This is a genomic window from Curtobacterium sp. PvP017 (genome assembly GCF_054060195.1).
Genome location: NZ_JBSSCY010000005.1, coordinates 1 through 57200, shown reverse-complemented (window position 1 = coordinate 57200; position 57200 = coordinate 1). Strand labels below are relative to the sequence as shown.

The window sequence follows — 57200 nt, the reverse complement described above, 5'->3', positions numbered from 1 at the left end:
GTGCAGCGTGAAGAAGACGTCGAGGATCACGTCGGCCGGGATCACCGTCTCGTCGAACGTGACCGCGACGGCCTCGGCGTGACCGGTCGACCCGGTGCACACCAGCTCGTACGAGGGGTTCTCCACCCGACCGCCGATGTAGCCGGACTCCACGTCCTGCACGCCCTGGAGCGTGCGGTACACGGCGTCGAGACACCAGAAACATCCACCTGCGAGCACGAACGTGGTCATGGCCACAACCTACCTCCCGGAGTCCGGCAGCGGACCGGCTGCGGACGGCCCGCACCGGGGACATCCCCTCCACAGCGCGCTGCGTCCGTCCCACCGTCCACGATGCCTCGGCAGAGCCCCGGCGTGTCGGTGGTGGCCCGTAGCGTCGGGACCACACCGACCAGGAGGCCACGATGCAGACCACGACCGAACCCGCACTGCGGATCCGCTCCGTCCCGCTCTCCCGGTCGCGCGGCGACTACCGCATCCTCGACGTCCGCGACGACCTGAGCCGTGTGACCCGCGCCAACGGCGAGATCGTCGGGTACGTGGACCGCATCGACGTCGCCGGTGACACCGCCTACCGCGCCCGTCGCTACGTCGCCACCGAGCGTCGGTTCGTCGAACTGCCGAACGTGTGGTCCGCCGACGACGCCGTGGACTGCCTCCGCTGGTCATGATGTTCCAGATTGGAATCATCTGGGGTCGGATGTGCGGAACGCCGTTCGTCCTCCCCAGGGCCTGACCGTTTCGTGAGTATGGTGCGCGCATGGACTGGTGGAACGACCTGACCGACTGGACTGCGTCCGACGACGGGTGGCGGGTGATCTCGGGTGCCGTGATCCCCTTCGTCGCCATCGTCGTCGCCGGCGTGATCGCGGCGCTCATCGGACGGGGTGCGACCAAGCGGGTCGTCGCCCTGCAGGAGCGTGAGTCGAAGAACGCCGCCGTCGCGGCGATCATCTCCGCGGCGCGCAAGGCCGCTGCCTGGGGTTCGCTCGGGCACGACGAACGCGGGTACGCGGACCACCTGGCAGAGGACGCCGACATCCGGCTCCGGCTGCTCCCCGTGCAGGGTGCGCCCCTCGCCGCCAGCTGGGCGCAGCACGAGATCGCCGACATCAAGAAGAACTCGTCGACCTTCAGCTTCCAGGCCGACCAGTCGCTCGCCGAGTTCCGCGACCGCCTGCTCGAATGGCAGGCCCGCCCGGGCCGCGCCCGCAAGCTCTTCAAGGCCGACCTTGAGCGCTGGAAGTTCGAGTCCCCCGACCCCGATGCCGACCTGATCAAGCGCCAGCAGGACTGGAACGCCGACCAGAACGGCACCGCCCGGCCGCAGAGCCCGACCCCGGCGGCTCCCGCGCCGGCGGCTCCCGTCGAGCGCCCCACGCCGACGACGACGTCCCTGCGTCCGGCGCAGCGAGCAGCAGGAGCTCCCACCTCCGCACCGTCGACCCCGGCCAACGCCGGGTCGACCCCCGGCGGTGCAGCCCCCGCAGCGCCCGCTGCCTCCGCCGCCTCCACTCCCGCAGCTCCCGCGGCAGGACCCGGGTTCTCGGTGAAGCGCGGTGGGTCGGACGCCAACGCCACCCGCTCCTACGGCGAGAACACCACCCGCGTCTACGGCGACGACACCGCGCCCCCGGTACGCCCGGCACTCGGCACCCCCACGTCACCCGCACGCTCGACCCCGACCCGCGGGACCGACGACACCGAGGTCGTGGACGACGACGCCGTCACCCAGGCGTTCGGCGACTCCGACCGGGTGACCCCGGCCCGCAGCACCGACCGTCCCGCGTCGTCCGCCGTGGTGACGCCGACGCCGACCTCGGCCGACGCGCACGTCAACCGGACCCCCGCCAACGACGTGCCGACGACCCAGGCGTCACCGGCTGCTCCGTCGTCCCCGGCTGCCCCGGCGTCCGCCCCGGCCCCGAAGGTCGAGACCCCGGGCACGACGAACACGACGTCCATCCCGACCCGCATCACCCAGGCCCCGGCGGAACCGACCGACGCGAACGAGACGTCCGAGGCGCCGTACACGCAGCCGATCAGTGCCGCCGAACTCCGCCGCCGCGCAGCGGACGACGACGAGTAACGGGCCAGGACACCCAGCACCCGCTCGAACGAGCAACGGGCCGCCATCCGATCGGATGGCGGCCCGTTCGCGTCGTGCCCCCGGCAGGAATCGAACCCGCGGCACGGTGGGTAGAAACCACCTGCTCTATCCACTGAGCTACGGAGGCGAGCGACGTCGATTCTAACCGGGACCCGCCGGTCGAGCGGTTCCGGAACGGTTCGGCCCGCGTCTGCTCGCAGTTCGCCTCCGGGACACCCGCACTTCGTACCGTCCGGGAGATGCACTCCTCTCCCACCGTCCTCGCCGTCGTCCCCGCGCGCGCCGGCTCGAAGGGCATCCCGGGCAAGAACCTGCGGACGGTCGCCGGCCGGTCGCTCGTCCGCCGGGCCGTGGAGTCGGCGCGGAGCGCGGCACTGATCGACGCCGTGATCGTCACGACCGACGGCGACGCCATCGCGGCGGAGGCACGAGCAGCCGGCGCCGACGTGGTCCGACGGCCGGCCGACCTCGCGGGCGACGAGGCGTCGTCGGAGTCCGCGCTGCTCCACGTGCTCGACGAACTCGAGGCCGCGGGCACCGGACTGCCCGAGGTCCTGGTGTTCCTGCAGGCGACCTCGCCGTTCATCGACCCGGATGACCTCGACACGGCGATCCGGCGCGTCTCGGAGGGGCACGCCGACGTCGTGTTCGCCGCAGCGCCGTCGCACGCGTTCCTGTGGCGCGTCGCCGCGGACGGTTCAGCCGTCGCCGTGAACCACGACGCCGCCACCCGTCCGCGTCGCCAGGACCGCGCGGCCGAGTACCGCGAGACCGGCGCCTCGTACGTCATGCGGACCGATGGCTTCCGGCAGCACCGGCACCGCTTCCACGGCCGCGTCGAACTCATCGCCGTCGACACCGCCGGCGCGATCGACATCGACGACGAGACGGACCTGATCGCGGCCGAAGCCGCGGCCGACGCCACGGCCGAAGCCAGGTCCGAAGTCGCGGCCGACATCACGGCCGACGCCACGGCCGGTGCCGTCGCTCCCCAGACCCAGGACCACGACCCATCCCCGACGCGGGCAGCCCCCGCACTGAACGGAGCACCATGACCGTCACCATCGGCACGTCCACGATCGGCGCTGGCCACCCCGCGTACCTCATCGGCGAGATCGGCCTCAACCACAACGGGGACGTCGACATCGCCAAGCAGCTCATCGACGTCGCAGCCGACGCCGGGCTGCAGGCCGTGAAGTTCCAGAAGCGCACCCCGGCCATCGCCACCCCGGAGCACATGAAGAACACGCCCCGCAGCACCCCGTGGGGCGAGATGACCTACCTCGAGTACCGCTACCGCGTCGAGTTCGACCGCGACCAGTACATCGAGATCGGCGACCACGCGACCCTCCGTGGTCTCGACTGGTTCGCCTCACCGTGGGACGAGCCATCCGTGGACTTCCTCGAGGACCTCAACGTCGTCGCGTACAAGATCGCCTCGGCATCGGTGACCGACCTCGGGATGCTCGCCGCCGTCGCCGCGACCGGCAAGCCCGTCATCCTGTCGACGGGCATGTCGACCCTCGAGCAGATCGACGCCGCCGTCGACGCCCTCGGCACCGACCGCCTCGTGCTCATGCACGCCACGTCGACGTACCCGCTCCCCGCCGAGGAGGCGAACCTCCGCATGATCGACACCCTCGCCCACCGCTACTCGGGCGTGCCGGTCGGGTACTCCGGCCACGAACCGGGCCTGCAGATCTCGATCGCCGCCGTGGCCCTCGGCGCGACCGCGGTCGAACGCCACATCACGCTCGACCGCACCATGTGGGGCTCGGACCACGCGGCCTCGCTCGAGCCGCACGGCCTGAAGACCCTGGCGCGGGACATCCGCATCATCGAGACGGCACTCGGCGACGGCGTCAAGAGGATCTTCCCCGGCGAGCAGGCACCGCTCGCGAAGCTGCGCCGCGTCGGCGCGTGAGCGGATGCAGTCCCCATCCAACCGCCGGCGAGCAGGCACCGCTCGCGAAGCTGCGCCGCGTCGGCGCGTGACCGGAGGTCGCGCGGGTGGAGCGCTGCACGTGAGCGGCCCGGTCGACGGGACCCACGCCCTGGACGCGCCGGCTGACGGGGGTGCGCCGAGCAGCGGACGGGAGGCGCGCCTCCCGTCCGACGCGTCACCACGCGTCCGACGCGTGGTCGGCCTGGTCGACACCGATTCGTTCGCGAAGTGGGGCGCGCACCTGCTGGCGACGGCCCCGGCCGACTGGGACCTGGAGCTGCGCACCGTGGCGACCCCGCGGTCTGCGAGTCCGGAACAGCTGCGGTCGGCGTTCCGCGGACTGGACCGGCGGCTCGCCCACCTGCGCCACGATCCCCCGGCACCGAAGGACGTCGACGCCGTCGTCGAGGAGCTCCGCGTCGACCCGCCGGACGCCGTCCTCGTGTCGTTGATCGGCCCCGTCGCCGAACTCGTCATCGACGAGGTGCACCGGCGGATCCCGGACCGGCCGGTGCTGGTGTCGGGACTGCCGGGGATCTCGTTCCCGGCGAAGTGGAAGGGCATCTTCTTCCGCGCCCGAGCCGACCTGTTCGTGCTGCACAGCCACCGTGAGGTCCGGGCGTACGACGAGATGGCGCGCGAGGGCGGGGTGCAGCCGCACTTCGCGCTCGCCACGCTGCCCTTCGCGCGGAGCGCGACCGCCGGCGCGAGCGCGAGCGCGACCGCGACCGCCAGAACCGGCGCGACCGCGACCGCCAGCGAGAGCGCGTCCGTCCGTGACTCCGTCGTCTTCGCCGCCCAGCCGAGTGTCCCGCTGGAGCGCGCCGACCGCGCCCTCGTGGTGCAGTGGCTCGTCGCCACCGCACGGCAGCACCCGGAGTGGCGCGTCGTGATCAAGACCCGCGCGGCCGCCGGCGAACACCAGACGCACCGCGAGGAACACCCCTACCCCGACCTCGTGCCGGCAGACGCCCCGGCGAACCTGGTGGTCGAGAGCGGGCCGATGGCCGAGCACCTCGACCGTGCGGTGGCCCTCGTGACGATCAGCTCGACAGCGGTGCTCGAAGCGGCCGCCCGCGGTGTGCCCGCACTGACGCTCACGGACTTCGGCATCGGACGGCACCTGATCAACGAGGTGTTCGTGTCGAGCGGCCTCGAGGGCGACTCGGTCGACCTGGTGGACGGCCGGTTCGGCACGGTCCGACCGAGCTGGATGCGGGACAACTACTTCCACCCGGCCTCGGAGAACGACTGGCAGCAGCGGCTGACCGAGCTCATGGCACGGCGGGACGCCGGGACGCTCGTCGACCGCGAACCCGCACGCCGCAGCCGGGGCGGAGTGCTGCGCCGGGCCTGGGAGCGGAAGAACGCCCTCGGCGGCGCAGACCGCTCGGCGCTCGGCTGGCTCGCACTCGCGATCGGGGCCCCGATCCGCACGGTAAAGCGGCTGGCGCGGAAGGCGATGGCGCTGGTCGACCCGCCGGAGCCGGTCGTGGTGGCGGCGCCGACGTCGCAGCGCGCGGCGGGCTCGGTCGGCGCGGCGAGCGCCGGCAGCGCGACGAGCGCCGGCAGCGCGACGAGCGGTCGTTCAGAGGGCCTTGGCGATCGCCAGCAGCAGTTGGTCTCGGGTGGGGACCCCGGGTGAACGGAAGACCTCGGCTCCGTCCTCCCGCCGCACGATGATCGTGGGCGTGGAACGGATGCCGAGGTCCTCCGCGTCGTCGGGGTACGACGCCACGTCACGTTCGGTCACGGCGAGCCCGGGGACGAGTGCCGACGCCTCGGCCGACACCCGGCGGGCGGCGGCGCACGGCGCACAGAAGGCGGACGTCCAGAGGTCGAGCTGCATGTGACCCTGCAACACGGCGGCGTGGGGTTCTACTCCCGGTCGAACTCGCCGCTGCGGTCGCCGCGGTCGGCCAGGTCGTCCACCGGGTCGGACTCACCCGGCTCGTAGGTGAACTCGACGGAGATCTGGTCGAGGACCTGCCGCGACTTGGTCGCGCGGTAGGTGAAGGCCGTCTGCAGGCCCTCGACGTCGGCGAACACCGTGACCTCGTCGTCCAGCGCGTCGCTCGTCGCGGTGCGGGTGTCGGTCGTGCCGTCGAAGGGGCCGCCGTGGAAGATCGCGGTGTACTCGTCGCCTTCGTGGATGGTGATGTCGCTCATGCGTCCCTTCTACCAGGCGGTGCCGGACGCGGTCTGTTGCGCATTGCATAGCACAGCTATATAGTTCAGCTATGGAAACAACGCGTGCGCAGACGATCGAGACGCTCCTCGTCTCCGTCAACCGCCTGATCCGCAGCGCCGTGCAGTCGACGGGCAACACCACGTCGGCAGCGGTCTGGCGCACGCTCGGCATCCTCGAGTCCGACGAGCCGCTCCGACTGGGTGAGCTCGCGGTCGCCTCGCGCGTGGCGCAGCCCACGATGACCCGGCTCGTCACCGGCATGCTCGCCGACGGCCTGGTCTCGCGCAGCGTCGACCCCGACGACTCCCGCGGGCAGCTCATCGAGATCACCGACGCGGGCCGCGCACGACTCACCGCCTGGCGCGCCACGCTCACCGACACGGTCGGCCCGCTGTTCGCCGACCTCACCGACGACGACTGGGACGTCCTGCACCACGCGGCCGTCCTGATCGCACAGCGCACGAACACCACCACCCCCGCGACGTCGTCCACCGGGACGGCACCGACCAGAACGGAGACCACCGCGTGAACGCCCACGCACCTGCCGGCCAGTCCGGCTCCATCCTCAAGCAGTCGTCGGCGGTCTGGGCGATCGCGTTCGCCTGCGTCGTCGCCTTCATGGGCATCGGTCTCGTCGACCCGATCCTCCCCGCGATCGCTGCGTCGCTCAAGGCGACCCCGGCGCAGACCGAACTGCTGTTCACGAGCTACCTGGCGGTCACCGGCGTCGCGATGTTCCTCACCAGCTGGGTCTCGAGCCGCATCGGCGCGAAGCGCACCCTGCTCGTCGGTCTGGCTCTCATCGTCGTGTTCTCGGTCCTCGCCGCCACGTCGAACAGCGTGTGGAGCATCATCGACTTCCGCGCCGGCTGGGGCCTCGGCAACGCGCTCTTCATCTCCACCGCGCTGGCCACCATCGTCGGTGCGGCATCGGGTGGCACCGCCTCGGCGATCATCCTCTACGAGGCAGCACTCGGTCTCGGCATCGCCGTCGGTCCGCTCGTCGGCGGCCTGCTCGGATCGGTCAGCTGGCGCGGTCCGTTCTTCGGCGTCACCACCCTGATGGCCGTCGCGTTCATCGCCATCGTCGCCTTGCTGAAGACCGGCAGCCTCGAGAAGCCCACCCCGACGAAGCTCTCGGCACCGTTCCGCGCCCTCGGCCGTCCCGCGCTCGCCGCACTCGCCGCGACCGCGCTGTTCTACAACATCGGCTTCTTCGTCCTGCTCGCCTACACGCCCTTCCCGCTCGGCTTCGGCGCGCTCGGCATCGGCTTCACGTTCTTCGGGTGGGGGCTCGGTCTCGCGATCACGTCCGTCTGGGTCGCCCCGATGCTCACCGCCCGTCTCCGCCGGACGACCGTGCTGAAGATCGCGTTGCCCCTGCTGGCACTCGACCTGTTCGCCGCGGCCGTCGTCGTGGACTCGCAGGTCGGCCTCATCATCTGCGTCATCGTCGGCGGACTCGTCCTCGGTGTCCTGAACACGGTGCTCACCGAGTGCGTCATGGAGGCCACGGACCTGCCCCGCTCGGTCGCCTCGAGCGCGTACTCGGCCGTCCGCTTCATCGGCGGAGCCATCGCCCCGCCGGTCGCGACCCTGCTCGCCGACGAGTTCGCTCCCTCGGCCGCGTACGTGTTCGCCGGAGCGTCGGTCGCCGTCGCGTTCGTCGTCGTCCTCTGCACCACGAAGGTCCTGCGCCGCGTGGACGACGGTGCCGAGCCGGAGCGCGTCGAGGCCGAGGCCATCGGCGCCGGAGAGATGTCCTAGCCCCGAGCCTCACCCCCGGCGGTCCCGATCCCGCTTCCAGTCCCGGTCCCGCTCCCGCGTCCGCTTCCGGTCCCGCTTCTCCGCGAACGGGCGAAACACCCGGGTGCCGCGCCACGCGACCGCGCCATTTCGCCCGCTCGCGGTGCGCAGCGGCCGTCCCGCTTGCCCGCCCTGCCGAGCGGGCGAAACACCCGCGTGCCACCCGACGCGACCGCGGCATTTCGCCCACTCGCGGTGGGCGCACTGGTCGCGACCATCCTGGAGGCCCGGCGCCCGCCCGGCGGACCGGCTCCGGGCCTCCAGGCAGTCACCGCAACCGCCCCGCGAACCCTCGGCGCGTCCGGTGTGCGTCCGCGCGCCACGCGCTCGTCGAGCGGGCGAAACACCCGGGTCGCCGCTCCACGCAAGCCTGGCATTTCGCCCGCTCGCGGTGGGCGCACTGGTCGCGACCAGCCTGGAGGCCCGGCGCCCGCCCGGCGGACCGGCGCCGGGCCTCCAGGCCGTCACCACCACCGCCCCGCGCGCCTCCGCGTCGAGCGGCCTGCTGAGCGGGCGAAACACCCGGGTCGCCCCGCCACACGACCGCGGCATTTCGCCCGCTCGCGCGCTCGACGGACGCCGCTGCGCCGCTGCGCACGGGGCGCACGCGGGCCGGGAATAGGATCGTGCACATGGCAACCGCGAATGACCGCCTCGTCTGGATCGACTGCGAGATGACCGGCCTCGACCTCGAGGTCGACGAACTCGTCGAGGTGGCCGTGGTCATCACCGACTTCGACCTCGAGCCCGTGCACCCCGGCTTCGACATCGTGATCAAGCCCGACCAGTCCGCGCTCGACAACATGAACGAGTTCGTGACGAACATGCACGTCACGTCGGGCCTCATCGAGGAGATCCCGAACGGCGTCAGCCTGGCGGACGCCGAGTACCAGGTGCTCGAGTACATCCTCGAGCACGTCCCGGCGGAGGGCACCGCTCCCCTGGCCGGCAACACCATCGGCACCGATCGGGCGTTCCTGTCCAAGTACATGCCCCGCGTCGACGGCCACCTGCACTACCGGAGCGTCGACGTCTCGAGCATCAAGGAGCTCTGCCGCCGCTGGTTCCCGCGCGTGTACTTCAACTCGCCGGAGAAGCACGGCGGGCACCGCGCGCTCGCGGACATCCTCGAGTCGATCCGCGAGCTCGAGTACTACCGCCGCGCCGGCTTCGTCGCCGAACCCGGCCCGACCACCGAGGACGTCCGCGCCGTCCAGGCCGAGGTCGTCGAGAAGTGGGAACCGCGCCTGGCGCAGCCCGCAGCCGAGTGACGACACGGGTGGTCGGCACCACCCGCAGCATGTACTACTATTGAGTGGTCGCGCCGGTCCGCCGGTGTGTGCATGGTGGATATAGCTCAGTTGGTAGAGCGCCTGGTTGTGGTCTAGGAGGTCGCGGGTTCGAGACCCGTTATTCACCCCAGTATTCAAGAACAGACGAAGGCCCCGGTCCATTGGATCGGGGCCTTCGTCGTACCGCGAGTGGTCAGCGCGGTGTGGGACGATCCCTGCGTGATGGAGATGTCCGCCGACGACTTCGAGCAGCTCGTGACCGACGAACTCGACCTGCTCCCCGACGAGATGGTCGACGGCCTCGACAACGTGGTGTTCGTGGTCGAGGACGAACCGGAGGACGGCGAAGAGCTGTTCGGCGTGTACGACGGCATCGCGGCCACCGAGCGCGGGCAGTACGGCTTCGGCGAGCTGCCCGACCGGATCGTGGTGTTCCGGAAGCAGCACCTGGCCGAGTGCGACACCCTCGAAGACCTCAAGGACGAAGTGCACACCACGCTCGTCCACGAGATCGGGCACTTCTACGGCATCGACGACGAGCGCCTGCACGAACTCGGCTGGGCGTAGCGGGCGCCGCCCCTCAGAACCGCGTCGGCCCCACCTCGTGGTACTTCTCCCACGCACCCACCGGCCCCCGCCCGTGCAGCGCGTACTCGCCCACGAGCCGCTCCTTGTAGACCGCCGGGTTGTGCGACGCCACGACGCGGGCGTTCCGCCAGTGCCGGTCCAGCGCCCGGGTGCGGTCGGCCGCCGAGGCTCCGCCGACCTCGAACAGCTCGGACGCCGACCGCAGCACCCGCGGCCCGATCTCGACCTGTGCCTGGTACACGGCGTTCTCGGCCGCGTCGAGCAGCACGCGGTCCACGCCGACCCCGGGTTCGTTCGTCGCCACCACGGTGTCGAGCAGTCCCGCCGCGGCGGCGACCAGTGACCGGGCGGTGAACGCCCCGCTCGACAGCCGACCGAGGACCGCCAGGACCTGCGGGTCCTCCCCCGGCGTGGCCGCGTTCGCGTGGATGTACGTGCGGGTCCGTGGTCGGACGAACGCCACGGCGTCGTCGGACACCGCCTGACCGATCCCCGCGAGGACCGCCAGCAGGTACAGCTGGTAGAAGGCCTGGATGTGCGAGAGCGGGGCGTCCCGGTACGCCGACACCACAGCGGGGTCGACCGACACCCCGTCGAACACGGTGGTGCCGGACGCGGTCAGCCGCTGCCCGAAGCCGTCCCAGTCGTCGATGCTCGTCACGCCGAGTGCGGTGGCGTCGACGGCGAACGTCACGCGTTCCCCGTCGCGGTCCGCCGCCAGGTAGATCCAGTCCGCGTAGAGCGTGCCGGTCGAGTAGAACTTCCGACCGTCGAGGCGGAGGGAGTCACCGGCCGGCGTCACCGTCGTCGAGATGTCGGCCAGGGTCGTCCCGGTCCGCTCCGAGGTCGCGTTCCCGATGATCGCTCCGTCGACGATCCGGTCGAGCCACTCGTCGCGCGATTCGGAGTTCGGCCGGAGCAGCACGAGCTCGGTGTACCCGAAGTGTCCCCGCCACAGGTGCGCGATGTTCGAGTCCGCCGCCGCCAGGTCCGCCACCAGGTGCGCGAGTTCGACCAGGGTCGCGCCGAACCCGCCGCGGTCCTCCGGCACGCGCAACCGTCCGAACCCCGCGTCGGCCAGCGCGCGGACCTCGGCGTGCGGCAACGGCCGGTCGCCGGGAGCACCGGAGGCGAGCTCGCGCTCGACCGCGCCCTCGCGGATGGTCGCGAACACCGGTGCGAAGCGCGCCCGCAGCGTGGCCAGGCGGTCGGCCGGGAGGCCCGGCGTGCGCCCGTCGGTCGTCGTCGCGTCCGTCATGCGGGCACCTCCACCGCACGGGGTGCGTCGTCCCGGTGGGCCGCGGTCGCGCCGCTCGCGCCACCGGAGAACGCGCCGCGCCACTGCCGGGCGGGGTGCGAGTCCGGCAGCTGCGCGTGCCCGAAGAGCTTCTCGCGCAGGGTGCCCGCGCGGTACTCGGACTGCATCAGGCCACGCTCCTGCAGGGTCGGGGCGATGTGGTCGACGAACTCCTCGTACGAACCGGGCAGCGTCCAGTTGATGACGTTCACCCCGTCGACGCCGACCCGCTGCCAGTCGGCGAGCTCGTCGGCGATCTGCTCCGGCGTGCCGACGACCCGGGCGCGGAGCTTCGCGGACAGGCGTGCGAGGTCGGCGATCGTGGGTTCGCGGTCGCCGGCGGCCTCACGGAGCCACTGCAGGTGCGACTGCCCGGCGTGGGTGCGGACCTCGGACAGCGGGGTGTCCGGATCGAGGGCTTCGCCGGTGTCCGGGTCGAAGCCGAGGTTCGAGTGCACCAGGAAGCCGTCGGCCGTCAGGTACTCGTCGATCTCCGCTTCCTTGGCCTTCGCCTCGGCTTCGGTCGAGCCGGTGACGAATGTCAGGCCGAGGAAGAACGCGATGTCGTCCCGCCGGCGCCCGGCTGCCTGGGCGAGGTCACGGGTCTCGCGGATGAGCTGCTCGGTGGCGTCGCGGTTCGAGGTCAGGATGAACTGGGCCTCGGCGTTCCGTGCCGCGAAGGCCCGACCTGCGGGCGAGGAGCCGGCCTGGAAGAGCACCGGCGTGCGCTGCGGGCTGGGCGCGCTGAGGTGCGGGCCCTGCACGTCGTAGCGGGTGCCGTGGTGGTCGATGCGGTGCACCTTGTCGGGGTCGGCGTAGCCGCGGACCGGGTCCTTCAGCACGGCGCCGTCCTCCCACGAGCCCTCCCAGAGCTTCGCGCAGACCTCCAGGTACTCCTCGGCCCAGACGTAGCGCTCGTCGTGCTCCTCGAGCCGGTCGGCGCCGAAGTTGCGGGCGGCGCTGTCGAGCGCACTCGTGACGACGTTCCAGCCGATGCGGCCCCGCGTGATGTGGTCGAGCGTGGAGACCTTGCGGGCGAAGTCGAACGGGTGCGCCTGGATGACGCTCGACGTGAACGCCAGGCCGAGGTGCTCGGTCGACACGGCGAGCGCGGAGAGCAGCACCGAGGGGTCGTTCGAGGGGATCTGCAGTCCCTCGCGCAGGTTGGTCGAGTAGTCGCCGCGGCCGGGACCGTAGGTACCGACGACGTCGGCGAAGAACACGGCGTCGAACTTGCCGCGCTCGAGGGTCTTGGCCAGGTCGGTCCAGAGCGTCACGTCGTCGAAGTCGGCCTGGCGGGCGTCCGGGTGCCGCCACAGGCCGTGCTGGATGTGCGACGTCGTGTTCATGACGAAGGCCGCGAAGCGCAGCGGACGGTTCGGTGCATCGCTCATGCGTCCCATCGTGGTCGGCGGGCACCGCCCGACGACAGCGACGTGACCTTCCGTTACGCGCGGTGTTCCCCGCGGCCCTGGAGGCGACCATGCTCCTGAGGCATGCCGACCCCGAGTACCGTCACCGCGCCTCCCGGCCGTCCCGCCGCACCGTCGACCACCGCGACCCGCCGTCGCGTCGCCCTGGCCTCGTTCGTCGGCACGACGGTCGAGTACTACGACTTCTACCTGTACGCGACGGCATCCGCCCTGGTGTTCGCGCCGACGTTCTTCCCGTCGGTGACGCCCGCCGTCGGCGTGATCGCGTCGTTCGCGACCTACGGGGTCGGCTTCGTCGCGCGGCCGCTCGGCGGGGTGATCGCCGGACACCTGGGTGACCGCATCGGACGCAAGAAGCTGCTCGTCGCGTCCCTGGTGCTGATGGGCATCGCGTCGACGCTGATCGGTGTCGTGCCGTCGGCAGCGACCATCGGTGTCGGTGCCGTCGTCGCGCTGGTGTTCCTGCGGCTGCTGCAGGGCGTCGCGGCCGGCGCGGAGTGGGGCGGGTCGGCGCTCCTGTCCGTCGAGCACGCGCCCGAGCGGCACCGCGGGCTGTTCGGGGCGTTCACGCAGATGGGGTCGGCGGGCGGGATGCTGCTCGCGACCGGCGTGTTCACCCTGGTGCGCTCGCTGCTCGGCAACGAGGCGTTCCTCGCCTGGGGGTGGCGGCTGCCGTTCCTGTTCTCCGCGGTGATCGTGGCGGTCGGCCTGGTGATCCGGCTCGGCGTGCAGGACGCTCCGGTGTTCCAGGAGCTGCGGGCCTCCGGCGCGGTCGAGCGGTTCCCGGTCTGGCAGGCGATCCGGCACCACCCGCGCGCGATCCTGGTGACGGCCGGACTGCGCCTGGTGCAGCCCGCGCTGTACTCGATCCTGACGACGTACTCGCTGACCTACCTCGCGGCCGTGCGGGGACCGTCCGGCTCCGATGCGGGGTTGCAGGCCGTGCTCGTGATCTCGGCGGTGTCGCTCGTGTCGACGCCGTTCTGGGGCTGGCTCTCCGACCGGGTGGGTCGCCGCGTGCTCACGATCTGGTCGGCAGTGGGCATCGCGGTGCTCATCTGGCCGTTCTTCGCGTTCCTCGACGCCGGGCCGCTCGTGCTGCTGCCGCTCGTGGCGCTCATCGGGATGTGCGTGTTCCACGACAGCATCTACGGGCCGCAGGCAGCCTGGTTCGCGGAGCAGTTCCCGACCGGGCGGCGGTACTCGGGGATGTCGCTCGGGTACCAGATCGGGTCGATCTTCTCGGTGGGACTGACGCCGCTGCTGGCCGCGGTGTTCGTGGAGCTCGGTGGGGGCTCGCCGTGGATCCTGTGCGGGTACCTCGGGGTGTACGCGGTGCTGACCATCGTGGCGGCGGTGTTCGCGGTGGACCCCGCTGCGCGTGCGGGCGCGGGCGCGGGCGGCGGCGGCGCGGGCGGCGGCGGCGGCGCGGGCGGCAGCGGCGCGGGCGGCAGCGCTACGTCCGCAGCACCACGTCGGCCAGGGACGCCGGGTCCTCGGCGACGATGAAGTCCTGCTCCTGCGCCGCCCACCGGTCCCACTCGCGCGCGAACGTGTCGCCGTCGCGGCCGATCGCCCGGTCCCAGCGGACTGCGTCGTCGGCCTCGAGCCACACCGCCAGCGAGGCGAGCGCCACCGACGCCCGGGACACCGCCCCACAGCCCTCGATCACGATCGGCAGGTCGGGGTCGACGGCGGTCCACTCCGCAGGACCGTCGGTCGCCCAGTCCCACCGGCGGTAGCCGCTGGGTGCGCCGAGCACGTCACGGACCACGGCGTCGGCCGCCGCGCGGAGTCCGTCCCACCCCGGGTAGACGTCGTCGAGGTGCACGACCTGCGCTCCCAGCAGCCGGGCGAGCTGGTCGCCGAGGGTCGTCTTGCCGGTGCCGGAGCGGCCGTCGACGAGCACCACGAGGCGCCCTCCCGACGCTGCCGCGGCGCCGGCAGCGGCTGCGGCGACACCCGCGGCGAGACCGTCGCCACCCGCCGCCTCCGTCGCATCAGACACGCCAGGTCCCCGCTGCCACCGCGACCGTGATCGACACCACGCCGATCCCGACGAGCACCGCGACCATCGCCCACTCCGGCCCCGCGAACCGCGCGACCCGCGCCCACGTCCGTCGTCCGGGAGCCCCGAACCCACGCGACTCCATCGCCACCGCCAACCTCGTCGCCCGTCGCAGTGCCAGGACCAGCAGCGCGAACGCCATCGATACCCCACGTCGCAGCCGACCGGTGTCGGCCAGCCCCCGAGCGCGCCGCGCCATCGCGAGCTGCCGCCAGTCGTCCACGAGCAGCGTCATCATCCGGATGGCCGCGAGCGCTCCGAGCACGAACCGCGCGGGCAGTCGCAGCACCTGCGCGAGCCCGTCGGCCAGGTCGGTCGGGTCGACACGCACGAACAACGCGACCGCGGGCAGCCCCACCGCGAGCACGCGCAGTGCCGTCGCCAGCGCGAGCGTCAGCGACCCGTCGGTGACGTGGGCGAAGCCGAAGTCGAACCACTCCCGCCCGGAGGGTCGTCCGTACAGCGCGATGCTCACCGCCGTGAGCGGCACGGCCACCAGGACCGGGGACACCCGCAGCAGCAGGGTCCGCACCGGCAGCCGCAGGAGCGGCAGCAGGGCGAGCTCGAGGGCGAGTGCGACGGCTGCGGACACGACGTCCAGGCTCAGTACGAGGCACACGCCGAGTGCGAGGACGCCGACGAGTGAGGCGACCGGTTGGACGGCGCGGACGCCGCGGTGGTGGTCGGGCGCGGGGGCGGTCGCGGTCGCGCGGGTCGGGTCGGGCGCGGGCGCGGTCGCGTGCGGCGGGTCGGTCGCGGTCGTTGCGTCTCTTCGGTCTGGAGGCGCGGTTCGGCCCGTCGTCGTCGGCCCCGTCTCCGGGGTGGTTGCCGTCGCACCCCCCTGGTCGCGTTCCACGTGCCCTTGGTCGCCCTCCACGCGCCGGGCTCCGTCCGCCGCGAGCACGACCTCGTCGGCGTCGAGTGCACGGATCAGGTCGCGGTCGTGCGTGACGGCGACGATGGTGGTGGTGCCGGCGTCGGCGAGCACTCCGAGGTGCCGGACGACGGCGTCCCACGTGGCGCGGTCCTGCCCGGAGGTCGGTTCGTCGAGCACGACGACGGGCGGCCGTGCGGCGACCACCGCGGCGATGGCGAGCCGTCGCTGCTCGCCGCCGGACAGCGTGAAGGGGTTGGCGTCGGCGAGGTGGGCGAGGCCGAACTCGCCGAGGACCGCGTCCGCCCGGTCCGCGGCGTCCGGTGTGCCGAGCGCTCTGGGGCCGGCCTCGACCTCCTCGCGGACGGAGCGGGCGACGAACTGGTGCTCGGGGTCCTGGAAGACGGTGCCGATGCGGGCGGACAGCTCGCGGCTCGACCAGGTGTGCGGTGCGGGGTCGAGGCCGGCGGCGAGTTCCGTCGTTGCCGAGAGCTCCCCCGCCGCCGGAGGCAGGAGCCCCGCGAGCGTGAGGCCGAGTGTCGACTTGCCGATGCCGTTCGGTCCCGTGACCGCCACGACCTGACCGGCTCGGAGCTCGAGGTCGATCCCGCTGCCCACCCGCTGCCGCTTGCCGCGGGCGGTCCCGAGGTCCCGGGCCTCGAGCAGCGCCGCGCCCGCCCCCGCCCCGGCGCCCTCCCCCGCGCCGAGCGGGCGAAATGCCGCGGTGCCCTCGGCGGCCGACCGGGGCATTTCGCCCGCTCGCGCAGCGGCACGAAGCCGCCCGCGGGCCGCACCACGTCCGGGCTCGGCGCCGGGCACCCACACCCCGGCCGCGGTGAGCGCGGCGCCGTGCCGTGCGAGGACCTCGGCCGGGGCGCCGTCCGCGACGACTCCGCCGCCGGGTGCGAGCAGCACGAGCCGGTCGACCAGATCGAGCCAGGTGCCGATCCGGTGCTCCACCACGAGCAGGGTCGCCCCGGTCTCGTCGAGCAGCGCCCGGACGGCGTCGTGCACCTGGAGCACGCCGGCCGGGTCGAGGTTCGCGCAGGGTTCGTCGAGCACGAGGGCTCCCGGACGCATCGCGAGTACCCCGGCGAGCGCCAGCCGTTGCCGCTGGCCGCCGGACAGCATCGCGGTGGAACGGTCGAGGGGCAGGTCGAGCCCGACGACCTCGAGGGCCGACCGCACCCGCGCCCAGGTCTCGTCGCGCGGGACGCCGAGGTTCTCACAGCCGAACGCCACGTCGTCACCGATCCGCGACATCACGGTGTGCGCCTCGGGGTCCTGCATGACGAGGCCGACACGCCCGCGGACCGCGCGGGGGTCGGCACCGTCGACCAGGACCGAGCCGTGCGCGGAGGCAGCCGTGTCGTCGGTGGCGTCGGGTTCGTCGGGCAGGACCGCGGCGACCGCTCGGAGCAGCGTCGACTTGCCGGAGCCGGACGGTCCGACGATCGCGACCCGCTCCCCCGGCTCGACGCTCAGGTCGACGCCGCGGACGGCCCACTCGGCGCGTTCGGGGTAGCGCCATCCCCAGTCGCGGAACGCGATGCGTGCGGCGCGCACGCCGACGGCGTCCGGGGACGTCGACGACGGAGCGGACACCGTCACACCAGTTCGCGCGGCCGACGCCGACTGTGTTCGCGACCCGCCGCGAACGAGGACAGCACGCCGGTGCGGGCGAGTGCGCGGACGAGCAACCACGAACCGGCACCCGCGATCACCGCGCCCGAGATGACCGCGCAGACGACGTAGACGATCTTGAACGCGGCGTCGAGGCCGGGGTACCACAGCACGGTGTCGTTGATGCCGAGCGCGAGGCCGGCCGCGGCGCCCGCCAGGACGACGACCGGCAGCCGGTACACGCGGTACAGGAACAGGGCGAGGACGATCTCGGCTCCGAGGCCCTGGACGAGCCCGGCCTCGAGCGTCAGCCAGCCCCACTGGGTGCCGAATAGTGCCTCGACGGACGCGGCGACCATCTCACCGTAGAGTGCGGCGCCGGGCTTGCGGACGACGATGGCGACGAGTGGGCCAGCGAGCAGCCATACGCCGCCGAACAGCGCTTTCGTCCCCGGCAGGACGAGGTCCATGACGGCACTGATGGGTTCGTAGCCGAACTCCCAGAGCCGGAAGACGACGCCGAGTGCCACCGCGAGCACGCTCGCGACGACGATGTCGACGACCCGCCAGCGCAGCGATCGCCGCGGGGCGGTGTGGACGGTAGATGACGTGCCAGAAGACATGGTGCTGGACTCCTCCCTGCGCCGGCATGATCCGGATCAGGTTCGACGGTCGGAGCGCCACTCGCTCCCTCTCAGCCCGGCGGTCCCGGACTCCCGTGTGTGTCCCAGCAGTCTAGACGTGGTCGCGACCACATGACGGGTCGCGACCACGGATCGGACGGGAGGCCCGTGGCGGGTCCGTCACGGGCCTCCCGTCCGATCGTCGCTACTTCTTCAGGACGCGCACCAGTTTCCGGAGCACGGTGCCGGTCACCCAGACGAGCGGGATGCTGACGGCGACGAGCGAGATGAGGTTCGGCTCGAACTCGAGGTCCTTGCCGGGGCGACGGACGTACGCGCCGACCGGGATCGACGCGCCGCCGCCACCACCGCCGCCGTTCTCGTCGTCCCCGCCGCCCCCGAAGCCGAACCAGCCGAGGGACACCGGGATGAGGGTCTGGTCTCCGACCTCGACGGGGTCCCCGTAGTTCGTGGAGACGCCGATCGGGCGTACCTTGTCTGCGATCTGCGTGACGATGTTGGCCATGCGCGCGACGCTACTCGTCCGTTCCTCCACAGGGCGGGCCACGCGCGCAGGGGTGCACAGCTGGGGCTTGTCTGCGGACGCGGACGGGCGTCACCGATATGTTGGCGCGACCATCACCTGGAGGACCGTTTGCACACCTGGCCCGGCAACCCGTACCCGCTCGGGGCGACCTACGACGGAAGCGGCACGAACTTCGCGCTCTTCAGCGAGGTCGCCGAGCGCGTCGAACTCTGTCTGTTCGACACCGACGGCAACGAAGAGTGCATCCCCCTCGTCGAGGTCGACGCCTACGTCTGGCACGCCTACCTGCCGAACATCGGCCCCGGGCAGGAGTACGGCTTCCGTGTCCACGGCCCGTACGACCCCGACAGCGGTGCACGCTGCAACCCGTCGAAGCTCCTGCTCGACCCCTACGCCAAGGCGACGAGCGGCGAGATCGACTGGGACCAGTCACTCTTCGCGTACACGTTCGGCGACCCTGACTCGACGAACGACGACGACTCTGCGGCGCACATGATGAAGGGCGTCGTGATCAACCCGTTCTTCGACTGGCAGGGCGACCGCGCACCGCGCACGCCCTACGGCGAGACCGTGATCTACGAAGCACACGTCAAGGGCCTCACCGAGACCCACCCCGACGTGCCGGAGGAGCAGCGCGGCACCTACGCCGGCGTCTCCCACCCCGCGGTCATCGAGCACCTGCAGCGACTCGGCATCACGACGCTCGAGCTCATGCCCGTGCACCAGTTCGTGAACGACTCCACCCTGCAGGACAAGGGGCTGTCGAACTACTGGGGCTACAACACCATCGGCTTCTTCGCGCCGCACTCCTCGTACTCGTCCTCGGGCGACCAGGGGCAGCAGGTGCAGGAGTTCAAGACCATGGTGCGGGAACTCCACCGCGCCGGCATCGAGGTCGTGCTCGACGTCGTCTACAACCACACCGCCGAGGGCAACCACCTCGGACCGACACTGTCGTTCCGCGGCATCGACAACGCGGCGTACTACCGCCTGGTCGACGACGACAAGAAGTTCTACATGGACTACACGGGCACCGGGAACTCGCTCAACGTCGGGCACCCGCACTCGCTGCAGCTCATCCTCGACTCGCTGCGCTACTGGGTGACCGAGATGCACGTCGACGGCTTCCGCTTCGACCTCGCCTCGGCGCTCGCCCGTGAGTTCTACGAGGTCGACCGGCTGTCCGCGTTCTTCGAGCTCGTGCAGCAGGACCCGATCGTGTCGCAGGTCAAGCTCATCGCCGAGCCCTGGGACGTCGGCCCCGGCGGCTACCAGGTCGGAAACTTCCCTCCCCAGTGGTCGGAGTGGAACGGCAAGTACCGCGACACCGTGCGCGACTTCTGGCGGGGTGAGTCGTCCACGCTCGGCGAGTTCGCCTCCCGCATCTCCGGCTCGGCCGACCTGTACGAGCACGACGGCCGCACGCCCAAGGCGAGCATCAACTTCATCACCGCGCACGACGGCTTCACGCTGTACGACCTCGTCGCCTACAACGAGAAGCACAACGAGGCCAACGGCGAGGACAACAACGACGGCGAGAGCCACAACCGGTCCTGGAACTCCGGCGCCGAGGGTCCGACCGACGACGAGGCCGTGAACGCCCTGCGGCTGCAGCGACGCCGGAACTTCCTTGCGACGCTGCTCCTCAGCCAGGGCGTGCCGATGATCGCCCACGGTGACGAGCTCGGCCGTTCGCAGTCCGGCAACAACAACGTCTACGCGCAGGACTCCGAGCTCAGCTGGATCGACTGGGAGACCGCGGACGACGACCTCGTCCAGTTCACGGCCGACGTCGTGAAGCTCCGCCACGACCACCCGACGTTCCGCCGCACCCGGTACTTCAACGGGCGCCCGGTCCGCCGCGGCCAGGACGAGCCGCTGCCCGACGTGGTGTGGCTCACCCCCGACGGCGAGGCCATGTCGCCGGAGGACTGGGACTCCGGCTTCGGCAAGAGCGTCGGCATGTACCTGAACGGCGACGGGATCCGTGGGCGCGACTCCCGCGGTGAGCGTGTCACCGACGTGGCGTTCATCACGTACTTCAACGCCCACGACGACGTCGTGACCTTCACGCTGCCGCCCGAGGAGTACGCACCGGGGTGGACGGTCCGCATCGACACCGCCGAGCCCGGCGCCCGCGACGAGGTCATCGACGCCGGCACGCCGCTCGACGTCCCCGCCCGGTCGATGATCGTCCTCCGCGCCGAGCCGAACCACGAGGTCTCCGCCGCGCCGGTCGAGGTCCAGCACCACGAGGGCGATCCGGAGCTCCGGTCCCCGCAGGACGCCGTCACCCCGGCGAACCCCGCCGGCTCCACCGCGCCGAGCGGTACCGCACGATGAGCGCCGAGGCACCGGGAGCCGGGCGTCGCGTCCCGGTCTCGACGTACCGGCTGCAGGTCTCCGCGGACTTCGACCTGGCCGCAGCACGCGACCTCGTCGACTACGTGCACGACCTCGGCGCCGACTGGCTGTACCTGTCGCCCGTCCTGCAGTCGGAACCCGGCTCGAACCACGGCTACGACGTCGTCGACCACACGCACGTCGACACCGACCGCGGCGGTGACGAGGCCCTCCGGGTCCTCGCCGAGGCCGCGCACGCCGTCGGCCTCGGCGTGCTGGTCGACGTCGTCCCGAACCACGTCGGGGTCGCCACCCCGGAGATCAACCCGTGGTGGTGGTCCCTGCTCGAACTCGGCCAGGGCTCCCCCGTCGCGTGGGCGTTCGACGTCGACTGGGACGCCGGCGACGGCAAGGTCCGGGTGCCGGTCCTCGACGACCGGCTGCTCGACGCCGTGTCGCTCGACACGTCCGACCCGGAACGCCCGGTGCTGCGGGTCGGTGAGACCGCCTACCCGACCGCGCCCGGCACCGCCCACCCGGGCGACTCGGTCGAGGCCGTGCACGAGCTGCAGCACTACGCGTTCGTGCACTGGAAGCGCGCCGACCACGAGCTCAACTACCGCCGGTTCTTCGCGGTGAACACGCTCGCGGCGATCCGAGTCGAGGAGCCCGAGGTCTTCGCGGCCTCGCACGGCGTCATCGGAGCCTGGTTCCGCGACGGCCTCGTCGACGGCCTGCGCATCGACCACCCGGACGGGCTGTACGACCCCGCCGGGTACCTGCAGGACCTCGCCGAGCTGACCGGCGGCGCGTACACCCTCGTCGAGAAGATCCTCGAGCCCGGCGAGGAACTGCCGAGCTCGTGGCCCGTCGACGGCACCACCGGGTACGACGCCCTGGGCATCCTGGACCGCGTGCTCGTCGACCCCGCGGGCGAACCGACGCTGACGGCCGCGTCCGGAGCGGAACCGGCCGACTGGCAGCAGCTCACGCACGACACCCGTCGCGGCATCGCCGACGGGATCCTCGGCAGCGAGGTCGAGCGGCTCGCCCGCCTCCTCGCTCCGGTCGCTGCCGGGGCGGACGCGATCACGCACGAACGACTCGTGGACGCCCTCGCCGAGGTCGTCGCGTCGTTCGACGTGTACCGCACCTACCTGCCCGAGGGCGCGCACCACCTCATCGCCGCGCTCGAACGCGCTGCCGAGGCCCGCCCGGACCTCGACGACGTCATCGACCGCATCGCCCCGGCGCTCGTCGACCCGGAGAACGCCGCCGCCGTCCGCCTGCAGCAGACGAGCGGCATGGTGATGGCCAAGGGCGTCGAGGACACGGCGTTCTACCGCACGTCCCGCCTGACGTCCCTGAGCGAGGTCGGCGGCGATCCGAGCGTGTTCGCTGTGTCCGTGGCCGACTTCCACCAGGCGCAGCGCGATCGGCTCGGCAGCTGGCCGCACACCATGACGACGCTCACCACCCACGACACGAAGCGCAGCGAGGACACCCGGGCACGCATCGCGGTCCTGGCCGAGCTCGGCAGCGAGTGGGCCGACACCCTCGACCGGTTGCAGTCCCTCGTCCCGCTCGAGGACCGCGTGTTCGCGGACCTGCTCTGGCAGGCCATCGTCGGTGCCCGGCCCGCGAGTCGCGAGCGGCTGCACGCCTACGCCGAGAAGGCGTCGCGCGAAGCCGGCGACAGCACGACCTGGACCGAGCCGGACACGGCGTTCGAGGAGCGCATGCACGCGCTCGTCGACGCGGCGTTCGACGAGCCCGCGGTGGTGGCCGTGCTCGATGCCCTCGACGAGCGGATCGACGCGGCCGGGTGGTCGAACGGGCTCGCGCAGAAGCTCGTGCAGCTCACGGCGCCCGGCGTCCCCGACGTCTACCAGGGCACCGAGTTCTGGGACCGTTCCCTCGTCGACCCCGACAACCGCCGTGCGGTGGACTACGCCGAACGGCGCCACGTCCTCGCCGAGATCGACGGCCCGGACGACGACGGCCCCGAGGACCTGCCCGCGATCGGGATCGACGGCGCTGCGAAGCTCCTCGTGACCGCGCGTGCGCTCCGTCTCCGCCGCGACCACCCCGAGCTCTTCACGCGGTACCTCGCGCTCGAGGCGACGGGCAGCGCGGCGGACCACGTCGTCGCGTTCGACCGCGGTGGTGCCGTGACGGTCGCCACGCGACTGCCGATCGGCCTCGAACGGGTCGGCGGCTGGGGCGACACCCTCGTGCACGCCGTCCCCGTCGATCGGGTCGACCTGCTCACCGGCAGGTCGTTCCCGGCCAGCCGGGGCATCGCGCTCGCGGACCTGCTCACCACGTACCCGGTCGCGCTGCTCGTCCCGGCCGCCACGGTCGGGGAACCCGGCCACGCCGACACGGTGACCGACGCGTCCGACGCGGAACGGGCCTCCCGGTCGACCGCCGGAACCGCCCCGGCGACCACCGAGTCCGACGCACAAGCCGAGATCGACATCCTGGAGGGTCACGCATGACCGCACCCGACCGCTACGCCGTCTGGGCGCCCGAGCCGGACCGTGTCCGGCTGGTCGTCGACGACGTCGAGTACCCGCTGACCCGGGGCGACGACGACTGGTGGTCGACCGACGCGATCATGCCGGTCGTCGGTGCCCGCTACGGGTTCCGCCTCGGCGACGACGACGCGGTCCGACCCGACCCCCGCAGTCGCTTCCAACCGGACGGCGTGCACGGCACCTCGGCAGTGGTCGACCCGGCGCGCTTCGCGTGGACCGACGAGTCGTGGACCGGACGCCCGGCCCGCGGTGCCGTCATCTACGAGATGCACGTCGGCACGTTCACGCCGGAGGGCACCCTCGACGCAGCCGCGCAGAAGCTCGACCACCTGGTCGAGCTCGGAGTCGAGTTCGTCGAACTGCTGCCCGTCAACGGTGTGAACGGCGAGTGGAACTGGGGCTACGACGGCGTCGCGTGGTTCGCGGTGCACGCGCCGTACGGCGGCCCGGACGCGTACGACCGCTTCGTCGACACCGCGCACTCGCTCGGCCTCGGCGTCATCCAGGACGTCGTCTACAACCACCTCGGTCCGAGCGGCAACTACCTGCCGCTGTACGGGCCGTACCTGGTGCAGGGCCTCGCGAACACGTGGGGCGACTCGGTGAACGTGGAGCACCCCGAGGTCCGTCGGTACGTCCTCGACAACGTGCGCATGTGGTTCCGCGACCACCACGTCGACGGGCTCCGGCTCGACGCCGTGCACGCGATCCGCGACACCACCCGACCGCACGTGCTGGCCGAGATGGCCGACGAGACGGACGCGTACGGCGCCTTCGTCGGTCGTCCGCTGTCCCTGATCGCCGAGTCGGACCTCAACGACCCCGTGATGTTCCGCCCGCGTGAAGCCGCCGGGTACGGACTCTCCGGGCAGTGGTCCGACGACTTCCACCACGCCGTGCACGTCGCGCTGACGGGTGAGACGAACGGCTACTACGCCGACTTCGCACCGCTGTCGGCGCTCGCGAAGGTGCTCGACCACGGGTTCTTCCACGACGGCACGTGGTCGTCGTTCCGTGGCCGGCGGCACGGGCAACCGATCGACCGCGGCACCTCGCCGGCGACGGCCCTGGTCGTCACGAACCAGAACCACGACCAGATCGGCAACCGCGCGGCGGGCGATCGTCTGGCGGCGACGCTCGACGACGAGGGCCTCGTCATCGCGGCGGCGCTGACCCTGCTCGGGCCCTTCACGCCCATGCTGTTCATGGGCGAGGAGTTCGCCGCGACGACACCGTGGCAGTTCTTCACCTCGCACCCGGAGCCCGAGCTCGGCACGGCGACCGCCGAGGGGCGCATCGCCGAGTTCGCCGAGCACGGGTGGGACGAATCCGCCGTGCCGGACCCGCAGGACCCGACGACGTTCACGAACTCCAAGCTCGACTGGGCCGACGTCAGTTCCGAGCGGGGCGCGGCGATCCTGCGTGCCTACCGGGTGCTCGTCGCCCTGCGGCGGACCGACCAGGCCTTCGTCGACCACCGGTACGAGGCGAACGCCGTGCGGTTCAGTGAGGACCGGCGGTGGCTGGTGCTCACACGCGGGCTGCTCGGGCCCGACGTCGCACCGGTGCACGTCGTGGTGAACTTCCTCGACGACGCTGCCGAGGTGCCGGTCCCCGGTGCCACCGGCGAGGAGCTCTACCGCTTCGGTGCGGCCGAGGTCGCGACGGACTGCGTGCGGTTCCGCGGGCGAGGCGTGGTCGTGCTGCGCTAGTCGCTGCGCTGTCGTCCGGGCTGCCCACGGGGGTCCGATCCGCGAAAGCGACAGTGTCCCGCGAACGGGTTCGCGGGACACTGTCGCTTTCGCGGTACCAACGCCGACGCCGTGCGCCGCCGCCGCGGGTCAGGCGGCGTGGTCGGCGACAGCGTGTGCGTTCTTCCGCACGGACGGCAGCTTCCGGTGGTCCTTGACCAGGGAACGGGTCTCGCGGATGCGGCGGTCGATGCCCCACTTCGTCACGAGGGCGAGGCTCTCACGCACGATGTTGCCGCTCATCTTCGAGACGCCGAACTCCCGCTCGGTGAACGTGATCGGGGTCTCCACGACGCGCAGACCGGCCTCGAGGGCACGCCAGCACAAGTCGACCTGGAAGCAGTAGCCCTTCGACGCCACACCCGCCAGGTCGATCCGCTCGAACGCCCGCGAGGTGAAGACCCGGAACCCGCCGGTGGCGTCGCGGACCGCGATGCCGAGGGCCAGGCGGGTGTAGAGGTTGCCGCCGCGGGACAGCAGTTCGCGGTACCAGGGCCAGTTCTCCACCTTCCCGCCCTTGATCCAGCGGGACCCGAGCACCAGGTCGTTCGTGTCGGCGAGCTCGAGCATCCACGGCAGGTACTCGGGATGGTGCGAGCCGTCGGCGTCCATCTCGACGAGCTTGGCGTACCCGTGCTCGAGGCCCCACGCGAAGCCGGACAGGTACGCGCCGCCGAGACCGTCCTTCACCGTGCGGTGCATCACGTGCACCCGGTCGCTCTCGCTCGCGATCGCGTCGGCGATGTCACCGGTGCCGTCGGGCGAGTTGTCGTCGACGACCAGCACGTGGACGCTGTCGTCGGTGGCCGCGAGCGTGCGCTCGACGATGGGACGGACGTTCTCCGCCTCGTCGTAGGTCGGGATGATGACCAGGGTCTCGCTCATGGTGCTCCTCGTGCTCCACATCGAATGTATCGGTCGGTCGTGGGTCAGTCCGACGAGAGGTCTGCGAACACGATCAGATTGTCCGTGTAGTGCCCGGTGGCGGTGTCGAACACGCCGTCGCAGGTGATCAGTCGGAGTTGGGCGGTCGGGGTGGTGCCGTAGACGTCGCTCGTCGGGAACGCCGACTTGGCGGCGCGTTCCGAGCGGTCGACGGTGAAGGTGCGGGTGGTGCCGTCGGACATCACGACGTGGATCTCGTCACCGGCGACCAGTTCGTCGAGGCGGAAGAACACCGCGGCGCTCGTCGGGCTGTCCACGTGGCCGGCGATCACGGCCGGGCCGACCTCACCGGGGACGATGCCGTCGCTGAACCAGCCCGCACTGTCCCAGTCGACGGGCGGGTCGAGCTCACCGGCGGAGCCGCGGTGCAGGTCCTCGAGGTCCGACTGCACGCCGATCGCGGGGATCGAGACGCTGACGGGGGTCGCCGAGGAACGGGCAGCGGGCGCTGCCGGGTCCTGGAACCCCTCGGTGCCCGAGCCGGCAGACGCAGGAGCAGACCCCGACGCCGGACTCGACGGCGCCGAGCCGGCACGCCCACCCGACCCGTCGCTGCCGACGGTCGACGCGAGGGCCACACCCGTGACGCCGCCGCCCAGGACGACCGCGGCCAGGACGGCCCCGATCACCACACCACGACGCCGGACCGCGGGACCGCGCCCGGCGGACCGCCGGCCGGTCACGATGCACCTCCGGCCGTCGTCGCACAACCGCCGAGCACGTCCGAGGTGAGCATGGTCGCGCCGAGGGCGGCCCAGGCGTCCCCGTAGTAGGTCGGCGTGGTGGCCGCCGTGCGGTCTGCCCGCTCCAGGTCGTCGGCAGCCGCACCGGAGGACCCGGCTGCGTGCTCGGCCGCGGCCCTGGCGGTGTACGCCAGCGCGTTCGTGTCCTCGGTCACGGCGGTCCCGCCGAGGTCGAGCTGGGCCGCGAGCTGCGTCGTCCGGCGCAGGGTCGGGGCGAGCGAACCGGCGAGGGCGCGATCGTCGGCGGAGCAGGCCTCCGCGTAGCGGACGGGCGTCCGCATCGCGTCGTAGCCGTACAGCACGCGCTGGTCCCCGCCGGTCGCGGGCATCGGGTCGACGGTACCGTCGGCGTGCACCTGCGACCAGTCGCTCGGCAGCTGCGACTCGTCGAGCACGGCCGTCGTCACCGCTCGGGAACCGCGGTTCAGCGCGGTCCACCGGTCGTCGCCCGTGGCCTTCGCCAGCACCGCGAAGGCTGCCGGCGACGCGTACGAGGCGTTGTAGCGGTAGGGCTCGGAGTCCGCCCACGGCCCGGGCAGCAGGATCGTGCCGAGTTCCGTGGTCGCGGTCTCGTGCTCCAGGATCGCCGACGCGATGCGCGTGCCGGCTGCCGTGTAGCGGTCCTCGCCCCAGGCGTCTCCGGCGAGCACCAGGGCCCGCGCGGCGTCGAGGTCGGCGTCGCTCGCCGGCTGCTCGTCGGCGACACCGTCGTCCGGCGTCCAACGCCAGGCGAGCAGGTCGTCGTCGGTCAGCATGTGCGTCTTCGTCCACTTCCAGATGTCGTCGAACCGGTCGCGGTCGCCGTTCGCGAACGCGATGAGCAGCCCGTAGGCCTGCCCTTCGCTGACGGTGTCGTCGCCCTGGTCGGTGCGGACGACGCGGCCGTCCTGCACGTAGCGGTCCAGGAACTCCGTGCGGAGCTCTTTCGGGGAGCGCGCCGCGTCGGGCGCGCTGGTCGAGGTCGGCGTGGCGACCGAGCCGCTCGAGGCTTCGGTGTCCTGCCCCCACGGGCGCACTGCGATGAGCGCGACGCCGACGGCGACGATCACCGCCGCCGCGGCGGTGACGGGTATCCAGGTCCTGCGGGTCATGCTGGCCTGCCTTTCCGTGGATGGTGAGCGGGGCCCTGACCGGGAGGCCCGGATCGCGTGAGCGTGTCGGCGCACGTGATCCGGGCCGCCCGGCCAGGGCGTCAGCGGTACAGCGAGCGGAGCGCTGCGACGGCCGCGTGGACGGCCTCCGTCATCGGGCGGTCGGCGGCTGCGCCGCCGCCACCCGTCTGCACGCCGCCGGTCGGGGTCGCGGCGGTGGCCGCTGCGTCCGTCACCGGCACGACCGTCAGGTCACCCTTGCTGTCGTCGAGGACGAACAGGGTGGAGACGGTGTTGCCGGCGAGGTCGACGCTGGCGGTGCCCTGCTGGCCGCTGCCGGAGACGTCGAGCGTCCACTTGCCGGAGTCGACCGTGGCGTACTTGGTGGCGGTGCCGAACTCCGCGCCCTCGGCGATGGCGGTGCCCTCGGAGGTGCTCACGTCGACCTGCTTCGCCGTGGTGGCGGCCTGGACCAGCCGGAGCTTCGCCTTGCCGTCGCCCGGCTGCTGCAGGTCGTCGGTGAACGCCGTCGTCTTGAGGTCGGTGTTCTTGCCGTAGGCGACGACCGTGCTCGCGTCGCCCTTGTCGACCTGCACGTCGGTGGAGATCACCGGCGTGGAGTCCGGAGCGTCGGAGGCCCGCATCGACAGCACGTAGGTGCCGACCGGGAGTTCCTGGTACTTGCTGACCTGGCCGTAGGTGACGTCGTCGAGTTCGAAGACCGTCTTGCCGCCGGACAGGCTGGACAGCTCGACGTCGACGCTCTTCGTGTCGGGCGAGAGGTGGCCGACGCGGAGCCAGCCCTCGTCGGTGGTGGTGGCGGCGGTGGCGGTCTGGGGTGCTGCGAGTCCGACGGTCGCGGCGACGAGGGTCGCTGCGAGTGCGCCGACGACGACGGTGCGGCGTCGCTGGGTGTGTGCGGTCATGGTCGTGCTCCTTCGGGTCGTGGTGCTGGTCGTGTTCGGTTCCGGGGTGGCGCGGGTGGCGCGGGTGGCGCGAGTGGCCACCCCGCGAGCGGGCGAAATGCCGGGGTCCGCGCGCGGCGCACCCGGGTGTTTCGCCCGCTCGGCGAACCCGCGGGTGGAGGTGGCGCGACCCGCCCCTCGAGCGCCCCCACGTGCCACTCCGCGAGCGGGCGGAATGCCGGGGTCCGCGCGCGGCGCACCCGGGTGTTTCGCCCGCTCGGTGAACCGCTGCGCGGCCCGGGCATCGGCCGCGCGCGTCACGAGGCGCTCGTCGCGGTCGTCGTCGGGTCCGCCGGGGTGTAGGTGACGGTGAGCCGCTCGCCTTCACGCTCGACCGACGCCGGCCGGAACGACTCGGACATCGCGTCGAGGGTCGCGGCCACACGCTCGGCCGAGGCGACGTCACTGGTGTGCAGGACGGCGGTGCGGAACGGCTGGCCGGTCTCGCCCGTGCGCGGCGTGAACCGGTCGACGCGGACGTCCTGGTCGGCGAGCACCTGGCCGAGCGCGATCATCGCCCGCGAGTCGACCTGACCCGCACGGAACTGCGATTTCGTGCCGTCGTCGGCCCGGAGCGCCGGGTTCGACGCCAGCTCGGTGCCCATGGTCTTCCGCAGGTCGCTGGCCCGGGTGATCGCGGTCTGCGCGGCGGTCCGCCCCTCGGCGTGGATGCGTCGGACCTCGACCTGCTGGTCGCCGGAGCCGAAGGTCGCGACGGCCGTCGAGTTCTCGATCGCCTGGCGGACGTCGGACGACGAGTTGCCGCCGGTCCGCATGGAGTCCGTCGTGATGACGTAGTCCGAGTCCTTCCACCCGTTGGGCGACTGGCGCTCCACGGCTCCGTCGGTGTCGAGCTTGTAGTACCAGACCACGTTGTTCCGGGCGAAGCCGTCCTCGACGAGGTCGACCCACATGGCGTCGTCCACCAGCAGTCGGGAGGACTTCGAGACGTTGTCCCCGACCCACTGCTCGGCCTGCTGCATCGGCAGGTCGAGGTTGCCCAGGACGAAGCCGCGCAGCTGTGTTCCCCAGAGCGGCACCGCCACAACGAGTGCGACTGCGGTGGTGACGGCCCAGGTGATGCCGAGACCACGACGGGTCCCGGTGCCGAGGCGGGTACGGGTACGGACCCGACCGGCGATCGACAGGACGGCACGCTCGGCCGTGTACGCGGCCAGCAGGGCGGCGAACGGGATGAGCATGATGACGTACGGCACCGGCAGGTACCCGTTCGGGCGGAACATCATCGCGAGCAGGAAGACGAGCATCGCGGCGATCGGACGGACCCGGCGCAGGAAGAGCCCCACGACCGCGGCGGCCGAGCCGAGCACGATGAACACCGGGTCGAGCGCCCACCACTGCGACGCGGCGGCGTTGGCCAGGCTGCCCGGGTCGAACAGCGAACCCGATGCCGAGCGCGAGCCGAGCTGGTAGGTGATGCCCTCGAACAGGCTGACCCGACCGCTGCCCGGCAACAGCTCGCCCTTGACCGCGGCGAGCAGCAGGTACCCGCCGCCGATGATGACGAGGACGGCCCCGGCGACGCTGAGCGTGTACCGGCGGGTGCTCCGGTCGGCACGGCGGACCGCCATCCAGATGAGGAACGGCAGGGCGAGCAGGTACGTCTCCTTCGAGAGCACCGCGATGCCGAGGCACGCAGCTGCTCCGGCGAACCCGGCGAGCTGCTGGCGACGGCTGAGCACGAGGACGAACGCGGCGAGCAGCCACGGCGTCGCGACGTTGTCGATGTAGACCGTGCGGTGGTACTGCAGGGCGAGCGGCGACAGCGCGAAGACGAGACCGGCTGCGGCTGCGGTGATCCGGCCGGCACCGAGGCGGCGGGCCAGGACGAACAGCAGGATGCTCGAGACGGCGGAGAAGAAGACCATCGCCTCGCGGCCGGCCTCGACGGCGAACGGGTAGCGCGCGAACGCCCCGGTGAGACCGGTGTAGCCGGCGATCTGGATCCAGCCGAGCGGCGGGTGGTCGTACCAGTAGGTGTAGTGCGTGATCTCGCCGAGGTGCATGATCGCCCAGGCCTGCGCGGTGTACGTGCCCTCGTCGTCGATCCGCTGGGGGGTGCCGGACATGTTCCACGCCTGCACGATGACGGTGATCGCGACGACCGGCAGCAGCCAGGTCAGGCTCGCAGCGTGTCGGCGGAACCAGGCGCTGATGCCGGTGTGGTCCCCGGCGGCGGCACCGCGGATCGGGATGCCGGTGGTGTTGGTGATGCTGGCGCTCATCGGGTCCCTCCGGTGGTCGTGCCGGCGAGCTCACGCTCGGAAGCGGAGCCAGCGGAGCCAGCGGAACCGGCGGAACCGGCGGATGCGGAACCGGCGGACGCGGAACCAGCGGCAGAGCCCGCCGCGGCCGACGAACCGTCCGTGACGCCGGCGTTGCTCAGGTCCGACGCGAAGCCGACGACCTCGGCCGGCTGCTCGGCGTTCCGGTGCTGGCCCGTGTGCTCCGTCTTCTCCCAGCCGTTCTGCCCCTTGGCGTGGCGGACGACGGCCCGGACGGCCGCTGCGGCGAGGAAGACTTGGTACGGCACGAGACCGAGCACGAGCTTCACGTAGTCCCGGAAGCGGACCTTCTCCTTGTAGATGCGACCGAACTCGTTGAGGCCCACGACCTCGACGGCCAGCAGCATGAGCGTCGGTGCCACCGGGATGAACGACACCAGGGCGATCGCCGTCGGCACCTTGACGAACAGGATCATCAGGACGCTCAGCGGGATGAGCAGACCGGTGGCCGCCTGGATGAACGGCATGGTCAGCATGTAGCGCGCGAAGAAGCGCTGGCGGAACGAGGGCAGCTTCTTCCACTCCCCCTTGCCGAGCACCTGCAGGAAGCCCTGGTTCCAGCGCGTCCGCTGCTTGAGCAGTGAGGCGAAGGTCGGCGGGGTCTCCTCGCGGGTGACGGCCTCGGGGCTGTACGCGACGACGACCTTCGCGCCGTCGGCGGACAGACGGACACCGAGCTCGCAGTCCTCGGCGAGGCAGTGCGCGTCCCAGCCGTTCGACCAGTCGAGGCGTTCCTTCGTCACGAAGACGGTGTTGCCACCGAGCGGGATGAACTTCGAGCCGGCGTGGAAGTGCAGGCGCGAACGGAACCAGAAGTAGTACTCCAGGACGTTCCGGAGGGACCACCAGCTGGACTTGAAGTTCATCAGCTGCACGCCGCCCTGCACCACGTCGGCGCCGGTCTCCTGGAACCGCGAGTCCACCAGGGTCAGCAGGTGCGGGTAGACCTCGTCCTCGGCGTCGAACACGCCGACGACGTCACCGGTCGCGTACTGGAGCGCCAGGTTCATCGCCTTCGGCTTGTTCTTCGGCAGCGTGTCGTCGACGACCACGCGGATCAGCTCGGGGTGGCGCGCGGCGGCGGCGCGCACGACGGCGTCCGTCTCCGGGTCGTCCTCGCCGACGATCGCGATGATCTCGAAGTCCGGGTGGTCCTGCTTCGCGAGCATGTCGAGCGTCTGGCCCATGACCTCCTGCTCGTGCCGCCCGGGCACCAGCAGGGTGAAGCGGTGCGCGGCCGGGCGCGGGGTCTGGCTGAAGCTCGTCGACTTCAGTGCGTCCCGCGAGCGCCAGGCGTGCAGCATCCACCACAACGTGGTGAGCGCGACGATCGTCAGGAGCACGGAGATGGCGATGAGAGCGGAGTAGCCGATCCACTCGCCCAGCGACCATGCGGCCTGCTGGACGGCGCCGGAGCCTCCGGTCGGGACGTCGGTGGTCCCACGGTTCGGGACGCTCGTCGGAGCGGTTCCCTCGTTCGGCTGGAGCAGCGGCCCTGCGGCCGTCAGCAGCGTGGCGGAGATGGTCATGCGGCGAACCCCTTCGTGCGACGAGCATCGGTGGAACGGAAGACGAGGGCTTTGTACGCGGCGAACCGGAAGGCGGTTCCGAGCACGAGGCCGACGCCGTTGCCGGCGACGTTGTCGGCGAGGGTCGAGGTGAACCCGAGGACGTAGTGCGAGACGAACAGGCAGGCCGCGGCGATGCCGAGCCCGATCAGGTTCGTGGCAGCGAAGAGCAGCCCCTCGCGCACGGTCTCGCGGCGGCCGGTCTGGCGCTCGGCGCGGAACGTGATGAAGCGGTTGCCGATCCACGCCACGGCGGTCGACACGACGGCCGACACGATCTTCGCGGCGATGGGACCGTCGGGCATGACGGTGGCGCGCAGCAGGTTGTAGAGCCCCAGGTCGATGACGAAGCAGACGGCACCGATCGTGCCGAACGACGCGAGTTGCCTCGCGGTGGCGAGCAGGCGCCGGACCGTGCCGGGTCGCACGGTCGGCACCGTACCGGTGTCGGGTGACACCAGAACGGGGGTATCAGTTCGGGTCATGCCCCCGATTCGGGGGTAACGGGACTGCGGTTTGGGTGGGGTACGGGCTTACTCAGGCCTCTGCCAGTTCCACGACACGTGCTGTTCACACGGGGCACGCAGACGCGTCGTCAGGCGCGTTCCGCGGACTGCGACCGGCAGGATCACCGTCCGTCGTGTAGTGGGCTGGGTCCACGACGGACGGGAGGCCCGTGGCGGCGTCGCCACGGGCCTCCCGTCCGATGGTGGGTCGCGTCTCAGGCGGGACGCTGCGCCGGGGACACGGTCTTGGCCGCGTCGCGCTCCGGGAGGTCACCCAGGGCCTCGTCGATGGCTGCGAGCGCGTCGGCGTCGAGCGTGACGCCCGCTGCCTTGACGTTGTCCGTGACCTGCTCCGGACGCGAGGCACCGACGATGGCGCTGGCGACGTTGTCGTTCTGCAGCGTCCACGCGATCGCGAGCTGCGCGAGGGTGAGGCCGGCCTGGTCGGCGACGGGCTGCAGGCGCTGCACGGCCTCGAGGACCTCGTCGCGCATGAACCGCTTGATCATGTCCGCACCGCCCTTCTCGTCCGTGGCACGCGAGCCCTCGGGCAGCGGCTGACCCGGCTTGTACTTGCCGGTCAGCACGCCCTGCGCGATGGGCGACCAGACGATCTGCGACAGGCCGAGCTGCTTCGAGGCGGGGACGACCTCACCCTCGATGACCCGCCACAGCATCGAGTACTGCGGCTGGTTCGAGATGAGCTGGAACCCGAGCTCCTTCGCGAGGGCAGCGCCGGCGCGGATCTGCTCGGCGTTCCACTCGCTGACCCCGATGTAGAGCGCCTTGCCCTGGCGGACGACGTCCGCGAAGGCCTGCATGGTCTCTTCGAGCGGCGTCTCGTGGTCGTACCGGTGCGCCTGGTACAGGTCGACGTAGTCGGTCTGCAGGCGGCCGAGCGAGCCGTCGATCGACTCGAGGATGTGCTTGCGGGAGAGTCCGACGTCGTTGTGCTGCTTGGGGCCGGTGGGCCAGTAGACCTTGGTGAAGACCTCGAGACCCGCACGCCGCTCGCCCTTGAGTGCTTCGCCGAGGACGGTCTCGGCTGCGGTGTTGGCGTACGTGTCCGCGGTGTCGAAGGTGGTGATGCCGGCGTCGAGCGCTGCCCGCACGCACTGGGAGGCGACGTCGTTCTCGACCTGCGAGCCGTGCGTCAGCCAGTTGCCGTAGGTGATCTCGGAGATCTTGAGTCCGGAGTTGCCCAGGTACCTGAATTCCATGGCTCCGACGCTACTGGAGGCCGCCGACACCTGAGGGGCCCCGCGAGTGCCTGCCGGGCGCGGCCGTGCGCCCGGCGTGCGGGGCGTACGGGGCGTGCGGGGCGTGCGGGGCGTACGGCGTGCGGCGTGCGGCCATCTCCGCGAGCGGGCGAAATGCCGGGGTGCCCGGCCGCGACACCCTGGCAAACCGCCCGCTCGCGTCATCGCCGATCTGGTGGCCGCGGCGCCCTCCCCGATGGCCGACATCGTGGCGCCGCCCTTCCCGGTCACGACCGCTCCGCCGACTTTCGGCGGGCAGCGCGGCGGTTCGCGCCGGTGCTCGCCCCCGCGAGCGGGCGAAATGCCGCGGTCGCCAGGCAACAGGACCCTGGTGTTCCGCCCGCTCGGGCAGCGGCGCGACTCCTCCACAAGGGCAACAGCACCGCGGGCCGTCCACACAGGAGGCACGACCCACCTCCGCCGTGCCCGCTCGGCTGCACGATGTGGAGATGACCGCCAGACGCCGACTCCCGTTGGCGCTGCGGGACGCCTCGTTCCGCGTCCGTGACGCACTGCACCGAGGGGTGTCCCGCGGCCGCCTCGATGCGCGTGACCTCGTTCGCCCGTTCCACGGCATCCGCTCAGCGGTTCCGCCGCGAACGGTCGACGAACGCGCCCGAGCACTGGCTCCCCGACTACGCCCCGACCAGGTATTCAGCCACCTCACTGCCGCCGCGATCCTCGGTATCCCGCTCCCCCGCCGGTTCGAGGGCACGCCACGACTCCACGTCACGACGATCGGGGCCGATCAGGCGCTTCGCGTCCGAGGTGCCGTCGGACACCGCGCCCACCACGGCAGGGTCCGTGCGACCCGAAGCCGGGGTGTGCGGCTGACCACCCCCGCAGACACCTTCGTCGCCCTCGGCACGATGTTGACGCTCGACGAACTGATCATCGCCGGCGACGCCCTCGTCGGGTGGCTCGGATGGGCGACGGCCGACGAACTCGTCCGGGCAGTCAGTCGGCGGCGCGGGCTCCGGGGCGTCGTCAAGCTCCGCCGCGCGCTCGCCGAGATCAGGCCCGGCTCACGTTCGCCGGGCGAGACCAGGGCCCGGCTGGCGCTCGTGCGCCACGGACTCCCGGAGCCCGCCCTGAACCACGACGTGGTCGTGGACGGCAGATGGATCGCATGCGTTGACCTCGCCTACCCCGCTGCTCGGGTGGCGATCGAGTACGAGAGCGATCTGCACCGCACCGATCCGGCCACCTTCCGGAAGGACCTCACCCGTGGCGAGCGCTTGAAGGACGTCGATTGGTGGTTGGTCCGCGCCACCGCGGACGACGTCGGCCGCGGGATCGACCGCTTCGTGCAGCGCGCACGCCGCCTCCTGGACGTCGGGTACCGGGCACCGCACGACCGCCGCCTTGCGACACTTCGGTGAACAATGGTTGACGCTTCAACCAAAAGGGTGCACACTGGCGTAGTACCAGGTTGATGCAGGCGCATGGATCGCGTCGCACCACAGACTCTCGTTCGGAAGAAGGACCACCATGACGCTCACCGCCACGACCATCCCCGGCTACCAGACCGGCACCTGGAAGATCGACCCCACCCACTCCGAGGTCACCTTCTCGGTCCGCCACCTCGCCATCAGCAAGGTCAAGGGCAAGTTCGAGACCTTCGACGCCACCGTCGTCACCGCCGAGAACCCCCTCGAGTCGACCGTCGAGGCGAACATCGACGTCGCGTCGATCAACACCGGCCAGGAGCAGCGCGACCAGCACCTCAAGACGAGCGACTTCTTCCTCACCGAAGAGCACCCGCAGCTCACCTTCCGCTCGACGGGCATCGAGACCAAGGGCGACGACCTGCACATCGCCGGCGACCTGACCCTGCGTGGCGTCACCAAGCCGGTCGTCCTCAAGGCCGAGCTCGGTGGCTTCACGACCGATGGCTACGGCCAGGTCAAGTTCGGCGCCGAGGCGACCACCAAGATCGACCGCACCGAGTTCGGTGTGAACTGGAACGCAGCGCTCGAGGCCGGCGGCTTCACGCTCGGCAACGACGTGACGATCAACCTCGACGTCCAGTTCGTCCTCCAGGCGGCCTGAGTCCCCTCGGCCTCGTTGCCTGACTGAGGGCACCGAACAGCACGACCCGAACCCGAGACACACGCCCCGGCTCCCCACGGAGCCGGGGCGTTCGTCGTCCCCGCCGTGGCTTCGGGCGTGCAGCGAGCACCGTCGCCGTACGCCGCGCCGCGTCCCGCCGGGTCCCACCGCGTCCCACCGCGAACGGGCGAAATACCCGCCTTCGTTCGAGCTCTGCCCGGACATTTCGCCCGCTCGCCCAGCCGTCGCCGGCCAGGACTCCGGTCGGGTGCAGCGCGCACTTCGGGTGCAGCGCGCACGTCGGGTACCGGGCGCTCCCCCGCGCGTGAGCGGGCGGAAACGCCCGGTGGGCTCGCGCACGACGCCAGCATTTCGCCCGCTCGGCACCGGGCTCGCGCACGACGCCGGCATTTCGCCCGCTCGGCAGCAGGCGAGCGGGCGACGCCCCGCGCGCACGACGCCCGGGGGCCGGCGGCGGCGTAGCGTTGGGCAGCGGGCACCCACACGCCCCGCACGCGCGGGAATCCGCACCGAGCCCCACGAGTTACCCCAACACGCACCACAACACGCACCACAACACGCACGCACGCACGCACGCACGAAGCACCGCACGCCAGCCCGACGAACAGGAGCACCACCATGGCCACCGACTGGATCGCGATGCAGGCCCTCGCGGCAGCCGAGTTCGGCCGCCGCGTCGCCGCCGTGACGGACTGGGACGCCGCCACCCCCGACTCCGAGTGGACCACCCGCGACCTCGTCACCCACGTGGTCGACGAGCAGCGCTGGATCCCGAAGCTCCTCACCGGATGCGACTACGCGCAGGCCGAAGCCGACCTCGAGGCCATCGGCGACGACCTCGTGTCCGAGTGGCAGCGCTTCGCGACCGCCGCGACCGACGCCTGGCGGAACGCCCCGCAGGACACCCCCGTGCACCTCAGCACCGACGTCGTCCCGGCTGGCCAGTACCTCACCGAGCAGACCAGCGACATCACGATCCACACGTGGGACCTGGCGCGGGCGACCGGCACGGACGAGTCGCTGCCGGACGAGCTCGTGCAGGCGGTGTGGGAGTACTTCGAGCCGCAGATCGAGGACCTCGCCGCCACCGGCCTCTACGCCGCCCCGGTCGACGTCGACGACGACGCTCCGCTCCAGGTCCGTCTGCTCGCCGTCACAGGCCGCGATGCCAAGGTGAGCGCATGAGCAACGCAGCAGCGAGCAACGCAGCACCGGCAGACGCAGCACCCGCGGAGACCACCCGCCTCGGCGCCTCCGGCCTCGAGATCAGCACCGTGATCCTCGGCATGATGTCCTACGGCGCCCCCGACCGCGGCTCGCACGCCTGGAGCGTCGGCATCGACGAGGCCCGCCCCTTCGTGCGCCGCGCGTTCGACGCCGGCATCACCACCTTCGACACGGCGAACGTGTACTCCGACGGCTCGAGCGAGGAGATCACCGGCACGCTCCTCAAGGAGCTCGCGCCGCGCGAGGACGTCCAGGTCTTCACGAAGGTCTTCAACCGGATGCGTCCGGGTCGGAACGGCGCCGGGCTGTCCCGCGCCGCGATCATGCACGAGATCGACGCCTCGCTGACCCGGCTCGGCACGGACTACGTCGACCTGTACCAGATCCACCGTTTCGACCCGGTCACGCCGGTCGAGGAGACGATGGAGGCCCTGCACGACGTCGTGAAGGCCGGCAAGGCCCGGTACCTCGGCGCGAGCAGCATGTGGACGTGGCAGTTCGCGCAGATGCAGCACGCCGCCGAGCTGCACGGTTGGACGAAGTTCGTCGCCATGCAGGACCAGTACAACCTGCTCGAGCGCGAGGAGGAGCGCGAGATGCACCCGTTCGCGCACGCGACCGGCGTCGGCGTGATCCCGTGGAGCCCCCTCGCCCGCGGCAAGGTCACCCGCCCGTGGGACGCCGACGGCTCCGGGTCGCGCGCGAGCACCGACGAGTTCGGCAAGACGCTCTACCGGCAGGACGAGGAAGCGAACCGCGCGATCGTGGGAGCCGTCGAGTCCATCGCGAGCGACCGCGGCGTGAGCATGGCGCAGATCGCGCTGGCGTGGGTCGCGGGCAAGCCCGCGGTGAGCGCGCCGATCGTCGGTGCGACGAAGGAGCACCACATCGACGACGCGGTCGCGGCCGCCGCGATCACGCTGACCGACGACGAGGTGACGCGACTCGAGTCCGCGTACACGCCCCGGGTGCCGTCCGGTTTCTGACGCCCCCACCAGGCGGACGGGAGGCCCGTGACCAGCTGGTCACGGGCCTCCCGTCCGTCTCCGGTCACGTCCACGACACGTGTCACGCCGTCGTGTCAGGCGACCGCGCCGCGCTCGCGCTCGAGGCGCGCGATGCGCACGAGCGCAGCGCGCTCGGTGCCCGTCTGGTTGCCGAGCACGCCGCCGATGCCGTCGAGCACGAGTCCGGTCGCCCGGCCGACGGGCAGTTCGACGGGTCCGATCGCGGGTGCTCGCAGGCCGAGCATCGACCGGTGGCGGGGGTCGAGCGTCGAGACGGCGCCCTGGAACAGGGCCTGGTAGCCGGGTCGCAGCATGAGCGCGAGCGGTGGGTTCTTGATGAACTTCACGACGTCGCGGGTGCGTGCGGTGACGGCGAGCTCGCCGCGGTCGAGGTACCCGTCCATCTGGGAGCGGAGCTCCGCCTCGGACTCCGGGGCGTCCTCGACGCGCATGAGCCGGCCGGCGGTCGCCCACTCGCGGACGTAGGCGTCCGCACCGCCGGGGATCGGGCCGCCCCAGCGCTGCGCGGCCCGGAGGAACGCGTCGGTGAAGGCGAGGTGCACCCAGCGGGCCAGGTCGGGGTCGTTCGCCGCGTAGTCGCGCGCGATGCCGTGGCCGTCGACGTACTGGCCGCGCACCCGCTCGTGCAGGCGCAGCACCCACTCGCTCGCACCGCGGGCGGTCGCGGTGTCGCCGTGCGAGACCGTGTAGATCCACCGGATGGTGCCGGCGAGTCGGCCGAACGGGTCCTCGCGGTAGCGGGAGTGGTCGGCGACTCCGGCGAGGGCACCCGGGTGCAGCGCCTGGACGAGGAGTGCGCGGACGCCGGCGACGATCGTCTGCTTGCCGCCGTGCACCGCCCACGTCGCGGAACCCGGGCCGAAGAAGCCCGCGTCGGTCCCGTCCTCGAGTTCGTCGATCCACTCCGGCTTGCTCGTCGCCCCACCGGTGAACGTGTCGTTGAGGCGGGAGCGGAAGGCATCGGAGACGGAGGGCATGGCGTCATCGTCCGTCCGTCCCCTGGGAGCGCGCCCGGCTTCGTGCACCCCGATGCCTCCCAGCGGGCGCGGGGGTGGCCCGCTAGGTTGGGACGCGTGAGCATCGACACGCCTCGTCCCTGGCTTGCCTCGTACGCCCCGGGGGTCCCGCACGAAATCGAGGAACAGCACGGTTCCCTGATCGACCTGGTCGAGGAATCGGCACGGCGGTTCCCGGGCAAGGTCGCGCTCGAGTTCTTCAAGCGGACCACCAGTTACGCGGACCTGCAGGAGCAGATCCTCCGCGCGGCGAACGGCCTCCGCAAGCTCGGCGTCGGTGCCGGCGACCGGGTGGCGATCGTGCTGCCGAACTGCCCGCAGCACATCGTGGCGTTCTACGCGGTCCTGCGCCTCGGCGCGATCGTGGTCGAGCACAACCCGCTGTACACGCCGCGCGAGCTCCGCCACCAGTTCGAGGACCACGGCGCGAAGGTCGCGATCGCCTGGGACAAGTCCGTCGCGACACTGCAGGACTTCCCGGCCGACGTGAAGGTCGACGCGATCGTGTCGGTCGACCTGACCCGCGCGATGCCCCGCAGCACCCGGCTCGCCCTGGCGCTGCCGGTGGCGAAGGCCCGCGAGTCCCGCGCGAAGCTCACCACCACGGTGCGCGGCACGACGAAGTGGGACGACCTGGTCGGCACCCGCAAGCTGTCGAAGCGGCACCCGCGGCCGTCCACCGACGACATCGCCCTGATCCAGTACACGTCGGGGACGACCGGTACGCCGAAGGGCGCCGTCCTGACGCACCGGAACCTGCTGGCCAACGCCGCGCAGGCCCGCGCCTGGGTGCCGCAGATCCGACGCGGCGACAACGTCGTGTACGCGGTGCTGCCGATGTTCCACGCCTACGGCCTGACGCTGTGCCTGACCTTCGCGATGAGCATGGCCTCGCGGCTCGTGCTGTTCCCGACGTTCGACCCGGCACTCGTGCTCACTGCGATCAAGAAGCACCCGCCGACGTTCCTGCCGGCCGTCCCGCCGATCTACGCGCGGCTGCAGCACGCGGCCGACTCGGCGAAGGTGTCGCTCGAGGGCATCGAGATCGGCATCTCGGGCGCCATGCCGCTGTCGCAGGACATCGTCGAACCGTGGGAAGCGCGGACCGGCGGGTACCTGGTCGAGGGCTACGGGCTGTCCGAGTGCTCCCCCGTGCTGATGGCGAACCCGGTGTCCCCGGAGCGCCGCCTCGGGTCGATCGGTCTGCCGTTGTCCTCCACCGAGGCCCGCGTGGTCGACCCCGACGACGGCACGGTGCTCGGCGTCGACGAGCCCGGCGAACTGCAGGTCCGCGGCCCGCAGGTGTTCCGCGGCTACTGGGGCAAGGCCGAGGCCACCGACGAGGTGTTCACCCCCGACGGCTGGTTCCGCACCGGTGACATCGTGGCGATCGGCACGGACGGCTACGTCCGGATCGTCGACCGCCTCAAGGAACTCATCATCACGGGCGGCTTCAACGTGTCGCCGTCCGAGGTCGAGGACGCCCTGCTGAAGCACCCCAGCGTCAAGGAGGTCGCGGTCGTCGGCATCACGCAGGGCGGCAACGAGCAGGTCGTCGCCGCCGTCGTGCCGAAGGACCCGTCGTCGTTCGACGCCGCGGCCCTCCGGACGTGGGCGCGCGAGCAGCTGGCGGCGTACAAGGTGCCGCGCCGCGTCGTCGTGGTCGAGGACCTGCCGCGCTCGATGATCGGCAAGGTGCTGCGGCGGAAGGTGCGGGACCAGATCCTCGCCGACGACTGACGCGCGTCGGCGACCGCTGCGACCCGACGTGCGTCGGCGACCGCCGCGACCCGACGGGCGTCAGCGCCCGCGACGCGCCGGCAGTGCCAGCACGGCGAGCCCGCCCACCACGAGAGCGATGCCGAGCCACCCCGTCGCGCCGAGGTGCTCCCCGACGACGAGCACGGCGAGCACCGCGGCCACCACGGGCTCGAGCAAGGACACCAGTGTCGCGACCGAGGCCCCGACCGCCCGTAGCCCCACGGCGTACAGCGAGTGGCCGAGGACCGTCGGCACCAGGGCCAGGTACAGGAACACCGGCCAGTTGCCGCCGTCGCCGAGGAACGGTGCCCCGCCGACGACCACGAGCACGACGAGCGGCACGGCGGCGATGCCGAACACGGCCCCGACGAGCCCGCGGCCGTTCGGCAGCCCCGCCGCGACGGCCTCGACGCCGGGGCCGCCCGGCACCGACACCGCCCCGGCCGCCGCGTGCAGTCCCCGCGCGACCGCCCACGAGTACAGCGCGTAGGTGAGCCCGGCGAGCAGCGCACTGGCGATCCCGAGCGCGAGCGCGCCACCGCCACCGTCGTGCTCGGACCGCGCCAGGGTCACGACGACCATGCCGGCCACGCTCACCAGCGTGGCGACGACCCACCTGCGGGTGACGGGCCTCCGGTCCGCTGCCCACTCGACGAGCCCCGCGAACACGGGTGACGACCCGATGGCGATGGTGGTGCCGAGGGCGACCCCCGCGTCGGCGAGCGCGGCGTAGAACGCCACCGCGTACAGGACGAGCGCGGTCGCGCCGAGCAGTGCCCACCCCCGGGTGCGGCGTTCGACGACGGCTCGGACCGTGCCGCGTCCGGGGACGGCGGCGAGCACGAGGCCACCGATCCCGAAGGTGACGGCGCCGAAGACGAAGGCGGGGACGCCCGGGGCGAAGTGCGTCGCGGTGCCCGTGGTCCCCCAGACCACCGCAGCGACGACGACCGCCGCGAGCCCACCGGCGGGCGCCGGGACACGACGGGTGCCCGCGGACGCCGTCACGAGACGTGGATGGAGGGGCGGCGGTGCACGTCCGGCTCGGCTTCGCGCAGGACCTCGCGCGTGACGGGTGCGACGTCGCCGACGCCGGTGAACACGAAGCGCAGGGCGTTCCGGATCGGGCTGCCCTCGTTCCACTCGAAGTAGATGCTCGGGACGACCCCGGCGGTGTCGCGGATCGCGAGCAGGGTCGACGCGATGGTGTTCGGCACGTTGCCGGACCGGACCCGGAGCACACGGTGTCCGTGCACGACGTGCCCCTCGACCAGCAGGTCCTCTTCGAAGTCCGACGAGTCGGCGGGCAGGACCTCGAGGAACATCGTCGGCACGCGCGCGGGGATGCCGGAGTCCCGCCGCTCTTCGCGCCCCTTCGCCCGGTACGCCTCGGCGGTGCCGGCACCCGGCTCGTTCGCGATGATGCACACCGCGCTGAACTGGTCGGCGTCGGCCTCGACGAACTGCCGGGCGGTGGCGTCCAGCTCGATCGACGACGCACGGAGTTCGAACGAGCGGCGCACCCGCGAGACGAGCGACACCACGACGATGGCGATGATGAAGATCGCTGCGATCCGGACGCCGTCCGGCCGCTCGATGACGTTCGCGACCGTCGTGTAGACGAACACGACCGAGATGACGCCGAACGCGATGGTGCGCTTCTTCTGCTGCCTGCGGCGGGCTGAGAGGGTGACCGCGACCGCGGCGCTCGTGATCAGGACGAGCACGCCGGTGGCGTACGCCCCGCCCTGTGCGTCGACGTTCGCCCGGAAGACGATCGTGATCAGGAAGGCGATGAGCGTGAAGATGATGACGAGCGGCCGCGTCGCGCGCGCCCACTGCGGAGCCATGCCGTACCGGGGCAGGAACCGCGGCACCAGGTTGAGCAGGCCGGCCATCGCGCTCGCGCCGGCGAACCACAGGATCGCGACGGTCGAGAAGTCGTAGATCGACCCGAACACCCCGCCGAGGTACTGGTGCGCCAGGAAGGCCAGGGCACGGCCGTTCGCACCGCCGCCCGGCTGGAACTCGTGCTGCGGGATGAGGAACGTCGTGGCGATCGACGAGGTGATCAGGAACGAGCTCATGATGACGGCTGCGACGGTCAGGAGCCGCTTCGTGCCGCGGATCCGCCCTTCGGGCCGAGCGCTCGTGTCGTCGGACGCGTCGCCGCGCACCTGCGGCATCACCGCGACGCCGGTCTCGAACCCGGACAGGCCGAGGGCGAGTTTCGGGAACACGACGAGCGCGATGCCGACCATGACGAGGGGGTTGCTGTGCTGGGCCGTGAGCCCGGACCACCAGTCGCTGGCGACCATCGGGTGCTCGAACACGTGCCAGAGCGCGACCACCACGACGACGGCGTTGAGCGCGAGGAACACCGCGACGAGGCCGACGGCGATGCCGATCGCCTCCTTGAACCCGCGGAGGAACACCACGCCGAGCAACAGCAGCAGCGCGAGGGTGAGCGGGACGGGGATCTCGGTGAACCAGTGCGGCGTGTACGGGTTCTCGGCGATGTGCGCCGTGGCGTCCGCCGCCGACAGCGTCATCGTGATCATGAAGTCGGTGACGGCGAACCCGAGCAGCACGAGCACCAGGAGCTTGCCGGCCCACCACGGCAGGAGCTTCTCGAGCATCATGATCGATCCGGCGCCGCGGAAGCTGTCGCTCGCGACCCGGCGGTAGACGGGCAGCGCCCCGAACAGCGTGACGAGCACGAGCACGATGGTGGCGATCGGCGACAGCAGGCCGGCGGCGAGCGCCGCGATCGCCGGCTGGTACCCGAGGGTCGAGAAGTAGTCGACACCGGTCAGGCACATGACCCGCCACCACGGGTGGGTCTTCTCGACCTCGACCTGGTGCGGGCCCTGGTGGGACGCCCCCTGGTGGGCGCCCTGCAGCATCCAGCGGCGCAGTCGGGTGCTGCGGTCGAGGGGTGGCTCCGTGGCGTCGCGCTGGGCGGCCCGCTCGGCGTCTGTCGCGGTCACGTGGACGATGCTAAGCCGTCCGGGTGACGCACGCGCGCACCCGGACGGCCCCTGTGGACGACCCCGGCCGACTACCGCGGGGGCCGGGTGAACACCGCCACCAACCCCGCCACGACGAGCAGGGCGCCGGCCGTCAGGCAGGCGGCCAACAGCAGGGCGGTCGGGTCGACCGAGAGGACCGGCAGCGCGTTCACGGCCATCGCGACCGCGAACACGAGCAGGACCACGCCCCAGAAGATCGTGCCGAAGCGTGCTCCACGCCGCGCCCGCACCGGTACAGGTGCCGGTGCGGTGGGCGGGAACCCGGTCGTCGTCTCGTCGTCGTTCGTCATCGTCTCGTCCTTCACTCGTCGACGGTCAGCGCTCGGGGTACGTCGGCGGCGCCCCCGAGGATCCACAGGTGCACGGTCGTCGTCCGGTCCGCGTCGGCACCGGCGGACCGTGCCGCCCGGTTCTCGACGGTGGTCGTGCTGAACAGTCCGCCGCTGCCGTCGTCGCCGGCGTCGCCGTCGGTGTCGACGCCGTACCCGACGCCGCTCACCTCGACCCGGACCGGCACGTCGCTGGGCAGCAGGACCTCGGCCCCGCCCGCGCCGAGCCACAGGTTCACGTCCCCGCCGGCGTCGGTCTCGTCGAGCCCGCGCAGGTCGAGCGTCGGCCCGCCGACGAGCATCGCGTAGTTCCGTTCCGAGCCGGCAGGGACGCTGTCGACCCGCCAGGTGGTCCCACCGATCAGCGAGACCTGCGTTCCGGCGGGCAGCACCCCGGTGACGACGAGCGCGACGACCCCGATCGTCGAGAACAGCCCGAGGGCGCCGTCGTCGCGTCCGCGGATCCCGGCGACGATGGTCGCGATCGCCAGCACGGCGACCGCCGCGGCGATGCCGAGCACCGCCACCGGCCAGGCCTGCGCCTGTGCCCACACCGCGACGCCGGCACCGGCGACGAGTGCCAGCCCGAGCGACACGGCAACGTACGCGGCGGTCGACTGTCGCTCGGCGCGGGTCGCGCGCCACGCGGCCGTCCGCTCCCGTTCCGCGCGCATCCGCTCGTCGTGCCGCCGCTGTCGGTCCTGCGGGCTGCCGGGGGCGTTCCACTGCCAGGAGGCCCGTCCCGCGTCCGACGCGTCCCCCGCCTCGGCCGTCCACCCGGCTCCTCCGGCCGGGCGCGGGTCGTCGGGGCTCGTCCAGAAGTCGCGCCGCGCGCCCGCCGCGTCGGTGTCCGCATCGGGCGCCGGCCCGTCGGTGCGACGGCGCGCGACGACCACGATCAGCCAGACGATCCCGCCGACGAGCGCGATGCTCCACGCCGTACCGAGGGTCGCCTCGAGCCAGCCGGGCATCCCCCACGCCGAGGGCACGCCCTGCCACCAGATCCCCTGGACGGCGGGCACGAAGGTCAGCACGGCGAAGACGCCGATCGCCACGAGTGCCGGGTCGAGCACACCACGGATCATCCGCTCGACGTGGATGCGGCCGGCGGAGTCCGGCAGCAGCGCCCACCCGACGGCGTACGCCAGGAACACGGGGCCGCCGAGCAGGGCGACGACGATCGCGACGCCGCGGACGACGAGCGGGTCGAGTCCGGTGCGTCGGGCCACCGCACCGCAGACCCCGGCGAGCCAGCGGTCGTCGGTGCGGGCGACGTCGAGTCCGCGGATCCAGTCGAAGAACCGCGCCGTCGAGTCGGCGTTCCCGGCAGCCGGGCCGGGAGCCGTGTCGTGCTGGTGATCGGTCATGGCCACCAGCATCGCGGCGTGCGGTGGCCGACACCATCGGGGTTCCCCCTGACCGGTCCCTGATCCCTGCCCCGGCCCCTGCTGGTGCGGACGCCCGAGTGCCAGGATTGGCCCATGGCCACCGCTCGGATGACCCGCCCGACCCCCAGGGTCCTCGGCGGCGTCTGCAGCGGGTTCGCGGCGCACACCGGTCTCCCGATCGGTGTGGTCCGGACGGCGACGGCGGTGCTCGCCGTGTGCGGCGGGGCCGGGGTCCTGCTCTACGCCTGGCTGTGGGCCACCACCCCGAGCGCGACGGCGACGGCGACGTCACCGCTCAAGGCCGTGCTCACGGCGCCCCGGCCCGACGACGGGTCCGACGCGTCCCCGACCGCGAGCCGCCGGGCGCCCGTCGTGGAGATCCTGCTCGGGCTCGCACTGCTCGCCGCCGGGGGCGCGATCGTCGCCGCGCGGCTCGGTGCGCAGGTCCCCCTCGAGGTCGTCGTGCCCGGCGTCGTGGTCGTCACCGGTGCCGCGCTGGCCTGGCGGCAGTTCGACGCGCTCCGCACCGTCCGACCCGCAGCGTCGTCGACCCTGGTCGTCCGGGCGCTCGGGGCACTGGTGCTCGTCGTGCTCGGCATCCTGTTGTTCTTCACGACGAGCAGTCGGCCGAACGTGTGGACGGTGCTCACCGCCGCGGTCGCCGTCCTGCTCGGTGTCGCCGTGGTGGTCGCGCCGTGGGTGGTCCGGCTCGTGCGGGACCTCGCCGACGAGCGCGCCGCACGGGTCCGCGACCTCGAACGGGCCGAACTCGCCGCGCACCTGCACGACTCGGTCCTGCAGACGCTCGCGCTCATCCAGCAGAAGGCCGAGCCCGGCTCCGACGCCGCTCGGCTCGCCCGGGCGCAGGAACGCGAGCTGCGGTCGTGGCTCTTCACCGAGCAGACCGATCCCGCCCGCGACCTCGGCGCCGAACTGCGCGACGCCGCCGCCGACATCGAGGCCGAGTACCCGGTCCGCATCGACGTCATCGCCGTCGGTCCGGCGCGCACCGACCTGCCCGACGGCATCGTCGCCGCCGCCCGCGAAGCGATGCTCAACGCCGCCCGCCACGCCGGCGGCACGATCAGCGTGTACGCCGAGACCGCGCGCGACCTCGTCGAGGTCAGCATCCGCGACCGCGGGCCGGGCTTCGACCCGGAAGCCGTGCCCGAGGGACGGTACGGCGTGCGCGAGTCGATCACCGGGCGGCTGCAGCGACTCGGCGGACGGGCGACCATCGCCCCGGGGCCGGGGCACACGGGCACCGAGGTCCGGCTCCGACTGCCGCTCGCGCCCACCGGACCACGAGGGGAAGACGCATGACCGAGCCCGACCTGCTCACCGTCGCCATCGTCGACGACCACTCCATCTTCCGAGCCGGCGTGCGCGCCGGACTGCCACCGGGCCTCCAGGTCGTGGGTGAAGCCGCCACCGTCGACGAGGCCGTGGCGCTCGTGGCGACCACCGCGCCCCGCGTCGTCCTGCTCGACGTCCACCTGCCCGGCGGCGCCGGCGGCGGTGGCGCCGAGGTGATCACCCGGGCCGCTCCGGAGCACCCGGGCACGCTGTTCCTCGCGCTGAGCGTGTCCGACGCCGCCGACGACGTCGTGCGGGTGATCCGCGCCGGGGCCCGCGGCTACATCACGAAGAGCTCGTCGAGCGCCGAGGTCGCCGAGGCCGTCCGGCGGGTGGCGGAGGGCGACGCGGTGTTCTCGCCGCGCTTGGCCGGGTTCGTGCTCGACGCCTTCGGTGCGGTGAGCGGCGAGACCGCGCAGCACGACGCGGAGCTCGACCGGCTGTCGGCGCGCGAGCAGGAGGTGATGCGCCTCATCGCGCGCGGGTACGCCTACAAAGAGGTGGCGGCGGAGCTCTTCATCTCGGTGAAGACCGTCGAGACCCACGTGTCGAAGGTGCTGCGGAAGCTGCAGCTGTCGAACCGGCACGAGCTGACGGCGTGGGCGCTGCAGCGCAAACTGCTCTGAGCGCCCACGCGGTCACTTCGCGCTGATCCTGGTGTACTTGTTGACCGCCCACGGCACGAACACGACGAGCATCACGGCGATCCCGATCAGCACCGTCACGATCGGGTGCTGCATCGTCCAGATGTCCGGCACCGGCGCGGACCCGACGTTGCCGAACAGCTCACGGGCCGCCTGCACGAGCGACGACACCGGGTTCCACTCCGCGAACACCCGCAGCACCAGCGGCAGCGTGTCGCTCGGCACGAAGGCGTTCGAGATGAACGTCAGCGGGAACAGGATCATGAACGAGGCGTTGTTGATGACCTCCGGCGTCTTGACGCTCATGCCGAGCAGCGCCATCACCCAGCTGAAAGCGTAGCTGAACAGCAGCAGCAGGGCGATGCCGGCCAGGAACTCGAGCGGCGACGAGTTCACCCGCCACCCGACGGCCAGCCCGGTGAGCATCATGATCGCCATCGAGATCGAGTTGAGCACGAGGTCGGAGTTGGTCCGGCCGACGAGCACCGCGGACGCCGACATCGGCAGCGTGCGGAACCGGTCGATCAGGCCCTCCTTCAGGTCCTGCGCCATCGCCGAACCCGAGAACGTGGCCCCGAACACGACGGTCTGGGCGAAGATCCCGGCCATCAGGAACTGCGTGTAGTCGGTGCCCTCGACCGCGATCGCGCCGCCGTAGACCTGGCTGAACAGCAGGACGAACATGATCGGCTGCAGCACCGCGAACACGAGCATGTCCGGCGACCGCTTGAGCTTGATGAGGTTCCGTTTGGTGACGGTCCAGCCGTCCTCGAACCAGATGGCGATCGGTGAGGTGACGACGACGGGCAGTTGCCGACCCGGCGCGATGGTCGTGGCGGTCATCGGGCCGTCTCCTTCTGCTTGGTGGCGGCTGCTTCGTCGGCCTCGTCCTCCGTCGCGGCGTGGCCGGTGAGCCGCAGGAACACGTCGTCCAGGGTCGGTCGCCGCATGCCCGCGTCGTGGAGCTCGATGCCGGCGTCGCCGAGGTCGGCGAGCACCCGTTGCAGGGCGGCGGGCCCGGCCTCGACCGCGATGGCGTGGGTGCGGCCGTCGCCCGACGCCTCGACGTCGCCGACGCCGTAGCGGCGCAGGACGGTCGTCACGGCGTCGCCGTCGGTCTCGTCCACCAGGGTCACGACGACCCGGTGCCCGCCGACCTGCGCCTTGAGGTGGTCGGCGGTGCCCTCGGCGATGACCCGGCCGTCGTCGATCACCGCGATGTCGTCGGCGAGCCGGTCGGCCTCTTCCAGGTACTGGGTGGTGAGCAGGACGGTCGCGCCCTCGGCGACCAGGTTCTCGATGATCCCCCAGAGCGCGAGCCGGCTGCGGGGGTCGAGGCCCGTGGTCGGCTCGTCGAGGAACAGCACGCGCGGGTTCATCACGAGCGCGCCGGCGAGGTCGATGCGTCGTCGCATGCCGCCGGAGAAGCCCTTCACCGGACGGTCCCCGGCTTCGGCGAGGTCGAACACGTCGATCAGCTCCCGAGCGCGCTCGCGGGACGTCTTCCGGCCCAGGTGGTAGAGCCGTCCGATCATCTCGAGGTTCTCGAACCCGGTCAGGTTCTCGTCGACCGCGGCGTACTGCCCGGACACCCCGATCGACCGCCGGGTCGCCTGCGGGTCGGCGATCACGTCGATGCCGTCGATCGACGCCGTGCCGGAGTCGGGCGTGATGAGGGTGGTGAGGACCTTCACGGTCGTGGTCTTGCCCGACCCGTTCGGCCCGAGCAGTGCCTTCACGGTGCCCTGCGGCACCGACAGGTCGAGTCCGGCCAGTGCGTGCACCGGCCCGGACTTCGACTTGTACGTCTTGGTCAGCCCGGAGGCTTCGATGATGGCCATGTCGCTCCTTCGTCGGACACGGTGGGTACCCGGGGCCCGGTGGAGCGACGGACGTCACTCAGACGTCGAAGTCACCGCCACCGAAGTCGCTGAAGCCACCGCCGAAGTCGGATCCGCTGTCGCCCCAGCCCGCACTCTCGAACCCGCCGCCGTCGGACGCACCACCGTCGGACGCACCGGCATCGCCGGATTCAGCACCAGTGTCCTCCGAACCGCCGTCACCCGCAGCGTCAGTACCGCCATCGAACGATCCCGGGTCCGGCAGGAAGGCGCTCATGATCGCCGAACCGATGACGTAGCCGGCCACCGTCCCGAGGATCGAGGCACCGATCATGCTCCCGAACGACGGCCCGCCGCGCTGGCCACCGAAGCGTCCCGCGCCCCCGCCGACACCGCCGAGCGACCGCTCCATGAAGCCCGGCTGGCGGATCTCGGACCGTGTCGCCGACTGCGCGAGCGAACGGGGGTCGTCGCCACGAGGGGCCTCACCGGGAGGCGCCGTGCGGGTGAACTCGTCGTAGACCATGCGGCGCTGCTCGTCGGTCAGCTTCGCGAACGCCTCGGCGTGCACCTCTTCGATGCGCTCCGGCGGTGCCGTGCGGAGCAGGTAGCGGTACCGCTCCACCGCGCGCTCGTCGTCGGTCGTCGCCCCCTGCTGCTGTGCGGGTGCGCCACCCCACTGCGGCACGCCGTACTGCCCGCCCGGCTGCTGCCCGGCCGGCGTCCCCGTCGGAGCGGGCTGGTGGTACGACTGCTGGCCGTACCGGTAGCCCTGCTGCTGCGGCTGCCCCCACTGGTTCTGCTGCGCGTCGTACTGCTGCGCGTCACCGGTGCGGTCGCGGTCCGGACGTCCGAGCAGGCGGTCGAGGAATCCCATGGTCGATGCTCCTTCGGGTGCACGGTCGATCCGGTCGGACCTGCCGTGGACTGCCACCCTATGGAGCGGGGTCGGCCGCTGACTGAGCGCCCGCTCAGAGTCAGCCGAGCGCCGTCCCGCGCCTCCAGTCCGCACCGTGCGCACCTGTACAACCCGTGCCGGCTTGCCAGCACCGTGCGCGCCTCCAGCGCCGCACCCAGCGGCCAAAGCCGCACCAGAACGCAGACCCCGCACCGTGCGCCCGGCCGCGCCAGCCGCGCCGGCCGAGCCCGCTCACCCCGCGCCGTGCACCGCCGCGCCCGCGGCGAGCGCCGCCGTCCACACCGCGTGCAGCTCGTCCGCCGCTCCGGGGTGCGCCACCAGGAACGGCTCGCCCACGGGCGGGAAGCCCTCGACCGGGCCGGAGCGCGTCAGCACGATCCCGCCGGCCTCGTGCACGAGCAGCACGGCGGCTCCGTGGTCGACCGGGTTGAACGCCGACACGCACCCGCCGATCCCCCGGCCGGCCGCGACCTGCGCGATGGTGAGCGTGCCGGAGCCCTGCACCCGCAGCGTGCACGACCGGTCGGCCAGGGCGTCGAGGAACGCCCCGAACCCGGGCCACGGCCGGTGCCCGTCGAGTTCGGTGCCGACGACCGCCCCGGCGAGCGGGCGTGGGGTGTCGTCCAGCCGTAGCGGCCGGTCACGCAGGGTCGCACCGCGCCCGCGCCGCGCCTCGAGGACCTCGCCCCGCCACGGATCGGCCACGACCCCGACGAGCGGGCGTCCGCCGCGGGTCAGGCAGAGCGACATCGACGTCCACGGCACCCCGTTCGCCAGGTTCGTGGTGCCGTCGACGGGGTCCAGGTACCAGCGGTGCCGGTCACCGGGCGCGTCGCCGTACTCCTCGCCGGTGAACCCGTGCGTCGGGAATACCATCCGCACGCGGGAGCGGACGTGCTGCTCGACCAGGCGGTCCACGTCGGTGACGAGGTCGGCGGGGTTCGCCTTGGTCCGCACCTCGCTGACGGGGTGTTCGCGGGTGAACGCGATGACCTCGTGCGCGATGCGGTGCGCCAGGGCCTGGGCGCGCGAGGCGACCTCGGTCTCGGTCGGCTCGCGGTCCCGTTCCGGCCAGCCGTCCCGCTCCGCCGAGGACAGCGCTGCGCCGATCGCGCCGACGTCGTTCGTGGTGATCGAGTCGACGCCGAGCCGTGCCGCCCACAGCGCGGGTTCGGCCTCGTCGACGGTCCAGACGGCGACCCGCAGCCCGAGGGCGTGCGCGACCTCGATCGTCCGCGGCGTGAGGAACGCGATGTCGAGGTTCAGGGTCGACGGGGTCAGGGCCTCGAGGTCGGCCGGGGCGGGCGGGTCGAGCGACTCCCACGCGAGCCACACGTCGGCGTCGGGCAGCACCGAGCGGACCGCGGCCATGGCGGCTGGCGCACCGCACCACGCCACGCTGGTGGACGCGGTGGAACCCGCGACGGTCCGGGCTGCGACCAGGGCGTCCTCGGCGTCGGTCAGGTCGACCAGCAGGACCGAGCGGCAGCCGTCGAGCCGTTCGAGCGCGGCGTCGAGCCGCGGGATCCGGTCGAGCCCGTTGCCGAGCCGAGCGACGTCGCACCAGGCGACGTCGGACACCCGCCGGGCGTCGCCCCACATCCGCCCGAGGGTCTCGTCGTGCAGCAGGACGGCGACGTCGTCGGCCGTTCGACGGACGTCGACCTCGATGACCTCCGCGCCGAGCGCCTCGGCGACCGCGATGGCGGGCAGGGTGTTCTCCCGCCGGACGCGCGGCGCACCGCGGTGGGCGACGAGCCGTGGCGGACGCACGCCGGGCCTCCCGGTCGGGTCGGACGGGACCGACCCGTCACCGGCGGCCGGCGTGGCGGACGCAGGAGCAGACGCTGCTGCCGACGCGGCGGGGACGGCGCGGTCGGTGACCGGCACGGCGCCGCTCATCGGGTGCCCTCGAGCAGTGCACCGTCGCGGTAGACGAGCACCGCACCGAGCCGGACCCCGGTCTCGGTGCCGACCGCCGGGGGCGCTCCGGTGACGAAGGCGCGGAGCTCGGCACCGTCGGTGGTGAGCACGACCTCGGCGAAGTGGCCGCGCATGAGGACACGGGCGACAGTGGCGCGGATCGGTGCGTCGTCGGTGAGGACGACCTGCTCGGGGCGGATCAGCACGGTGTCGGCCGCGGTCGGGCTGACGGACGTACCGGCGAGGAACCGGCCGGAGACGACGCTCGTCGACCCGATGAACGACGCGACGAACCCGGTCGCGGGGCGGGCGTACAGCTCGGTCGGCGTCGCGATCTGCTCGATGCGTCCGTCGTGCATGACGGCGATCCGGTCGGAGATGCTGAGCGCTTCGTCCTGGTCGTGCGTGACGATCACGGTCGTGATGCCGAGGCGCTGCTGGATGCGCCGGATCTCGTCGCGGACGCTCACGCGGAGCTTGGCGTCGAGGTTGGACAGCGGCTCGTCGAGGAGCAGGACGTCGGGCTCCTGCACGATCGCGCGGGCGAGGGCGACGCGCTGCTGCTCACCGCCCGAGATCGCGGTCGGCTTCGAGCCGGCGTGGTGGCTCAGGCCGACGAGTTCGAGCGCGTCCCGCACCCGGTCCGCCGCCTGCCGCTTCGGGACCCGTCGGGTCCGCAGCGGGAACGCGACGTTCTGCGTCACCGTCATGTGCGGCCACAGCGCATAGTTCTGGAACACCATCGCGCTCGGTCGGCGCTCGGGGCTGGCCGACGTGACGTCGCGGTCCCCCATCGTCACGACGCCGCCGTCGGCGGGCAGGAACCCGGCGACCATGCGGAGCGTCGTCGTCTTGCCGCACCCGGACGGTCCGAGCAGCGAGACGAGCTCGCCCTTCGCGACGTCGAGGTCGATGCCCGCGACCACGTCGCGTCCGCCGAGTGTCTTGCGCAGCCCGCGGATGGTGAGTCCGCCGGCGCGGCTGCGGTCGGTCCTGCTGTCGTCGACCGGGAGGCCCGGTGCGCGTTCCGCGACGAGCGTTGCATCCGTCATCTGGTCGCCTTTCGTGCTGGTGTGGGTCATCGGGGTCTGTCGCTTCATCGGATCTGGAAGCCGTCCGCGAGGCGGCCGCCCATGATGTGCTTCCGGGCGAGCAGCAGCAGGACCACGGACGGGATGCTCAGCGCGATCGCGAACACCGCCGAGACCTGCCGCGGGGAGTTGAGGACGAGCGAGTACATCGCCGTCGGCATGGTCATGTAGGTCGGAGCGCCGACGAGGTACGTGCCCTGCGCCTCGTCGAAGGACGCCAGGAACGACATCACCATGGCGACGAGGATCCCCGGCCACGCGATCGGGAACGTGACCCGCCAGAACGTGCGCCAGCGGCTCGCCCCCGCGTCACGGGCCGCTTCCTCGAGCGACCGGGGCACGGCCGAGAACGCGGCGGCGGGCAGCCACGTCATGAACACCACACAGCCCAGGACGTGCACGATCAGGATGCCCGTGACCGTGTTCATCAGGTTCAGTGCAGTGAACATCGCCGACATCGTGACGAAGAGGCCCATCTTCGGGAACGCGTTCGTGGCGAACAGCCCGACGAGCACGAGCCGCCGCCCCGGGAACTCGATGCGGCTGATCGCCCAGGCGGCCGGCAGACAGACCACCGCGGCGATGAGGACGGTCAGCGGGGCGAGGACGAGCGAGTTCTGGACGGCGACCGCCAGGCTCCGGTCCTCGAACACGGTGCCCCACCACTGCAGGGTCCAGCCGTCGGGCAGCAGGTTCGGGTAGGTCCACGTCGTGGCGAAGGCCCGGGCGGCCAGCCAGACGAGCGGCCCGAGGATGAAGACGGCCAGCACGATCGCGGTCGCCCAGACGAGGGCGTTGCCGGTCAGACGCTTGATCACTGCTGCTCCTGCTGCTTCTTGTCGAGCTCGCCCGCGTTCGAGCGGACCGTCGAGCGGAGGTAGAAGATGCTCGCGGCCGCCGCGAAGGCGAACACGACGAACGCCATCGCCGTCGACTGCTGCGGACGGTTGTAGGCCTGGAAGTACTTCGAGATGTCGACGCCGAGCATCGTCGGCGCGTTCGGACCGGTGAAGTACGGCACCGTGAACGACCCGAGGACCCCGATCACGGTGAACGTCGTCGCGATGACGAGCGGGGTGGCCGCCATCGGCAGGAGCACCTGCCAGACCACCCGCCAGGTGCTCGCGCCGGCGTCCTTCGCGGCCTCGACCAGGGCGTCCGGGGTGCCCTGCAGCGCCCCGGCGATCATCAGCACCGCGAACGGCAGGCTGGTCCAGACGCTGCCGAACACCACGGCGACGAGGGTGTAGCCCCACACCGGGACGTCCAGGCCGAACTGGGCACCGAGGCTGCGGAGGAAGCCCTGCGCATCGGTGAACGTCAGGACCGACCAGCTCGCGATGACCACCGGCACGAAGAGCGGGACCACCGCGAGGACGCTGAGGCTCTTGCCGAGGATCCCACCGCGGAGCCGGAGGACCACGGCCACCGCCACGGCGAGCGCCACGGTCAGGCCGGTGGACAGCGCGGTGACCCCGAGCGTCGCGACGAGGTCACGCAGGAACGTGGCGTTGCCGAGCAGTGCGCCGTACACCGCGAACGAGAACCCGTGAACGGTGTCGCCGCCGATGTCGGCGAGTGCCTGGTTCAGGCCGCCGGTGAACCCGAGGCTGAAGAGGGCGGCGTTCACCACCGGGACGCCGACGAACAGGACCACGACGAGCACGGGCGCCGCGACGAGCGCGAGGCCCTGCCAGCATTGGCGGCGGGCCAGGCGCTCCTGTGTCGTGCGCTCGCTGGCGGGCTGCGCAGTGCCGTGGGCGGAGGGCGGGACGGGCGGGAGGCCCATGGCGGAGTCGCCACGGGCCTCCCGGTCGGTCGCCGGGCCGTCCTGGACGGTCTGGGTCACTGCGGGACCTTCGCGTCCCACGCGGCGTTCATGTCGGCGGCGAAGTCGCTCTGGAACCCGAGGCGGAGCTGCGACGGGTTCGCGTCGGCGAACTGCTCTGCGACCGACTCCGGCAGGCTGTCGAGCGGGATGACCGGGTAGCCGGAGACGGCGCTCGCGACGAGCTGCTGCCCCTTCGCGCTGAGCACGAAGTCGGCGAGCTGCTCGGCTGCCGCCTTCTTGGCCTTCGGCTCGGTCTTCGGGATGCCGAGGAAGCTCGCGCTGCCGGTGAACGACGGGTCGGTGATCTGGATCGCCTTGACGGTCTTCGGGATCACGCCGGTCTTCTGCGAAGTGATGAACTGGTCGCTCCAGACCGGTGCCATCGCGATCTGGCCGCTGCCGAGCAGCTGCACGACCTGGTCGTTGCCGTTCGGGTAGACGCCCTTCTGGTACGTCGAGGGGCCGAGGTCCTTGAGCGCGGCGAAGCCCTTGTCCCACTTCGACTCGAGCGACTTGTCGTACGTCGTCTGCATCGTCTCCTGCTCGGCGGGCGTGAGGTACTTCGCGAGCACCGTGGCGACGAACGAGCCACCGGAGCCGCCGGACGACGGGGAGTTGTAGGCGAACTGGCCCGGGTTCGCTTTGATCCAGGCGAGCAGGTCGTCGAGGGTCTTCGGCGGGTCCGTCACCTTCTTCGAGTCGTAGGCGAGCAGGACGCTCGAGGCGCGGTACGGGATCGCGCTGTCGCCACCCTGCTGCTTCGTGGCCTCGGGGACGTTCTTCAGGTTCGGGATCGTGCTGTCGCTGACCGTGCTGAGCAGCCCGGCCTTGCCCGCGGTGCTGACGAACCCGGCGTCGACGAGGTCGTACGCGACGGACTTGCCGGCCTTGACCGCGGTGGCGAGGTTGGCCTGGGTCTGCGCATCGTGCTCGCCGTGCAGGTCGATGCTCGTGCTGACGTGGATCTTCGGGTGCACCTTCTCGAAGGCGGGGATGAGCGACTTGTCCCAGAGGTCCTGGACGTTCGTGTCGCCGCTGATGAACACCGTGAGGTTCGTGGTGCCGCCGCTCGTGTCCGCGGCGTTCGAGGCGTTGGCGCTCTGGACGCAGCCGGACAGTGCGACGGTCGCGGCCGCTGCGATGGCGAGGCCGGTGAGGACTCGGGTCTTCACGTCGATGATCTCCCTGTTCCGTGGGGGTAGTGCGGGGTGGGGGTGGGGGTGGGGGTAGTGGGGGGGGGGGGGGGCCCCGGGGGCGGGGGGGGGGCGGCCGGGGGGACGCCGGGGGGCGCGGGCGGGGGCGGCGGGGGCACTGCGGGGTGGGGGGT

Annotated in this window: 51 protein-coding genes, 2 tRNA genes and 1 riboswitch (1 of these 54 running past the window's edge); of the genes, 21 read left to right on the top strand and 32 right to left on the bottom strand. The window is 71.9% G+C overall.

The features are described 5' to 3' along the window. Positions 1-231: the 5' portion of a peptide-methionine (S)-S-oxide reductase MsrA gene (gene msrA / locus ACVKXF_RS11275; protein ID WP_222660156.1), read on the bottom strand. It extends 297 nt beyond the left edge of the window; the window shows 231 of its 528 coding nt (coding positions 1-231); it begins with the start codon at positions 229-231; its stop codon lies beyond the left edge, outside the window. A gap of 173 nt (positions 232-404) precedes the next feature. Between msrA and ACVKXF_RS11270 the strand changes: the two genes are divergently transcribed. Together ACVKXF_RS11270 and ACVKXF_RS11265 are read left to right on the top strand one after the other, a co-directional pair. After that, the gene (locus ACVKXF_RS11270) at positions 405-671 is read left to right on the top strand and encodes a hypothetical protein (RefSeq protein ID WP_222660154.1); all 267 of its coding nucleotides are present in this window, start codon (positions 405-407) and stop codon (positions 669-671) included. 89 nt (positions 672-760) lie between these two features. Beyond that, entirely contained in the window at positions 761-2089 is a 1329-nt protein-coding gene (locus ACVKXF_RS11265) for a hypothetical protein (RefSeq protein ID WP_456795761.1), read from the top strand. A 75-nt stretch (positions 2090-2164) separates the two neighbouring features. Here ACVKXF_RS11265 and ACVKXF_RS11260 read toward each other — a convergent pair. Further along, positions 2165-2237, bottom strand: a tRNA-Arg gene (locus ACVKXF_RS11260). A gap of 112 nt (positions 2238-2349) precedes the next feature. Between ACVKXF_RS11260 and ACVKXF_RS11255 the strand changes: the two genes are divergently transcribed. The 3 genes from ACVKXF_RS11255 (at position 2350) to ACVKXF_RS11245 (ending at position 5700) form a co-directional block, all read left to right on the top strand. Beyond that, a complete protein-coding gene (locus ACVKXF_RS11255; protein WP_456795759.1) occupies positions 2350-3165 on the top strand; it encodes an acylneuraminate cytidylyltransferase family protein in 816 nt (271 codons plus the stop codon). Next, a complete protein-coding gene (locus ACVKXF_RS11250) occupies positions 3162-4034 on the top strand; it encodes an N-acetylneuraminate synthase family protein (protein WP_123313424.1) in 873 nt (290 codons plus the stop codon). The genes ACVKXF_RS11255 and ACVKXF_RS11250 overlap by 4 nt, the downstream gene beginning before the upstream one ends. 100 nt (positions 4035-4134) lie before the next feature. Beyond that, a complete protein-coding gene (locus tag ACVKXF_RS11245; RefSeq protein WP_456795758.1) occupies positions 4135-5700 on the top strand; it encodes a DUF6716 putative glycosyltransferase in 1566 nt (521 codons plus the stop codon). On the opposite strand, the gene ACVKXF_RS11240 is transcribed toward ACVKXF_RS11245, so the two are convergent. Continuing rightward, positions 5644-5904 carry a thioredoxin family protein gene (locus ACVKXF_RS11240; RefSeq protein ID WP_123313641.1) on the bottom strand — a complete coding sequence of 87 codons (261 nt, stop codon included), beginning with the start codon at positions 5902-5904 and terminating at the stop codon, positions 5644-5646. The genes ACVKXF_RS11245 and ACVKXF_RS11240 overlap by 57 nt on opposite strands. A 29-nt stretch (positions 5905-5933) precedes the next feature. Further along, positions 5934-6224 (bottom strand): oligoribonuclease, encoded by a 291-nt coding sequence (locus tag ACVKXF_RS11235; protein WP_123313422.1) that lies wholly within the window; start codon positions 6222-6224, stop codon positions 5934-5936. Between the two features lie 71 nt (positions 6225-6295). Between ACVKXF_RS11235 and ACVKXF_RS11230 the strand changes: the two genes are divergently transcribed. The 5 genes from ACVKXF_RS11230 to ACVKXF_RS11210 all read left to right on the top strand — a co-directional run bounded on the left by ACVKXF_RS11230 (position 6296) and on the right by ACVKXF_RS11210 (position 9911). Beyond that, on the top strand, positions 6296-6775 hold the full coding sequence (locus ACVKXF_RS11230; RefSeq protein ID WP_123313421.1) for a MarR family winged helix-turn-helix transcriptional regulator: 480 nt from the start codon (positions 6296-6298) through the stop codon (positions 6773-6775). Continuing rightward, on the top strand, positions 6772-8013 hold the full coding sequence (locus ACVKXF_RS11225) for an MFS transporter (protein WP_456795757.1): 1242 nt from the start codon (positions 6772-6774) through the stop codon (positions 8011-8013). Before ACVKXF_RS11230 ends, ACVKXF_RS11225 begins: the two co-directional genes overlap by 4 nt. 671 nt (positions 8014-8684) lie before the next feature. Next, on the top strand, positions 8685-9323 hold the full coding sequence (orn, locus tag ACVKXF_RS11220; protein WP_123313419.1) for an oligoribonuclease: 639 nt from the start codon (positions 8685-8687) through the stop codon (positions 9321-9323). A 75-nt stretch (positions 9324-9398) separates the two neighbouring features. Then, positions 9399-9474, top strand: a tRNA-His gene (locus tag ACVKXF_RS11215). A gap of 92 nt (positions 9475-9566) precedes the next feature. Beyond that, positions 9567-9911 carry a metallopeptidase family protein gene (locus ACVKXF_RS11210; RefSeq protein WP_456795886.1) on the top strand — a complete coding sequence of 115 codons (345 nt, stop codon included), beginning with the start codon at positions 9567-9569 and terminating at the stop codon, positions 9909-9911. Positions 9912-9924: 13 nt separating this feature from the next. On the opposite strand, the gene ACVKXF_RS11205 is transcribed toward ACVKXF_RS11210, so the two are convergent. Both ACVKXF_RS11205 and ACVKXF_RS11200 read right to left on the bottom strand, forming a co-directional pair. After that, a complete protein-coding gene (locus ACVKXF_RS11205) occupies positions 9925-11190 on the bottom strand; it encodes an acyl-CoA dehydrogenase family protein (RefSeq protein ID WP_456795755.1) in 1266 nt (421 codons plus the stop codon). Beyond that, complete coding sequence (locus ACVKXF_RS11200; protein WP_456795754.1) at positions 11187-12623, bottom strand: LLM class flavin-dependent oxidoreductase; 1437 nt, start codon at positions 12621-12623, stop codon at positions 11187-11189. Before ACVKXF_RS11200 ends, ACVKXF_RS11205 begins: the two co-directional genes overlap by 4 nt. Positions 12624-12725: 102 nt before the next feature. On the opposite strand from ACVKXF_RS11200, the gene ACVKXF_RS11195 reads away from it, so the two are divergent. Then, a complete protein-coding gene (locus ACVKXF_RS11195; RefSeq protein ID WP_456795752.1) occupies positions 12726-14171 on the top strand; it encodes an MFS transporter in 1446 nt (481 codons plus the stop codon). Here ACVKXF_RS11195 and ACVKXF_RS11190 read toward each other — a convergent pair. From ACVKXF_RS11190 to ACVKXF_RS11175, 4 genes are all read right to left on the bottom strand, one after another. Then, the gene (locus tag ACVKXF_RS11190) at positions 14119-14670 is read right to left on the bottom strand and encodes a nucleoside/nucleotide kinase family protein (RefSeq protein WP_456795750.1); all 552 of its coding nucleotides are present in this window, start codon (positions 14668-14670) and stop codon (positions 14119-14121) included. The two genes, ACVKXF_RS11195 and ACVKXF_RS11190, sit on opposite strands and share 53 nt — an antisense overlap. Beyond that, entirely contained in the window at positions 14663-17170 is a 2508-nt protein-coding gene (locus tag ACVKXF_RS11185; RefSeq protein ID WP_456795748.1) for an ATP-binding cassette domain-containing protein, read from the bottom strand. Before ACVKXF_RS11185 ends, ACVKXF_RS11190 begins: the two co-directional genes overlap by 8 nt. Before the next feature lie 41 nt (positions 17171-17211). Next, positions 17212-17850, bottom strand: coding sequence for an ECF transporter S component (locus tag ACVKXF_RS11180; protein WP_123313414.1), 639 nt, complete (start codon positions 17848-17850; stop codon positions 17212-17214). Further along, positions 17846-17957: riboswitch (TPP riboswitch) on the bottom strand. Its footprint overlaps the gene before it by 5 nt. A 98-nt stretch (positions 17958-18055) precedes the next feature. Then, the gene (locus ACVKXF_RS11175; protein ID WP_222660132.1) at positions 18056-18376 is read right to left on the bottom strand and encodes a hypothetical protein; all 321 of its coding nucleotides are present in this window, start codon (positions 18374-18376) and stop codon (positions 18056-18058) included. Between the two features lie 129 nt (positions 18377-18505). On the opposite strand from ACVKXF_RS11175, the gene glgX reads away from it, so the two are divergent. Genes glgX through treZ form a run of 3 tightly spaced genes read left to right on the top strand, consistent with a single transcriptional unit; the run spans position 18506 to position 24992 of the window. Then, a complete protein-coding gene (gene glgX, locus ACVKXF_RS11170; protein ID WP_456795747.1) occupies positions 18506-20740 on the top strand; it encodes a glycogen debranching protein GlgX in 2235 nt (744 codons plus the stop codon). Continuing rightward, complete coding sequence (gene treY, locus ACVKXF_RS11165; RefSeq protein ID WP_456795746.1) at positions 20737-23241, top strand: malto-oligosyltrehalose synthase; 2505 nt, start codon at positions 20737-20739, stop codon at positions 23239-23241. Before glgX ends, treY begins: the two co-directional genes overlap by 4 nt. After that, entirely contained in the window at positions 23238-24992 is a 1755-nt protein-coding gene (gene treZ / locus ACVKXF_RS11160; protein WP_456795745.1) for a malto-oligosyltrehalose trehalohydrolase, read from the top strand. The genes treY and treZ overlap by 4 nt, the downstream gene beginning before the upstream one ends. A 129-nt stretch (positions 24993-25121) precedes the next feature. On the opposite strand, the gene ACVKXF_RS11155 is transcribed toward treZ, so the two are convergent. From ACVKXF_RS11155 to ACVKXF_RS11115, 9 genes are all read right to left on the bottom strand, one after another. Next, positions 25122-25916, bottom strand: coding sequence for a polyprenol monophosphomannose synthase (locus tag ACVKXF_RS11155; protein WP_123313409.1), 795 nt, complete (start codon positions 25914-25916; stop codon positions 25122-25124). Between the two features lie 44 nt (positions 25917-25960). Next, positions 25961-26659, bottom strand: a complete 699-nt coding sequence (locus ACVKXF_RS11150; protein WP_456795744.1) for a class F sortase — start codon at positions 26657-26659, stop codon at positions 25961-25963. Further along, a complete protein-coding gene (locus tag ACVKXF_RS11145; RefSeq protein WP_456795743.1) occupies positions 26656-27810 on the bottom strand; it encodes a glycosyl hydrolase family 8 in 1155 nt (384 codons plus the stop codon). The genes ACVKXF_RS11150 and ACVKXF_RS11145 overlap by 4 nt, the downstream gene beginning before the upstream one ends. 101 nt (positions 27811-27911) lie before the next feature. Further along, positions 27912-28736 (bottom strand): DUF4397 domain-containing protein, encoded by an 825-nt coding sequence (locus ACVKXF_RS11140; RefSeq protein WP_456795742.1) that lies wholly within the window; start codon positions 28734-28736, stop codon positions 27912-27914. A 296-nt stretch (positions 28737-29032) separates the two neighbouring features. After that, complete coding sequence (locus ACVKXF_RS11135; protein WP_456795741.1) at positions 29033-31021, bottom strand: ArnT family glycosyltransferase; 1989 nt, start codon at positions 31019-31021, stop codon at positions 29033-29035. Next, complete coding sequence (locus tag ACVKXF_RS11130; RefSeq protein ID WP_456795740.1) at positions 31018-32610, bottom strand: glycosyltransferase; 1593 nt, start codon at positions 32608-32610, stop codon at positions 31018-31020. Before ACVKXF_RS11130 ends, ACVKXF_RS11135 begins: the two co-directional genes overlap by 4 nt. Further along, the gene (locus ACVKXF_RS11125) at positions 32607-33077 is read right to left on the bottom strand and encodes a GtrA family protein (RefSeq protein ID WP_260233104.1); all 471 of its coding nucleotides are present in this window, start codon (positions 33075-33077) and stop codon (positions 32607-32609) included. The genes ACVKXF_RS11130 and ACVKXF_RS11125 overlap by 4 nt, the downstream gene beginning before the upstream one ends. Positions 33078-33370: 293 nt before the next feature. After that, the gene (locus ACVKXF_RS11120) at positions 33371-34375 is read right to left on the bottom strand and encodes an aldo/keto reductase family protein (protein ID WP_456795739.1); all 1005 of its coding nucleotides are present in this window, start codon (positions 34373-34375) and stop codon (positions 33371-33373) included. 674 nt (positions 34376-35049) lie between these two features. Then, positions 35050-35205, bottom strand: coding sequence for a hypothetical protein (locus ACVKXF_RS11115; RefSeq protein ID WP_456795738.1), 156 nt, complete (start codon positions 35203-35205; stop codon positions 35050-35052). Between the two features lie 33 nt (positions 35206-35238). On the opposite strand from ACVKXF_RS11115, the gene ACVKXF_RS11110 reads away from it, so the two are divergent. From ACVKXF_RS11110 to ACVKXF_RS11095, 4 genes are all read left to right on the top strand, one after another. Continuing rightward, positions 35239-35796 carry a hypothetical protein gene (locus ACVKXF_RS11110; RefSeq protein WP_456795737.1) on the top strand — a complete coding sequence of 186 codons (558 nt, stop codon included), beginning with the start codon at positions 35239-35241 and terminating at the stop codon, positions 35794-35796. Positions 35797-35905: 109 nt separating this feature from the next. Beyond that, on the top strand, positions 35906-36466 hold the full coding sequence (locus ACVKXF_RS11105; protein WP_123313402.1) for a YceI family protein: 561 nt from the start codon (positions 35906-35908) through the stop codon (positions 36464-36466). A gap of 639 nt (positions 36467-37105) precedes the next feature. Next, positions 37106-37672, top strand: a complete 567-nt coding sequence (locus ACVKXF_RS11100; RefSeq protein ID WP_396290537.1) for a TIGR03086 family metal-binding protein — start codon at positions 37106-37108, stop codon at positions 37670-37672. Then, positions 37669-38700: an aldo/keto reductase gene (locus ACVKXF_RS11095; protein ID WP_456795735.1), complete on the top strand. Its 1032-nt coding sequence runs from the start codon at positions 37669-37671 to the stop codon at positions 38698-38700. Before ACVKXF_RS11100 ends, ACVKXF_RS11095 begins: the two co-directional genes overlap by 4 nt. Positions 38701-38795: 95 nt before the next feature. On the opposite strand, the gene ACVKXF_RS11090 is transcribed toward ACVKXF_RS11095, so the two are convergent. After that, entirely contained in the window at positions 38796-39719 is a 924-nt protein-coding gene (locus ACVKXF_RS11090) for an oxygenase MpaB family protein (protein ID WP_456795734.1), read from the bottom strand. Positions 39720-39815: 96 nt separating this feature from the next. On the opposite strand from ACVKXF_RS11090, the gene ACVKXF_RS11085 reads away from it, so the two are divergent. Beyond that, the gene (locus ACVKXF_RS11085; RefSeq protein WP_456795733.1) at positions 39816-41498 is read left to right on the top strand and encodes a long-chain-fatty-acid--CoA ligase; all 1683 of its coding nucleotides are present in this window, start codon (positions 39816-39818) and stop codon (positions 41496-41498) included. A gap of 60 nt (positions 41499-41558) precedes the next feature. Here the strand turns inward: ACVKXF_RS11085 and ACVKXF_RS11080 are convergent, their stop codons facing one another. The 4 genes from ACVKXF_RS11080 to ACVKXF_RS11065 form a co-directional block, all read right to left on the bottom strand. Beyond that, positions 41559-42527 carry a DMT family transporter gene (locus ACVKXF_RS11080; protein ID WP_456795732.1) on the bottom strand — a complete coding sequence of 323 codons (969 nt, stop codon included), beginning with the start codon at positions 42525-42527 and terminating at the stop codon, positions 41559-41561. After that, positions 42524-44425: an APC family permease gene (locus tag ACVKXF_RS11075; RefSeq protein WP_260233123.1), complete on the bottom strand. Its 1902-nt coding sequence runs from the start codon at positions 44423-44425 to the stop codon at positions 42524-42526. The genes ACVKXF_RS11080 and ACVKXF_RS11075 overlap by 4 nt, the downstream gene beginning before the upstream one ends. Positions 44426-44580: 155 nt before the next feature. Beyond that, a complete protein-coding gene (locus ACVKXF_RS11070; RefSeq protein WP_456795730.1) occupies positions 44581-44841 on the bottom strand; it encodes a hypothetical protein in 261 nt (86 codons plus the stop codon). 11 nt (positions 44842-44852) lie between these two features. After that, positions 44853-46247 (bottom strand): PspC domain-containing protein, encoded by a 1395-nt coding sequence (locus tag ACVKXF_RS11065; protein ID WP_456795728.1) that lies wholly within the window; start codon positions 46245-46247, stop codon positions 44853-44855. 114 nt (positions 46248-46361) lie between these two features. Here ACVKXF_RS11065 and ACVKXF_RS11060 point away from each other — a divergent pair, with 114 nt between their 5' ends. Beyond that, the gene (locus ACVKXF_RS11060) at positions 46362-47591 is read left to right on the top strand and encodes an ATP-binding protein (RefSeq protein WP_456795727.1); all 1230 of its coding nucleotides are present in this window, start codon (positions 46362-46364) and stop codon (positions 47589-47591) included. Next, complete coding sequence (locus ACVKXF_RS11055; RefSeq protein WP_456795726.1) at positions 47588-48250, top strand: transcriptional regulator; 663 nt, start codon at positions 47588-47590, stop codon at positions 48248-48250. Before ACVKXF_RS11060 ends, ACVKXF_RS11055 begins: the two co-directional genes overlap by 4 nt. Positions 48251-48262: 12 nt before the next feature. Here ACVKXF_RS11055 and ACVKXF_RS11050 read toward each other — a convergent pair whose 3' ends face one another. The 8 genes from ACVKXF_RS11050 to ACVKXF_RS11015 all read right to left on the bottom strand — a co-directional run bounded on the left by ACVKXF_RS11050 (position 48263) and on the right by ACVKXF_RS11015 (position 57045). Next, positions 48263-49111, bottom strand: a complete 849-nt coding sequence (locus ACVKXF_RS11050; RefSeq protein ID WP_123313395.1) for an ABC transporter permease — start codon at positions 49109-49111, stop codon at positions 48263-48265. After that, the gene (locus ACVKXF_RS11045; RefSeq protein WP_123313394.1) at positions 49108-50109 is read right to left on the bottom strand and encodes an ATP-binding cassette domain-containing protein; all 1002 of its coding nucleotides are present in this window, start codon (positions 50107-50109) and stop codon (positions 49108-49110) included. The genes ACVKXF_RS11050 and ACVKXF_RS11045 overlap by 4 nt, the downstream gene beginning before the upstream one ends. 58 nt (positions 50110-50167) lie before the next feature. Further along, complete coding sequence (locus tag ACVKXF_RS11040) at positions 50168-50986, bottom strand: hypothetical protein (RefSeq protein ID WP_456795725.1); 819 nt, start codon at positions 50984-50986, stop codon at positions 50168-50170. Positions 50987-51259: 273 nt separating this feature from the next. Beyond that, entirely contained in the window at positions 51260-52930 is a 1671-nt protein-coding gene (locus ACVKXF_RS11035) for an inositol monophosphatase family protein (RefSeq protein WP_456795724.1), read from the bottom strand. Continuing rightward, on the bottom strand, positions 52927-54003 hold the full coding sequence (locus tag ACVKXF_RS11030) for an ABC transporter ATP-binding protein (protein ID WP_456795723.1): 1077 nt from the start codon (positions 54001-54003) through the stop codon (positions 52927-52929). Before ACVKXF_RS11030 ends, ACVKXF_RS11035 begins: the two co-directional genes overlap by 4 nt. A 44-nt stretch (positions 54004-54047) precedes the next feature. Next, the gene (locus ACVKXF_RS11025) at positions 54048-54860 is read right to left on the bottom strand and encodes an ABC transporter permease (RefSeq protein ID WP_456795722.1); all 813 of its coding nucleotides are present in this window, start codon (positions 54858-54860) and stop codon (positions 54048-54050) included. Next, the gene (locus tag ACVKXF_RS11020; RefSeq protein WP_456795721.1) at positions 54857-55891 is read right to left on the bottom strand and encodes an ABC transporter permease; all 1035 of its coding nucleotides are present in this window, start codon (positions 55889-55891) and stop codon (positions 54857-54859) included. Before ACVKXF_RS11020 ends, ACVKXF_RS11025 begins: the two co-directional genes overlap by 4 nt. Continuing rightward, the gene (locus ACVKXF_RS11015) at positions 55888-57045 is read right to left on the bottom strand and encodes an extracellular solute-binding protein (RefSeq protein WP_456795720.1); all 1158 of its coding nucleotides are present in this window, start codon (positions 57043-57045) and stop codon (positions 55888-55890) included. Before ACVKXF_RS11015 ends, ACVKXF_RS11020 begins: the two co-directional genes overlap by 4 nt. Between the last annotated feature and the right edge of the window lie 155 nt (positions 57046-57200).

Bases quoted from the DNA above. Each gene is read 5' to 3' on its own strand.
- ACVKXF_RS11270 (WP_222660154.1), top strand. From the start codon at position 405: ATGCAGACCACGACCGAACCCGCACTGCGGATCCGCTCCGTCCCGCTC.
- ACVKXF_RS11265 (WP_456795761.1), top strand. From the start codon at position 761: ATGGACTGGTGGAACGACCTGACCGACTGGACTGCGTCCGACGACGGG.
- ACVKXF_RS11255 (WP_456795759.1), top strand. From the start codon at position 2,350: ATGCACTCCTCTCCCACCGTCCTCGCCGTCGTCCCCGCGCGCGCCGGC.
- ACVKXF_RS11250 (WP_123313424.1), top strand. From the start codon at position 3,162: ATGACCGTCACCATCGGCACGTCCACGATCGGCGCTGGCCACCCCGCG.
- ACVKXF_RS11240 (WP_123313641.1), bottom strand. From the start codon at position 5,904: ATGCAGCTCGACCTCTGGACGTCCGCCTTCTGTGCGCCGTGCGCCGCC.
- ACVKXF_RS11235 (WP_123313422.1), bottom strand. From the start codon at position 6,224: ATGAGCGACATCACCATCCACGAAGGCGACGAGTACACCGCGATCTTC.
- ACVKXF_RS11230 (WP_123313421.1), top strand. From the start codon at position 6,296: ATGGAAACAACGCGTGCGCAGACGATCGAGACGCTCCTCGTCTCCGTC.
- orn (WP_123313419.1), top strand. From the start codon at position 8,685: ATGGCAACCGCGAATGACCGCCTCGTCTGGATCGACTGCGAGATGACC.
- ACVKXF_RS11210 (WP_456795886.1), top strand. From the start codon at position 9,567: ATGGAGATGTCCGCCGACGACTTCGAGCAGCTCGTGACCGACGAACTC.
- ACVKXF_RS11205 (WP_456795755.1), bottom strand. From the start codon at position 11,190: ATGACGGACGCGACGACGACCGACGGGCGCACGCCGGGCCTCCCGGCC.
- ACVKXF_RS11200 (WP_456795754.1), bottom strand. From the start codon at position 12,623: ATGAGCGATGCACCGAACCGTCCGCTGCGCTTCGCGGCCTTCGTCATG.
- ACVKXF_RS11195 (WP_456795752.1), top strand. From the start codon at position 12,726: ATGCCGACCCCGAGTACCGTCACCGCGCCTCCCGGCCGTCCCGCCGCA.
- ACVKXF_RS11180 (WP_123313414.1), bottom strand. From the start codon at position 17,850: ATGTCTTCTGGCACGTCATCTACCGTCCACACCGCCCCGCGGCGATCG.
- ACVKXF_RS11175 (WP_222660132.1), bottom strand. From the start codon at position 18,376: ATGGCCAACATCGTCACGCAGATCGCAGACAAGGTACGCCCGATCGGC.
- treY (WP_456795746.1), top strand. From the start codon at position 20,737: ATGAGCGCCGAGGCACCGGGAGCCGGGCGTCGCGTCCCGGTCTCGACG.
- treZ (WP_456795745.1), top strand. From the start codon at position 23,238: ATGACCGCACCCGACCGCTACGCCGTCTGGGCGCCCGAGCCGGACCGT.
- ACVKXF_RS11155 (WP_123313409.1), bottom strand. From the start codon at position 25,916: ATGAGCGAGACCCTGGTCATCATCCCGACCTACGACGAGGCGGAGAAC.
- ACVKXF_RS11145 (WP_456795743.1), bottom strand. From the start codon at position 27,810: ATGACCCGCAGGACCTGGATACCCGTCACCGCCGCGGCGGCGGTGATC.
- ACVKXF_RS11140 (WP_456795742.1), bottom strand. From the start codon at position 28,736: ATGACCGCACACACCCAGCGACGCCGCACCGTCGTCGTCGGCGCACTC.
- ACVKXF_RS11135 (WP_456795741.1), bottom strand. From the start codon at position 31,021: ATGAGCGCCAGCATCACCAACACCACCGGCATCCCGATCCGCGGTGCC.
- ACVKXF_RS11130 (WP_456795740.1), bottom strand. From the start codon at position 32,610: ATGACCATCTCCGCCACGCTGCTGACGGCCGCAGGGCCGCTGCTCCAG.
- ACVKXF_RS11120 (WP_456795739.1), bottom strand. From the start codon at position 34,375: ATGGAATTCAGGTACCTGGGCAACTCCGGACTCAAGATCTCCGAGATC.
- ACVKXF_RS11105 (WP_123313402.1), top strand. From the start codon at position 35,906: ATGACGCTCACCGCCACGACCATCCCCGGCTACCAGACCGGCACCTGG.
- ACVKXF_RS11100 (WP_396290537.1), top strand. From the start codon at position 37,106: ATGGCCACCGACTGGATCGCGATGCAGGCCCTCGCGGCAGCCGAGTTC.
- ACVKXF_RS11095 (WP_456795735.1), top strand. From the start codon at position 37,669: ATGAGCAACGCAGCAGCGAGCAACGCAGCACCGGCAGACGCAGCACCC.
- ACVKXF_RS11090 (WP_456795734.1), bottom strand. From the start codon at position 39,719: ATGCCCTCCGTCTCCGATGCCTTCCGCTCCCGCCTCAACGACACGTTC.
- ACVKXF_RS11075 (WP_260233123.1), bottom strand. From the start codon at position 44,425: ATGCTGCAGGGCGCCCACCAGGGGGCGTCCCACCAGGGCCCGCACCAG.
- ACVKXF_RS11070 (WP_456795730.1), bottom strand. From the start codon at position 44,841: ATGACGAACGACGACGAGACGACGACCGGGTTCCCGCCCACCGCACCG.
- ACVKXF_RS11065 (WP_456795728.1), bottom strand. From the start codon at position 46,247: ATGACCGATCACCAGCACGACACGGCTCCCGGCCCGGCTGCCGGGAAC.
- ACVKXF_RS11060 (WP_456795727.1), top strand. From the start codon at position 46,362: ATGGCCACCGCTCGGATGACCCGCCCGACCCCCAGGGTCCTCGGCGGC.
- ACVKXF_RS11055 (WP_456795726.1), top strand. From the start codon at position 47,588: ATGACCGAGCCCGACCTGCTCACCGTCGCCATCGTCGACGACCACTCC.
- ACVKXF_RS11050 (WP_123313395.1), bottom strand. From the start codon at position 49,111: ATGACCGCCACGACCATCGCGCCGGGTCGGCAACTGCCCGTCGTCGTC.
- ACVKXF_RS11045 (WP_123313394.1), bottom strand. From the start codon at position 50,109: ATGGCCATCATCGAAGCCTCCGGGCTGACCAAGACGTACAAGTCGAAG.
- ACVKXF_RS11040 (WP_456795725.1), bottom strand. From the start codon at position 50,986: ATGGGATTCCTCGACCGCCTGCTCGGACGTCCGGACCGCGACCGCACC.
- ACVKXF_RS11035 (WP_456795724.1), bottom strand. From the start codon at position 52,930: ATGAGCGGCGCCGTGCCGGTCACCGACCGCGCCGTCCCCGCCGCGTCG.
- ACVKXF_RS11030 (WP_456795723.1), bottom strand. From the start codon at position 54,003: ATGACGGATGCAACGCTCGTCGCGGAACGCGCACCGGGCCTCCCGGTC.